This window comes from Paracoccus fontiphilus, from assembly GCF_017356265.1.
GTDB lineage: Bacteria > Pseudomonadota > Alphaproteobacteria > Rhodobacterales > Rhodobacteraceae > Paracoccus > Paracoccus fontiphilus.
Window position 1 is genome coordinate 1 of sequence record NZ_JAFNAW010000016.1, and the last position, 55,708, is coordinate 55,708.

At 68.3% G+C, this 55,708-nt stretch carries 56 protein-coding genes, 1 pseudogene and 1 riboswitch (1 of these 58 cut by a window edge); of the genes and pseudogenes, 32 read left to right on the plus strand and 25 right to left on the minus strand.

What is annotated here, in order from left to right; translation table 11 throughout:
- Positions 1-273: 273 nt before the first annotated feature.
- Positions 274-513, minus strand: a complete 240-nt coding sequence (locus tag J0F76_RS07795) for a DUF2934 domain-containing protein (RefSeq protein ID WP_207467539.1) — start codon at positions 511-513, stop codon at positions 274-276.
- Positions 514-695: 182 nt separating this feature from the next.
- Here J0F76_RS07795 and J0F76_RS07800 point away from each other — a divergent pair, with 182 nt between their 5' ends.
- The 9 genes from J0F76_RS07800 to J0F76_RS07840 all read left to right on the plus strand — a co-directional run bounded on the left by J0F76_RS07800 (position 696) and on the right by J0F76_RS07840 (position 8,094).
- Positions 696-887, plus strand: coding sequence for a hypothetical protein (locus tag J0F76_RS07800; protein ID WP_207467541.1), 192 nt, complete (start codon positions 696-698; stop codon positions 885-887).
- Positions 888-925: 38 nt separating this feature from the next.
- Entirely contained in the window at positions 926-1,984 is a 1,059-nt protein-coding gene (locus tag J0F76_RS07805; RefSeq protein ID WP_207467543.1) for an NAD(P)-dependent alcohol dehydrogenase, read from the plus strand.
- A gap of 166 nt (positions 1,985-2,150) precedes the next feature.
- The gene (locus tag J0F76_RS07810; protein ID WP_207467545.1) at positions 2,151-2,636 is read left to right on the plus strand and encodes a DUF4142 domain-containing protein; all 486 of its coding nucleotides are present in this window, start codon (positions 2,151-2,153) and stop codon (positions 2,634-2,636) included.
- A 4-nt stretch (positions 2,637-2,640) separates the two neighbouring features.
- Positions 2,641-3,543 (plus strand): patatin-like phospholipase family protein, encoded by a 903-nt coding sequence (locus J0F76_RS07815; RefSeq protein WP_207467547.1) that lies wholly within the window; start codon positions 2,641-2,643, stop codon positions 3,541-3,543.
- A gap of 199 nt (positions 3,544-3,742) precedes the next feature.
- Positions 3,743-4,573: a manganese catalase family protein gene (locus J0F76_RS07820; protein WP_207467549.1), complete on the plus strand. Its 831-nt coding sequence runs from the start codon at positions 3,743-3,745 to the stop codon at positions 4,571-4,573.
- A gap of 105 nt (positions 4,574-4,678) precedes the next feature.
- Complete coding sequence (locus tag J0F76_RS07825; protein WP_207467551.1) at positions 4,679-5,374, plus strand: SDR family NAD(P)-dependent oxidoreductase; 696 nt, start codon at positions 4,679-4,681, stop codon at positions 5,372-5,374.
- A gap of 38 nt (positions 5,375-5,412) precedes the next feature.
- Positions 5,413-6,447 (plus strand): tyrosine-type recombinase/integrase, encoded by a 1,035-nt coding sequence (locus J0F76_RS07830; protein WP_207467553.1) that lies wholly within the window; start codon positions 5,413-5,415, stop codon positions 6,445-6,447.
- A gap of 98 nt (positions 6,448-6,545) precedes the next feature.
- A complete protein-coding gene (locus J0F76_RS07835; protein ID WP_207467555.1) occupies positions 6,546-6,812 on the plus strand; it encodes a hypothetical protein in 267 nt (88 codons plus the stop codon).
- A 49-nt stretch (positions 6,813-6,861) separates the two neighbouring features.
- On the plus strand, positions 6,862-8,094 hold the full coding sequence (locus J0F76_RS07840) for a Gfo/Idh/MocA family protein (protein ID WP_207467557.1): 1,233 nt from the start codon (positions 6,862-6,864) through the stop codon (positions 8,092-8,094).
- Between the two features lie 28 nt (positions 8,095-8,122).
- Here J0F76_RS07840 and J0F76_RS07845 read toward each other — a convergent pair whose 3' ends face one another.
- The 16 genes from J0F76_RS07845 to J0F76_RS07920 form a co-directional block, all read right to left on the minus strand.
- A complete protein-coding gene (locus J0F76_RS07845) occupies positions 8,123-8,623 on the minus strand; it encodes a cell wall hydrolase (protein ID WP_207467559.1) in 501 nt (166 codons plus the stop codon).
- A gap of 71 nt (positions 8,624-8,694) precedes the next feature.
- Positions 8,695-9,504 carry a 5-deoxy-glucuronate isomerase gene (gene iolB, locus J0F76_RS07850; protein ID WP_207467561.1) on the minus strand — a complete coding sequence of 270 codons (810 nt, stop codon included), beginning with the start codon at positions 9,502-9,504 and terminating at the stop codon, positions 8,695-8,697.
- Between the two features lie 77 nt (positions 9,505-9,581).
- Positions 9,582-10,493, minus strand: coding sequence for a myo-inosose-2 dehydratase (gene iolE, locus J0F76_RS07855; protein WP_207467563.1), 912 nt, complete (start codon positions 10,491-10,493; stop codon positions 9,582-9,584).
- 14 nt (positions 10,494-10,507) lie between these two features.
- Complete coding sequence (iolD, locus tag J0F76_RS07860) at positions 10,508-12,346, minus strand: 3D-(3,5/4)-trihydroxycyclohexane-1,2-dione acylhydrolase (decyclizing) (protein ID WP_207467713.1); 1,839 nt, start codon at positions 12,344-12,346, stop codon at positions 10,508-10,510.
- 62 nt (positions 12,347-12,408) lie between these two features.
- Positions 12,409-14,331, minus strand: a complete 1,923-nt coding sequence (locus tag J0F76_RS07865; RefSeq protein ID WP_207467565.1) for a bifunctional 5-dehydro-2-deoxygluconokinase/5-dehydro-2-deoxyphosphogluconate aldolase — start codon at positions 14,329-14,331, stop codon at positions 12,409-12,411.
- 22 nt (positions 14,332-14,353) lie between these two features.
- On the minus strand, positions 14,354-15,139 hold the full coding sequence (locus J0F76_RS07870) for a TIM barrel protein (RefSeq protein ID WP_207467567.1): 786 nt from the start codon (positions 15,137-15,139) through the stop codon (positions 14,354-14,356).
- 3 nt (positions 15,140-15,142) lie between these two features.
- The gene (locus J0F76_RS07875; RefSeq protein WP_207467569.1) at positions 15,143-16,159 is read right to left on the minus strand and encodes a Gfo/Idh/MocA family protein; all 1,017 of its coding nucleotides are present in this window, start codon (positions 16,157-16,159) and stop codon (positions 15,143-15,145) included.
- An 8-nt stretch (positions 16,160-16,167) separates the two neighbouring features.
- The gene (locus J0F76_RS07880) at positions 16,168-17,064 is read right to left on the minus strand and encodes a sugar phosphate isomerase/epimerase family protein (RefSeq protein ID WP_207467571.1); all 897 of its coding nucleotides are present in this window, start codon (positions 17,062-17,064) and stop codon (positions 16,168-16,170) included.
- A 74-nt stretch (positions 17,065-17,138) separates the two neighbouring features.
- On the minus strand, positions 17,139-18,068 hold the full coding sequence (locus J0F76_RS07885) for a substrate-binding domain-containing protein (RefSeq protein WP_207467573.1): 930 nt from the start codon (positions 18,066-18,068) through the stop codon (positions 17,139-17,141).
- Between the two features lie 83 nt (positions 18,069-18,151).
- Entirely contained in the window at positions 18,152-19,171 is a 1,020-nt protein-coding gene (locus J0F76_RS07890; protein ID WP_207467575.1) for an ABC transporter permease, read from the minus strand.
- Between the two features lie 13 nt (positions 19,172-19,184).
- Entirely contained in the window at positions 19,185-20,723 is a 1,539-nt protein-coding gene (locus J0F76_RS07895) for a sugar ABC transporter ATP-binding protein (protein ID WP_207467576.1), read from the minus strand.
- A 59-nt stretch (positions 20,724-20,782) separates the two neighbouring features.
- Positions 20,783-21,724 carry a sugar ABC transporter substrate-binding protein gene (locus J0F76_RS07900; protein ID WP_207467578.1) on the minus strand — a complete coding sequence of 314 codons (942 nt, stop codon included), beginning with the start codon at positions 21,722-21,724 and terminating at the stop codon, positions 20,783-20,785.
- Positions 21,725-21,977: 253 nt separating this feature from the next.
- Positions 21,978-23,006 (minus strand): LacI family DNA-binding transcriptional regulator, encoded by a 1,029-nt coding sequence (locus J0F76_RS07905; RefSeq protein ID WP_207467580.1) that lies wholly within the window; start codon positions 23,004-23,006, stop codon positions 21,978-21,980.
- Positions 23,007-23,072: 66 nt separating this feature from the next.
- The gene (locus J0F76_RS07910) at positions 23,073-24,071 is read right to left on the minus strand and encodes a Gfo/Idh/MocA family protein (RefSeq protein ID WP_207467583.1); all 999 of its coding nucleotides are present in this window, start codon (positions 24,069-24,071) and stop codon (positions 23,073-23,075) included.
- Positions 24,068-25,210: a Gfo/Idh/MocA family protein gene (locus tag J0F76_RS07915; protein ID WP_207467585.1), complete on the minus strand. Its 1,143-nt coding sequence runs from the start codon at positions 25,208-25,210 to the stop codon at positions 24,068-24,070. The genes J0F76_RS07910 and J0F76_RS07915 overlap by 4 nt, the downstream gene beginning before the upstream one ends.
- Before the next feature lie 73 nt (positions 25,211-25,283).
- On the minus strand, positions 25,284-26,294 hold the full coding sequence (locus J0F76_RS07920) for a LacI family DNA-binding transcriptional regulator (RefSeq protein ID WP_207467587.1): 1,011 nt from the start codon (positions 26,292-26,294) through the stop codon (positions 25,284-25,286).
- A gap of 107 nt (positions 26,295-26,401) precedes the next feature.
- Between J0F76_RS07920 and J0F76_RS07925 the strand changes: the two genes are divergently transcribed.
- The 5 genes from J0F76_RS07925 (at position 26,402) to J0F76_RS07945 (ending at position 32,440) form a co-directional block, all read left to right on the plus strand.
- Positions 26,402-27,349: a TIM barrel protein gene (locus J0F76_RS07925; RefSeq protein WP_242690066.1), complete on the plus strand. Its 948-nt coding sequence runs from the start codon at positions 26,402-26,404 to the stop codon at positions 27,347-27,349.
- The gene (locus J0F76_RS07930; protein WP_207467591.1) at positions 27,346-28,518 is read left to right on the plus strand and encodes a Gfo/Idh/MocA family protein; all 1,173 of its coding nucleotides are present in this window, start codon (positions 27,346-27,348) and stop codon (positions 28,516-28,518) included. Before J0F76_RS07925 ends, J0F76_RS07930 begins: the two co-directional genes overlap by 4 nt.
- A gap of 98 nt (positions 28,519-28,616) precedes the next feature.
- Entirely contained in the window at positions 28,617-28,808 is a 192-nt protein-coding gene (locus tag J0F76_RS07935; protein WP_207467593.1) for a hypothetical protein, read from the plus strand.
- A gap of 232 nt (positions 28,809-29,040) precedes the next feature.
- On the plus strand, positions 29,041-30,528 hold the full coding sequence (locus J0F76_RS07940; RefSeq protein WP_207467595.1) for an HWE histidine kinase domain-containing protein: 1,488 nt from the start codon (positions 29,041-29,043) through the stop codon (positions 30,526-30,528).
- Positions 30,529-30,664: 136 nt separating this feature from the next.
- Positions 30,665-32,440, plus strand: a complete 1,776-nt coding sequence (locus J0F76_RS07945) for a YbhB/YbcL family Raf kinase inhibitor-like protein (protein ID WP_207467597.1) — start codon at positions 30,665-30,667, stop codon at positions 32,438-32,440.
- Between the two features lie 52 nt (positions 32,441-32,492).
- Here J0F76_RS07945 and J0F76_RS07950 read toward each other — a convergent pair whose 3' ends face one another.
- A complete protein-coding gene (locus J0F76_RS07950) occupies positions 32,493-32,795 on the minus strand; it encodes an HNH endonuclease (RefSeq protein ID WP_207467599.1) in 303 nt (100 codons plus the stop codon).
- 134 nt (positions 32,796-32,929) lie between these two features.
- Between J0F76_RS07950 and J0F76_RS07955 the strand changes: the two genes are divergently transcribed.
- Positions 32,930-33,790: a hypothetical protein gene (locus J0F76_RS07955; RefSeq protein ID WP_207467601.1), complete on the plus strand. Its 861-nt coding sequence runs from the start codon at positions 32,930-32,932 to the stop codon at positions 33,788-33,790.
- A 413-nt stretch (positions 33,791-34,203) separates the two neighbouring features.
- Here the strand turns inward: J0F76_RS07955 and J0F76_RS07960 are convergent.
- Positions 34,204-34,963: pseudogene (locus J0F76_RS07960) on the minus strand (transposase); the annotation flags it as partial.
- A gap of 214 nt (positions 34,964-35,177) precedes the next feature.
- Here J0F76_RS07960 and J0F76_RS07965 point away from each other — a divergent pair.
- From J0F76_RS07965 to J0F76_RS08020, 12 genes are all read left to right on the plus strand, one after another.
- Positions 35,178-38,255 carry a response regulator gene (locus J0F76_RS07965; RefSeq protein ID WP_341351571.1) on the plus strand — a complete coding sequence of 1,026 codons (3,078 nt, stop codon included), beginning with the start codon at positions 35,178-35,180 and terminating at the stop codon, positions 38,253-38,255.
- Complete coding sequence (locus J0F76_RS07970; RefSeq protein WP_207467604.1) at positions 38,252-39,112, plus strand: CheR family methyltransferase; 861 nt, start codon at positions 38,252-38,254, stop codon at positions 39,110-39,112. Before J0F76_RS07965 ends, J0F76_RS07970 begins: the two co-directional genes overlap by 4 nt.
- Positions 39,105-40,931 (plus strand): response regulator, encoded by a 1,827-nt coding sequence (locus J0F76_RS07975; protein ID WP_207467618.1) that lies wholly within the window; start codon positions 39,105-39,107, stop codon positions 40,929-40,931. Before J0F76_RS07970 ends, J0F76_RS07975 begins: the two co-directional genes overlap by 8 nt.
- A gap of 52 nt (positions 40,932-40,983) precedes the next feature.
- Positions 40,984-41,090, plus strand: a riboswitch (TPP riboswitch).
- 71 nt (positions 41,091-41,161) lie between these two features.
- A complete protein-coding gene (gene thiD, locus J0F76_RS07980; RefSeq protein ID WP_207467626.1) occupies positions 41,162-41,980 on the plus strand; it encodes a bifunctional hydroxymethylpyrimidine kinase/phosphomethylpyrimidine kinase in 819 nt (272 codons plus the stop codon).
- Positions 41,977-42,924 carry an FAD-dependent oxidoreductase gene (locus tag J0F76_RS07985; RefSeq protein ID WP_207467637.1) on the plus strand — a complete coding sequence of 316 codons (948 nt, stop codon included), beginning with the start codon at positions 41,977-41,979 and terminating at the stop codon, positions 42,922-42,924. The genes thiD and J0F76_RS07985 overlap by 4 nt, the downstream gene beginning before the upstream one ends.
- A complete protein-coding gene (thiS, locus tag J0F76_RS07990; RefSeq protein WP_207467644.1) occupies positions 42,908-43,102 on the plus strand; it encodes a sulfur carrier protein ThiS in 195 nt (64 codons plus the stop codon). Before J0F76_RS07985 ends, thiS begins: the two co-directional genes overlap by 17 nt.
- 4 nt (positions 43,103-43,106) lie before the next feature.
- Complete coding sequence (locus J0F76_RS07995; protein ID WP_207467646.1) at positions 43,107-43,868, plus strand: thiazole synthase; 762 nt, start codon at positions 43,107-43,109, stop codon at positions 43,866-43,868.
- Positions 43,865-44,461, plus strand: coding sequence for a thiamine phosphate synthase (locus J0F76_RS08000; protein ID WP_207467648.1), 597 nt, complete (start codon positions 43,865-43,867; stop codon positions 44,459-44,461). The genes J0F76_RS07995 and J0F76_RS08000 overlap by 4 nt, the downstream gene beginning before the upstream one ends.
- On the plus strand, positions 44,458-45,402 hold the full coding sequence (locus J0F76_RS08005; protein WP_242690067.1) for a HesA/MoeB/ThiF family protein: 945 nt from the start codon (positions 44,458-44,460) through the stop codon (positions 45,400-45,402). The genes J0F76_RS08000 and J0F76_RS08005 overlap by 4 nt, the downstream gene beginning before the upstream one ends.
- Positions 45,399-46,325: an ABC transporter substrate-binding protein gene (locus tag J0F76_RS08010; RefSeq protein WP_207467660.1), complete on the plus strand. Its 927-nt coding sequence runs from the start codon at positions 45,399-45,401 to the stop codon at positions 46,323-46,325. The genes J0F76_RS08005 and J0F76_RS08010 overlap by 4 nt, the downstream gene beginning before the upstream one ends.
- Positions 46,322-46,984 carry a TenA family protein gene (locus tag J0F76_RS08015; RefSeq protein WP_207467662.1) on the plus strand — a complete coding sequence of 221 codons (663 nt, stop codon included), beginning with the start codon at positions 46,322-46,324 and terminating at the stop codon, positions 46,982-46,984. Before J0F76_RS08010 ends, J0F76_RS08015 begins: the two co-directional genes overlap by 4 nt.
- The gene (locus tag J0F76_RS08020; RefSeq protein ID WP_207467664.1) at positions 46,981-47,703 is read left to right on the plus strand and encodes an ABC transporter permease subunit; all 723 of its coding nucleotides are present in this window, start codon (positions 46,981-46,983) and stop codon (positions 47,701-47,703) included. Before J0F76_RS08015 ends, J0F76_RS08020 begins: the two co-directional genes overlap by 4 nt.
- 67 nt (positions 47,704-47,770) lie before the next feature.
- Here the strand turns inward: J0F76_RS08020 and J0F76_RS08025 are convergent, their stop codons facing one another.
- From J0F76_RS08025 to J0F76_RS08045, 5 genes are all read right to left on the minus strand, one after another.
- The gene (locus J0F76_RS08025) at positions 47,771-48,004 is read right to left on the minus strand and encodes a hypothetical protein (protein WP_207467666.1); all 234 of its coding nucleotides are present in this window, start codon (positions 48,002-48,004) and stop codon (positions 47,771-47,773) included.
- Between the two features lie 74 nt (positions 48,005-48,078).
- Positions 48,079-49,374, minus strand: coding sequence for an erythromycin esterase family protein (locus J0F76_RS08030; protein ID WP_207467669.1), 1,296 nt, complete (start codon positions 49,372-49,374; stop codon positions 48,079-48,081).
- Complete coding sequence (locus tag J0F76_RS08035) at positions 49,375-49,530, minus strand: hypothetical protein (RefSeq protein ID WP_207467671.1); 156 nt, start codon at positions 49,528-49,530, stop codon at positions 49,375-49,377. It lies immediately after the preceding gene.
- Positions 49,531-49,544: 14 nt separating this feature from the next.
- Positions 49,545-49,739, minus strand: coding sequence for a hypothetical protein (locus J0F76_RS08040; RefSeq protein WP_207467673.1), 195 nt, complete (start codon positions 49,737-49,739; stop codon positions 49,545-49,547).
- A 4-nt stretch (positions 49,740-49,743) separates the two neighbouring features.
- On the minus strand, positions 49,744-49,974 hold the full coding sequence (locus J0F76_RS08045; RefSeq protein WP_207467674.1) for a hypothetical protein: 231 nt from the start codon (positions 49,972-49,974) through the stop codon (positions 49,744-49,746).
- Positions 49,975-50,083: 109 nt separating this feature from the next.
- On the opposite strand from J0F76_RS08045, the gene J0F76_RS08050 reads away from it, so the two are divergent.
- Positions 50,084-51,001 (plus strand): phosphatase PAP2 family protein, encoded by a 918-nt coding sequence (locus J0F76_RS08050; RefSeq protein WP_207467676.1) that lies wholly within the window; start codon positions 50,084-50,086, stop codon positions 50,999-51,001.
- A gap of 26 nt (positions 51,002-51,027) precedes the next feature.
- On the opposite strand, the gene J0F76_RS08055 is transcribed toward J0F76_RS08050, so the two are convergent.
- The gene (locus tag J0F76_RS08055; protein ID WP_207467678.1) at positions 51,028-51,294 is read right to left on the minus strand and encodes a hypothetical protein; all 267 of its coding nucleotides are present in this window, start codon (positions 51,292-51,294) and stop codon (positions 51,028-51,030) included.
- 144 nt (positions 51,295-51,438) lie between these two features.
- Here J0F76_RS08055 and J0F76_RS08060 point away from each other — a divergent pair, with 144 nt between their 5' ends.
- The 4 genes in view from J0F76_RS08060 to J0F76_RS08075 are tightly spaced (at most 2 nt apart) and all read left to right on the plus strand, a layout consistent with a single transcriptional unit that may run on beyond the window.
- Entirely contained in the window at positions 51,439-51,963 is a 525-nt protein-coding gene (locus J0F76_RS08060; protein ID WP_207467717.1) for a 2Fe-2S iron-sulfur cluster-binding protein, read from the plus strand.
- A complete protein-coding gene (locus J0F76_RS08065; protein ID WP_207467679.1) occupies positions 51,960-52,928 on the plus strand; it encodes an FAD binding domain-containing protein in 969 nt (322 codons plus the stop codon). Before J0F76_RS08060 ends, J0F76_RS08065 begins: the two co-directional genes overlap by 4 nt.
- A complete protein-coding gene (locus J0F76_RS08070; protein WP_207467681.1) occupies positions 52,925-55,099 on the plus strand; it encodes a xanthine dehydrogenase family protein molybdopterin-binding subunit in 2,175 nt (724 codons plus the stop codon). The genes J0F76_RS08065 and J0F76_RS08070 overlap by 4 nt, the downstream gene beginning before the upstream one ends.
- Positions 55,100-55,101: 2 nt before the next feature.
- Positions 55,102-55,708, plus strand: partial view of an XdhC family protein gene (locus J0F76_RS08075; RefSeq protein ID WP_207467683.1) — the 5' portion only. Its footprint extends 317 nt past the window's final position; only the first 607 of its 924 coding nucleotides appear in the window; it begins with the start codon at positions 55,102-55,104; its stop codon lies off the right edge, out of view.

The following is a 55,708-nucleotide window of genomic DNA, read 5'->3' on the forward strand; positions in this document are numbered from 1 at the left end:
GTGTATAAGAGACAGCGCCGCATCGCCCAGCGGGCCGAAGCCGTCGGCGGCGGTCGCGAGGGCGGTCGCCGCCTCGGGGGCCACGGCATCCGTCGCCTGCTGCGACAGGCCGGCGGTGGCGCTGCCCAGAAGCAGCGCGATTACCAGGGTTGCACGGGTCATCGTCGCCTCCACCGTTGATTGCTCCAGACTGCCCGTCAAGGAGCATCGGCGCAAGGCTGGTACGCCGGTTCGGGAGGGGTCGCGTGCCGCCCGGACCGCCGGGGCGACCGTTCAGGTTTCGCTTTGGTGCGGGTTCAGGTCGTCCTGCTGGCGCCGTGTCAGCTCGGATTCGACCGTGCCGCGCCTGGCTTCGGGCGGGTCCTCGCGCAGGCGGTCCATCAGTGTCTCGTCATTGCCGATCTCGGTCCTGGCCTGTTCCCAATGCTCGGCGTGCTTGCCTTCGGGACGACCCTGTTCCTCCCACAACTGGTGGGCGCGTTGCCGAATCCTGTCGTCGTGTTCAGTGGCCATGTCAGACTCCTCCAGAAAAGCCGGTTCTGGAACATCGAACCGGGCAAAATGTTCCCGGTGAGGGACCGTCATCGCCCTTGCGCCGGAAACCGGGGGTCCGGCATCCGGGAACAAACCCCTGCCCGATCGTGTTCGGCTTCCTGTCCGGTCGAAACGGCCGGCCACAAGCTAAGGAGGTCGACATGGCTGACGACAGGGAAACGATCCGGGACACCGGGAACGACGCGGCGGCGCAAAGGAAGGGCGGCGGCGTCCTGCCCGACGGCATCCGCGGCACGACGCGCGACACCGGGCACACCATTCCCCAGGATGAACATGCCGGTTATCAGGACCCCACCAAGCCGGCCCCGCCCAGCGAAACGGACCGAACCTGACCGGACGGGGCCCGTCCGACTTTTCCAAAGGATTTTGCATGACCATTCTTGCCTATGGCACGCCTGCCGCCGACCAGCCGCTGGACCGCATGGAGATCACCCGCCGCGCGGTGGGCGCCCATGACGTGCGCATCGAGATCGTCTTTTGCGGCATCTGCCATTCCGACCTGCACCAGGCGCGCAGCGAATGGGCAGGCACGCTTTACCCCTGCGTGCCGGGCCACGAGATCGTCGGCCGCGTGGTGGAGGTCGGCGCCCATGTCACCGCCCACAATCCGGGCGACCTGGTCGGCGTCGGCTGCATCGTGGACAGTTGCAAGGACTGCCCCGACTGCGCCGAGGGGCTGGAGAACTATTGCGACGGCATGGTCGGCACCTACAACGGCCCCACCGCCGATGCGCCGGGCCACACGCTGGGCGGCTATTCGCAACAGATCGTGGTCCACGAGCGCTACGTCCTGAAGATCACCCACCCCGAGGATCAACTGGCCGCCGTGGCCCCGCTGCTGTGCGCGGGCATCACCACCTGGTCGCCCCTGCGCCACTGGGGCGCGGGGCCGGGCAAGAAGGTCGGCGTGGTGGGCATCGGGGGCCTCGGCCACATGGGCGTGAAGCTGGCGCACGCGATGGGCGCGCATGTGGTGGCCTTCACCACCTCGCCCGAGAAGACCGCCGACGCCAGGGCGCTCGGCGCCGACGAGGTGGTGGTGTCGCGCAACGCCGACGAGATGGCGGCGCACGCGCAAAGCTTCGACTTCATCCTGAACACGGTCGCGGCCCCCCATGACCTGGACGCGTTCCTGGCGCTACTCAAGCGTGACGGCACCATGACGCTGGTGGGCGCGCCCGCGACGCCGCACCCCTCGCCCAATGTCTTCAACCTGATCATGCGCCGCCGTTCCCTGGCGGGGTCGATGATCGGCGGCATCCCCGAGACGCAGGAGATGCTGGATTTCTGCGCGGAACACGGCATCACCGCCGACATCGAGATGATCCGCGCCGACGAGATCGAACAAGCCTACGAGCGGATGCTGAAGGGCGACGTGAAATACCGCTTCGTCATGGACATCGCCACGATGGGCGGCCAGCGGGCCTGACCGTCACGGGTCCCCGGCTCTCGTCAAGCAGGGTGGCGGCCGCCATCGAGGATCTTCCATGGCGGCCGGTTTCCCGTGCCCGTTCCTGTTCATTAGCAAAAATCAACATGCGGAACATAACCGCCTCGGGCCTGTTGGCGTGCTGTCCCATGACAGGAGACCGAGGATGGAACGTAGAACGCTTTTCGCCGCCGGCGCCCTTGCCGCCGTGATGCCCGTCGCCAAGCTCGCCTTTGCGCAAGCCGCCCCCGACGCGGAAAAGCAGGACATCCTGCTGGCCGGCAACTTCTCTCTCATGACCAGCCGCCTGGCCGCCGACCGGGCGACCGACCCGGCCGTCAAGGCCTTCGCCACCCTCGAGGTGTCCGAGCAGGAAGCCGTAGCCTTGGCCTTCGGCGCATCGCCGTCAGAGCAGTTGACGACCGAACACGCCGCCATGCTGGAGGAACTGACCGCCCTTCCGGCCGGGCCCGAGTTCGACATGAAATACCTTGAAGGGCAGATGACCGGCCACGAACAACTGCACGCCCTTCACTCTACCTATGCCGCAAGCGGCGGCGATCCCAAGGCCCAGGGCGCCTCGATCGTGGCGGTGCCGGCCATCGATTCCCACATGTCGATGCTGCGCGCCATCCAGCAGCGGATGGGCTGACCGCGTGGAAACCTGGCTCTGCTTTGCCGGCGGGAACGCACTTGGCGCCTTCCACGTCGGCGCCTGGCAGGCCATCGAGGCGTCCGGGCTGCGCGTCACGCGCATGGCGGGCGCCTCGATCGGCGCGATTGTCGCGGCCCTGATCGCCGGCAATTCACCGGACCGGCGCAGCGAGGCGCTGGGGCGGTTCCTGTCGCTGATCGGCGAACGGCGGGCCTTTCTGGGCAGGCGAACCGCTGTCACCCGGACCCTGGCCTGGGGCCATCCGTCCCTGTTCGTGCCCGCCTGGCCGGGCGCCTTCGAGATCCTTCCCGGAATGCCCCCCGACAACGCGCTGTTCCGCCGGCAGCGGATGCAGCGCCTGCTGGAGGGGATGATCGACTTCGACCGCCTGAACGGGGGCGACATCGAGGTGACGCTGACAGCCCTGGACGCCGAGACCGGAAGGATTGTCGCCTTCCGCAACAGCGAGGCGCCATTGACGGTGGACCACGTCATGGCCAGCACCGCCCTGCCGATCCTGTTCAGCCCGGTGGAGATCGGCGGCAGCCATTTCTTCGATCCGGGCACATGCGAGAACCTGCCGCTGCGGCCCCTTCTGGACCGACCCGGCGATGCCCTGATCCTGGCGCTGGATCTCTATGAACTTCGCAAGCCGCTGTCCCGCACCATGGACGGCATTGCCTGCCGCGCGCAGGAGTTGGTCTTCGCCGGGCAGTCCGCCCGCATCATCGACAGCTGCAACCTTCGGGACCGCCGGTTCCGGCACATCGTCCTGACGGACCCGGAGGACGGTTTCGCAGGCAAGGCCTTCGACTATGGCCTGGACAGGCTTGAACACCGGATGCGCCTGGGACGCCAGCTGACCGAAGACGGCCTGCGCGACCTGGCGTCCGTCCCGGCCTGACGCAATCCCGACTGTCCAGACGCGGACACCGCCTTGCGGGCGACCGGGATGATAAAGGTTTAAGGCGGGCCCGATGCGGGAACAAGCACGGCACAGGCCGGTTGCACAAGGGCCGCAGCGGGGCAGGCGCCAGGCGCCACCCGATCCCCAGCACACAAGGACGCGGCACATCCCTCATGCCACAAAGCAGGAAACCGTGATGTTCTATACCGACAACAAGCTGCAATATCCCGTTCGCGTCGACAGCCCGAATCCGCTTTTTGCCCGTGCCCTTCAACAGGCCATCGGCGGCGTCGAGGGCGAGATCCGCGTGGCGATGCAATACTTCTTCCAGGCTTGCGGCGCGCGCGGCAACCCCAAGTTCCGCGACCTTCTGATGAACACCGCGGCCGAGGAACTGGGCCATATCGAGATGCTGGCCACCGCCGTCGCCATGAACCTGGAAGGCGCCCCCTTGTCGATGAAAGAGGAAATGGCCGCCACCGACCGCGCGGTGGGCGCGATCATGGGGGGCATGAACCTCAAGAACCTTCTGTCGGCGGGTCTGTCGGCCATGCCGGTGGACAGCGACGGCGTGCCCTTCGACATGTCCCACATCTATGCCAGCGGCAACATCGCCGCCGACATGACCGCCAATGTCGCCGCCGAATCGACGGGCCGGACGCTGGCCGTGCGTCTTTACAACATGACCGACGACGCGGGCATGAAGGACATGCTGCAATACCTGATCGCCCGCGACACGATGCACCAGAACCAGTGGCTGGCCGCGCTGGAGGAACTGGGCGGCATGACCGGCGCCTTCCCGATCCCCAACAGCCATCCGCAGGCCGAGGAAAAGACCGAGTTCAGCTACGCCTACCTGGGCTTCCAGGCGGATGGCAGCGCGCCGGCGCCCGGCCGCTGGGGCGAGGGCCCGTCGATCGACGGCAAGGGCACCTTCACCACGGGCAAGCTGCACCCCTCGGACCAGGTGCCGAACCTGGGCATGGCCAAGCCCAAAAGCGGCGCGCAGTCCGAGCAGATCGGCTGAGATCGTCCGGGGCCGCCAGCCGGCGGCCCCTTCAACACTTCGGCTCGCTCCGGTATGGCTTTGCTGATGGCCCCCATCGCGGGCGGGCAAGGAAAGGCCGGAACGATGACGGACAGTCCTGATCGTGACGGCGTGGCGGTTGTCATCGGCGCATCGGGCGGCATCGGTGCCGCGATCCTGGACCGGCTGCGGGATCGCGGCCGATTTCATGCGGCAATCGGGTTCTCGCGTCCCGAACTGGATCTCACGGACGAGGCCAGCATTGCCCGTGCCGCGCGGGTGGTGGCCGATGCCGGGGTTCCTTCGATGATCGTGGTCGCGACGGGCGTCCTGCACCGTCCGGGGATGGAGCCCGAAAAGACCATCCGCGCCCTGGACGCCGGCGCGATGGCCGCAGCCTTTGCCGTGAACGCCATCGGTCCCGCGCTGGTCCTGCGCCACTTCCTGCCGGTGATGCCCCGGGAACGCCGGGTGGTCTTTGCCGTCCTTTCGGCCAAGGTGGGCAGCATCGGGGACAATCGCCTGGGCGGCTGGTATTCCTATCGCGCGTCCAAGGCCGCGCTGAACCAGATCCTGCGCACGGCCGCGGTGGAACTGCGCCGCACACATCCCAGGGCGATCTGCGTGGCCTTCCATCCCGGCACGGTCTCGACCGGCCTGTCCCGAAAGTTCGCCAAGACCGGGCTGCAGGTCCAGGAACCCGCCGAAGCGGCAGCCGCGCTGCTTGACACCATCGACCACCTGGAACCGAGCCACAGCGGCAGCTTCCTGGACCGGTTCGGCAGTCCCTTGCCCTGGTAGGGTTGCACCGGCCCCGCGATCCGCCGCATCCTGTCGCCATGGACCTGCCCCTTGCCCCCCTGTCCCTGTCCGCCGACCAGGCCGACGCGCTGAGCGCGCTTTACCGGCGCGGCACGCCCGCCAATACGCTGCGGGCCTGGGAACGCGATCTCGCCTATATCGCCGCGTGGAAGCAGGCGGCCCTGGACCGGCCGCTCGACTGGCCGGAATCCGAGGCGGTGGCCCTGCGCTTCCTGCTGGATCATTCGCAGGACCTGACCGACACGCCCGGCGCGGCGCGGGACGCAGCCCTCGTGCTTGTCGCGGGGGGGCTGCGGCGGTCGCTGGCCTGCCCCGCGCCCGCGACGCTGGACCGGCGCATCGCCAGCTGGCGGGCCTTTCACCGGATGCAGAACCTGCCCTCGCCCTTCGATGCGCCGCTTGTCTCGCAGGCGCGCGCCCGGGCGCGGCGCGCGGCGGCACGGCCAAGGGCGCGCAAGTCCGGCAACCCGATCACCCGCCCCGTGCTGGAGGCGATGCTGGCCACCTGCGATCACAGCCACCGCGGATTGCGCGACAAGGCCGTGCTGATGCTGGGCTGGGCCTCGGGCGGGCGCCGCCGGTCCGAGATTTCGGCCCTGAACCTCGACGACGTGGACAGCCGCGACTTCGATGCGCGGGGTTTGCTGCGGGTCCGGCTGCTTTCGACCAAGACCACCGGCCCCGACCTGGCCCCGCGCCTGCCGCTGAAGGGCCGCCCGGCCCGCGCGGTGATGGCCTGGATCACGGTGGCCCGGGTCGAAAACGGCCCCCTGTTCCGCCCCGTCAGCCTGTCCGACCGGGTGCTGAAGCGCCGCCTTGGGCCCGAAGGGGTCCGCGAGATCATCCGCCACCGGCTGGTTCTGGCGGGCTATCCCCCCGATTTCGCAAGCGCGCACGGGCTGCGGTCAGGCTTTCTGACCCAGGCCGCCCTTGACGGCGCACCGCTTCCCGCCGCCATGGCCCTGTCGCTGCACCGCAGCCCGGCGCAGGCCCAGCGCTACTACGCGGATGTCGAGATCGCCGACAATCCGGCTACGAACCTTCTGGGCTGACCCGACCGATCCCTGTCCCCTTGGCATCCCGGCCTTGGCGTCGGGAACACCCGGGGCGGTCTCCGGGTTGTCCCGTCAGCCACGGATGGGAGACGCAGATGACCAAGGCCACACTGACACTCGACGGCCTGCCGCCCCTTGACGGGACGGCCGAGGCCGGCGGCGATTACATCCGGTTCCGGACCGAGGCCGGGGTCGACGCCGAAGGCCTTGACCGGCTTCACAAGGGCGAGATCGAGATCGACGGCAAGACCGAAAGGGTCATGGTCAAGAACATCCAGCCCCAGGACCGGGATTTTGCCGGGACCGGGGGTGCCACGCCGCTGGAAGTGACCTTGCAGCGCTTCCAGCCCTCGTCGGTCTGATCCTGTTCCCCGCCCCCTTTTGGACCGGCCTGCCAATCACGGAGCTCTGATGATGGACATCCCCACCGTTTCGCGGCGCGGCTTCTTGCGTACCTCGGCTGCAGGGGCCGGCGTGGGCACCCTGGCGCTTGGCCTGGGCGGCACGCAAGCCTTGGCCCAGACGGCCGGGCGCGCCATCGGCACCGGGCAGACCCCGCCCGCCGATCCGCTGGAACGCCACGCGGCCGGCCGCCCCGAACCGGACCTGGACGCCGCCCCGCGCCCCACGGCGCCGGAAAACCGGCTTGGCTGGGCGGTCTGCGGGTTGGGCCATTTCGCGCAGAACTACGCGATCCCTGCCATCGGGCAGTCGTCCGAAGGGAAGCTGACCGGACTGATCTCGGGCAACCGCGACAAGGCGATGGCCGTGGGCACCGCCTGGGGTGTGCCAAGGGATGCGATCCACGACTACGGAATGCAGGGGCTGGCGGATAACGACAACATCGACATCGTCTATGTCATCACGCCCAATGCCATCCACGAGGAAAACGTCATCGCCGCGCTGGAAGCCGGCAAGCACGTCCTTTGCGAAAAGCCCTTCGCCCACAATTCCGCCGCGGCCCGGCGGATGATGGACGCGGCCAAGGCGGCCGACCGCAAGATCATGATCGCCTATCGCGCCCATTTCGAACCGAACAACACCGCGCTGAAGGAAATGGTGCAGAAGGGCGAGTTGGGTGACATCTGGTATGCGACCTCGGACCATCACCGGCCCCTGGACCCCTCCGTCGAACGCGACCAATGGCGGATGGTGCGGGACCTGGCGGGCGGCGGATCGTTCATGGACATCGGCATCTATTCCCTGAACGGCCTGATCTGGCTGCTGGACGAGGTTCCCCAACGCCTGATCGCCACGACCTTCTCGCCCGAAACCCCCGATGGCCGCTTCGGCGAGGTCGAGGCCATCGCGCAGGTGCAGCTGGTGTTTCCATCGGGGCGCCGGGCCAGCATCTCCTCGGGCTATGTCGCAAACAAGAAGCGCATCGACCTGTGGGGCAGCCAGGCGGTCGCGGTTCTGGACCCGGCCACCGAATACAGCGGCAACCGGCTGACGATCACGACGGCCGAGGGGCAGGAAACGCCCAAGCCCTCCGGCCCCAGCGAGCAGCAGTTCACCGGAGAGATCGACCATTTCAGCAAGGCGGTGCGCGACGGCATCGACATCCTGACCCCGGCCGAAATGGGCCTTCGCGACATGCACCTGATGGAGGCGGTCTACCTCTCGGCCGAGCGCGGGGAATGACTGGATCTCAACCCGGACGGCACGCTGGTCAGCGCCCGGTGATGCCCTCGATGGGGTGCGGCGGGACTGGGCGCGTCACCAGGTAGTTCCGGCGCTTTTCGTAGAAGGCATTGCCGCCCGTCACAAGGACGTAATGCATGTTGTCATAGGGAAAGCGGTGTCCCGCCGTGTGGAAGAACATCGCGTTGCCGACCAGAGGATGGCGTTCGCCGCGCAGGACGGACCGGGCGGCCTCGCGCACCTTCGGCGCGGTCTTGAGGTTCATCTTGCGCTTCATGATTCCCGGAGCGAACTGGTTCTTCTGCGCGACGACGCCGCAGACCGACCGGGGATACTGGCCCGATTGCACGCGGTTCATGACCACGCTGCCCACCGCGACCATGCCATCCCGGCTTGACCGGTTCGATTCGAAATACATCGCCCGTTCCATGCATTCATGCTCGGGCATGCGATGGCCAAAGCCGCAGCCCGCCAGCACCAGCGCCGCGGCAAGGCACAGCCCCGCGCGAAACCTTGGGATCATCGTCATCGCCTGCCCCTGCCTGCTTGTTGTTGCCGGGATCCTAGCAAGAACCGGGGCGGCGCCGCAAGCTGACGCCCTTATGCGCTGTCCTTCGCGATGACCCCTTCCACTTCCGGCGCGGCGACGAACCGCCAGGCCCTTCGGGGTCCCGCCATGACGTTGAGGTAGTACATTTCGAAGCCATGGGGTGCGCCGCAGGGGTGGTGGCCGCGCGGCACCAGCACCACGTCGCCGTCCTTCACCGCCATGGTCTCGTCCAGGCTGCCGTCATCGGTATAGACTCGCTGGACCGCCCAGCCGTCGCGGGGGTTCAGGCGATGGTAGTAGGTTTCCTCCAGGTAGGTGATGCGGGGGAAGTCGTCCTCGTCATGGCGGTGGCTGGGATACGAGGACCAGTTTCCGGCAGGCGTGAAGACCTCGGTCACCAGCAGGCTGTCGCACCAGTCCTCGGCCTCCATGGCGATGTTGTTGATCCAGCGGGTGTTGGGTCCCTTGCCCCGCTGCGTCAGCGTGATCCCGTCCGGACCGATCCGCCGGGCGGGATGCACGCCCCTACCCGGCGCGGTGCAGACGGCGATGGTGCAGTCGGTCGCGGCCTCGGCCCGCCAGTCCTGGCCATCCGGGACATACAGGCAATGCGGCGGGGTCTTCTCGAAGACGTCCATGCGGTCCCCCAGGGTGCCCCAGTCCCGGCCTGCCGCCTGGATGCGAGCCTTGCCCTCGACCATGACAAGGATCGCCTCGTTGCCGCCGGTGGCGTCAGTCGCCGTCTCGCCCGCACGCAGGCGATAGAGCGAGAAGCCCACATAACGCCAGCCCGCCGATTGCGGGGTGATCTCGTGCACCTTGCCATGGGCGCCGAAGGGCTTGCGAAGAAGATGGCTCATCGGGGCAGTTCCTTTGCCTTGGTGCAAATATCCCGGGGGCCCGGGGGCTGGCCCCCGGCTGTCGCGGGATGCAACGATCAGGCGGCCGCCGCGCGATCCAGCCCGGCCTCGGCTGCGGCGGCCTTCAGCGCGCGCAGACCCAGCGACTGATACTCCAGCGGGTTGCGCTTGTCGGGGTCCTGCTCGGCCTCGATCACCAGCCAGCCGTCATACCCGTGCTCTGCCAGAATGCGCAGCAGCGGCACGAAGTCGATGGCGCCCTCGGGATCGCCCGGCACGGTGAAGGCTCCGGCCAGAACACCTTGCAGGAAGGACAGGTTCTCCTCTCGCACCCGCCGGGTGACGTCCCGGCGAATGTTCTTGGCGTGGAAATGGGTCACGCGGGCGGCGTGCCTGCGCAGCACCGCCTCGGGGTCGCCGCCGCCGAAGGTGCAATGGCCCGCATCGAACAGAAGATGCGTGGCGGGGCCGGTCGCGGCCATGAAGGCGTCGATCTCCTCGGGGGATTCCACGACCGTGCCCATGTGGTGGTGATAGGCCAGGGTGATCCCCTGCGAGGCCAGATAGGCCGCGAACGCCTCCATCTTGCGGCCGAACGCGACCATCTCCTCGGCGGTCAGCCGGGGGCGGTCGTTCACCGGCACATCGGGATTGCCATGCACGGTGTTCGAGCATTCGCAAACAATGCAGACGGCGCAGTCATTGGCCTTCAGCTTGGCCAGATGCGGCTGCACGGCGGCGATCTCGTCCTCGACCGAACCGACCAGCAGGTTCGTCGAATACCAGCCCGAGATGAACTTCAGCCCGTGTTCCCCCAGCAGCGTCTTCAGCGCCTGGGGATCGTCGGGCCAGCGGTGGCCGTTCTCGATGCCGTCGAAGCCGATAATGCGGCCTGCCTCGGTCAGGATCTGCTCGGTCGGGATATGGGCGCCAATGGTCTGGTCGTCGTCATTGGCCCAGGCGATGGGGTTGGTGCCATAGCGGATCATGGGTGGTTCCCTCCTCAGTTCACCAGCCGCGCTTTGGCGGCGTTTTGCAGATAGGTCGTGTAGGCGTCGCGCAGGCGCTGCGGGCCGCCGACCTGGGGGACGGCCACGTCCCACCAGTGGCCGGCTTCCTCGGTCAGCCCGTGGGCGGGGCCGTCCTTGGCGGTGGTGTCGATGACGATCACCGTTGGGATGGCGCGGCTGCGCGCGGCGGCGACCTGCGCCTCCAGGTCGGCGATGTCCGCCGCCTTGACCGCATGCGCGCCCATCGAGGCCGCGTGCGCCACATAGTCGATCTGTGGCTGGTCGGCGACGTTGCAGTCCACGTACATGTTGTTGAACTCGGCGCCGCCGCAGACCTGCTGGAGGCGGTTGATGCAGCCGTAGCCTCGGTTGTCGGTCAGCACCACCGTGAAAGGCACCCGCCGCATCACCGCCGTGGCCAGTTCCGAATTGGCCATCATGTAGCTGCCGTCGCCCACGAAGCAGATCACCTCGCGGTCAGGGGCGGCCAGCTTGATGCCCATCGCGCCCGCCACCTCGTAGCCCATGCAGGAATAGCCGTATTCCATGTGATAGCCGCCTTGGACGGGCTGCCACAGCAGCTTCAGCGCGCCGGGCATGGTGCCTGCCGCGCACATGGCGATGGCGTCGGGCGCGGCGCGCTGCACGGCGCCGATCACCTGGGCGTCGGTGGGCAGGTCGTTGCCGGGATCGGGCGCCGCGCAATGGGCGTCCACGGCGGCCAGCCAGGCGGCGCGCGGGGCGGGATCGAAGGCCGCGCGGTGATCGCCCAAGGCCGCCGTCAGCTTCTCCAGCGCCACGCGGGCGTCGGCCACCAGCGGCTCGGCCCCGTGCTTCATCGCGTCATAGCCGTGGACGTTGATCGCCACCAGACGGGCATCCGGCGCGAACATGGTCCGCGAGCCGGTGGTGAAGTCCTGCAGCCGGGCGCCGACCCCGATCACCAGGTCCGCCTCCCGCAGCACCGCATTGGCCGCGGCCGACCCATCGACGCCCGAGGCCCCGAAGCTCATCGGGTCCGACTGCGCAAGCGCGGACTTGCCCGCCTGCGTCTCGGCCACCGGAATGCCGTGGCGGGCGGCAAAGGCCGACAGCGCGGCTTCCGCGCCGGAATAGATCACGCCCCCGCCCGCGACGATGGCGGGACGCTTCGCGGCGCGGATCAGGTCGGCCACCCGCGCCAGTTCGCCCGCATCGGGCTCGGGGCGGCGGATGCGCCACACGCGGGGCTCGAAGAACGCCTCGGGCCAGTCCCAGGCTTCCGCCTGCGTGTCCTGGCAGAAGGCCAGGCACACCGGCCCGCAGTTGGCCGGATCGGTCATCACCCGCAGCGCGCGGGGCAGCGCGGTCAAAAGCTGCTCGGGCCGCTGGATGCGGTCGAAGTAGCGCACCACCGGGCGGAAGCAGTCGTTGGCCGATACCGTACCGTCGTCGAAGTCCTCGACCTGCTGCAGCACCGGATCGGGGCGGCGCGAGGCAAACACGTCCCCCGCGATCAGCAGCACCGGCAGTCGGTTCACATGCGCCAAGGCCGCCGCCGTCACCATGTTGGTGGCCCCCGGCCCGATGGATGAGGTCACGGCATGCGCCCGCCGCCGCTTGCTGGCCTTGGCATAGGCGATGGCGGCATGGGCCATGGTCTGCTCGTTCTGGCCCCGCCAGGTCGGGAAGGCGTCGCCGATGCCGTGCAGCGCCTCGCCGATGCCCGCCACGTTGCCATGGCCAAAGATGGCCCAGCAGCCCTCGACGAAGCGCTCGCCGTCTTCCGTCATCTGCACCGACAGCCAGCGCATCATGGCCTGCGCCGCGGTCAGCCTGATCGTTCCGCTCATCTCCGCTCCTCTTGCGTGATCCGTCATGGCGGGGCGCCCGTCGCCCATGGTCAGGGGCCGGTTCATGCCGCCACCCTTGCGCCCGCGCGCGCCTTGTCCCAGACGGCGCAAAGCCGGCCATAGCGGCGGGCCATCTCCTCGACCGCCTCGTCGTCGGTCAGGTCGCCGTCGAGCCAGGCCCGCGCCACCGCGCCGAAGATGGTGCGCCCCACGGCGAAGCCCTTGACCAGCGGAAAGGCGGCCGCCACGGCAAAGCTGCCCTGCAGCTCCTGTTCCGGCGCATCCAGGCCCAGGACCACGATGCCGCGGGTGTTGGGATCGTTCTCCTCGATGGCCGCGATGGCCTTGCGCCAGGCCACCGGAGAGGTCATCGGTTCCAGCTTCCACCAGTCGGGGTAAACGCCCGCCGCATAGAACTGCCGGATCAGCGTGGCGGTGGTCTCGTTGTCCACGGGTCCGACCTTCGAGGGGATGATCTCCAGCAGGAACTCCAGGTCGTTGCGCCGCGCGGCCTCCCACAGGCGCCTGACGGTCTCCTCCTGTCCCGCCCGCGTTGCCTCGTCATCGTCCGGATGGCAGAAGCACAGGACCTTGACCACGTTCTCGCGCGCCCATCCCTCCAGGCCGCCGCAGTCGAGGCCCAGTTCCGGCTCAAGCTCCAGCGGCCGCGATCCCGGCCATTCGGCGGGCCGGCCGATCCACAGGCCAGTGCCCGAGGCCGCATGAAGCGCGTCGCGCCCAATGCGGTTGTCGCAGAGGATGCCATAGCCCGCCTTGCCGCCCTGCACCTGCAGCGCGGCCTTCAGGCACAGCTCCTTGAAGGCGCCGCCCTTCGCGGGCGTGTAGCCGGGCATCTGCTCCAGCTGCATCCGGTGGTCGAAGGCAAAGACCCGCATGGTGGACCAGTCGCCCCCCGTACGCCGGTGGCGGTTGGTGGCCCAGTGCACCTGCTCCAGCTCCGCGTCGTTCCTCAGGTCCGGCCGGACCACGCCGCGCTTGAGGAAGAACTCGAGTTCCGCCAGCGAGGGATAGGCGGGCGTGCAGCCGTGGCGGCTGACCGCGAAGGCCCCGCAGGCATTGGCGTATTCCAAGGCCTTGGGCCAGGGCTCGCCGTCCAGCCAGCCCTTCATCAGGCCCGAGAAGAAGCCGTCGCCTGCCCCCAGCACGTTGAAGACCTCGATGGGGAAACCGGGGCCAGCCTCGCCGTCGTCCAGGCTGTCGGGGATCGCGCCGGTGAAGGCCACCGCACCGGCCGCACCCCGCTTGCAGACCAGCGTGGCGGGGGTGACCGCCCGCACCGCGCGCAGGGCTTCGATGGTGTCGGTGGAGCCGCCGGCGATGTGGAACTCCTCCTCGGTGCCCACGATCAGGTCGAAGAGCGGCAGCGTCGCCTGCAGCTTGGCCGTGACCGCCGCGCTTTCCACGAACCGGCTTTCACCTGCCCCATGCCCCGCCAACCCCCAGAGGTTCGGGCGATAGTCGATGTCCAGCGCCGTCCGCGCCCCGTGCCTGCGGGCCAGTTCCAGTGCCTTGATCACGGCCGCTTCCGTGCGCGGATGGCTCAGGTGCGTGCCCGTCGCCAGCACCGCGCGGGCGTCGGCGATCAGCGCCTCGTCGATGTCCTCCTCGCACAGCGCCATGTCCGCGCAGTCGCTGCGATAAAAGATCAGCGGAAACTGCTCCTGGTCGCGGATGCCCAGGATCACCAGCGCCGTCAGCCGCTCGGGATCGGTCGCGACGCCCCGCACGTCCACCCCCTCGCGCACCAGCTGCTCGCGGATGAAGCGGCCCATGTGCTCGTCGCCGACCCGCGTGATCAGCCCGGACCGCAGCCCGAGCCGCGCCGTGCCGCAGGCGATGTTCGTCGGACTGCCGCCGATATACTTGCGGAACGACCCCATGTCCTCCAGCCGCCCCCCGACCTGCGCGCCGTACAAGTCGATCGAACTGCGCCCGATGGTCAGAAGGTCAAGGGTCTTGGTCATGGGATCGGTCCTTGTCTTGATGTCAAAGCTTTGCGGACACGAAGTCCATGCTGGCCTTCATCGCGCCCTTGGGGTCGGCGGCCTCGTGCACTTCGGTGGCGAAGGGCTCGAAGCTGAACGGGCCGTCATAGCCCGCAGTCAGCAGTTCCTTAATCTGCGGCAGGTTTTCCAGCCGGTCCGCGTCGTCCACCAGCACCCGGTGGGCGTCCAGCATGTCGTCCACCTCCACATCGGCGTCGGTCACGCCCGAGATGTGGACAAGGCCGGTCCAGTCCGGGAAGAACTCGGTCTCTCCGGCCAGGTGGTGGTGGAAGGTGTCGTGCATCAGCTTGTAGGTGTTCTCGCCCCCCGCCGCTTCGATGGCTCGGATCGCCTCGGCCTTGCTGCGCAGGGACGAGATCGGGAAGCCCAGCGGTTCCACCAGCCCGGTCAACCCCCGCGTGTCCAGAATCGTCTTCATGGCGGTCAGCGCGCCCACCAGGCTGTCGAAATCCACGGGCGTGCCGTCGTTCAGCGGGCACATGACCAGGGCCTTGGCCCCGCAGGCGGCGGCGTAATCGGCCATCGCCTCGGCCCGCGCGGGAAGGTCGCCCTTCCAGACGTTGAAAGGATAAAGCGCGTTGATCGAGACGATGGTGACCCCGGCCTTTTCGGCCTCGGCCTTGACGTCGGCGGGGTTCCAGGTACCGACGACGTCGGGCAGGTCGTTGCGGATCTCGACCTCGGTGACGCCGAGGTCGCGGGCAGCCGCGAAGAAGTCGGGCAGCGACAGCTTGGGCGCGGCGATGTGGTTCAGGGCAAAGCGCATGGGTCAGCCTTGGGCATAAAGGGCGGGACGGTCGGGATAGGTGATGGCGATGCTGTCGCCTTCGGCTTCCTGCGCCTGGACGCAGGCGTCCGAGGCGACGGCGGCCATGTAGCCGTCCCAGGAGGTCGGGCCGGAGGCGGTGCCTTGCGCGGCGGCCTTCAGGAAGTCCTGCAATTCCACGTCATAGGAGGCCACGAAGCGGTCCTTCCAATCGGTCAGGATCGGATTGCCCCGCGTCGCGCCAAGCCGGGTCTGGATCGCCATGGGTTCGGGCAGCTTCGCCGTGCCGTCCTCGCCCACGACCTCGCACTGGATGTCGTAGCCGTAGTGGCAGTTCACGAAGATTTCCGTGTTGATGACCGTGCCCTTGGCGGTGGTCAGCGTCACGATCTGCGGGTCGCGCAGTTTCGCATGGCTGCGAGCGCAGGCGCGGGGGAAGGTCACGCGGGCGGACACGTAGTCGTCGTCCAGCAGCCAGCGGAACACGTCGATCTCGTGGATCAGCGTGTCGTGGATCGCCATGGGGGTGGTGTAGGCTTCCGGCACGGTCGGGTTGCGGTGCGCGGCGTGGATCATGATCGGCGCGCCGATCTGCTCGTCCACGACCTTTTTCAGCGCTACGTAGCCTTCGTCATAGCGGCGCATGAAGCCGACCTGGACCAGGCGTTTGCCGTGCGCCACCTCGGCATCGACGATGCGCTTGGCGCCCTCCGCCGTGGTCGCCAGCGGCTTTTCGCAGAAGCAGGGCTTGCCGGCGGCGATGGCGGCCAGCACGTATTGTTCGTGCGTGGCGCCCCAGGAGGTGACCAGAACCGCGTCCACGTCGGGGCTGGCAATCAGATCCTCGCCCGTGTCGAACACGGTGGCGTCCGGCGCGATGTCGGCCTTGACGGCCTCGGCGGAGGCGCGGTTCACGTCCGACAGCGCGGTGATGGTGCCGCCCTGCAGCACCTGGTTGATGCGGCGGGCGTGGTCGCGGCCGATGGCTCCGGTGCCGATGACACCAATTCTGACGGTCATGGGGGGTCTCACTTCCAATATTTCTGAACGTAGTTCTTGGTTTCGCGGAGCATGAACCTTGCGCTGTCCTCGGCGCGGTCTTCCCAGGCGAAGACGCAGTTCGACAGCACGCCGTCGAACTTCATGTCGGCCAGCGTCTGGAAGAACGTGTCCCAGTCGATCTCGCCCTGGCCGAAGTCGGTGTGCTGGTGGACGCGGACCTTCGACCCCGGCGGGTTGACGATGTAGCGCAGCTGCGAGGACCTGGTGTGGTCGTAGGTGTCGGCCAGGCGCACGTGCTCCAGATACCCTTCGGTCGCACGCAGGTTCGCCACCATGTCGGGGCCGTAGAAGAAGGTGTGCGGCGCGATGAAGGACGCGCGCACGCGGGGCGAGTTGATGGTCTTGATGATGTCCATGGCCGGGGCGATTTCCTCCAGCCAGTCCTCGGGGTGGGCTTCCAGCGACAGGGTGATGCCCTCGCGCTCCAGGATCGGCACCAGCACGTCCATGGCGCGGAAGAACGCGCCCTCGCAGGTCTCGGGGCGGTGCAGGCCGGATCGGTCGTTCAGGCTGCGGTCGGGGCTGCCGCCGCGACCGAATTCGCTGACGAACAGCGGGCATTCCAGCTCCACGGCGAACTCGATGGCGCGCTTCCAGTTGTCGATCGCCACCTCCCATTCGTCGGGATAGGGGCTGGCCCAGCGGTACATCGGCTGGATCGAGGCCAGACCCACCTTGTTGTCGCGCAGCGCCTGCTTGAAGGACTTGATCCGTTCCGGATAAAGCTTCGGGCGCGTCCACCACGAGAAGAAGTCGGGGCGGGGCGACATTTCCACATGGTCATAGCCAAGCTCGGCCACCTTGCGGACGGTGTCCTCCAGCGACAGGTGGCGGATCATGTGCGGGTCAAGCGTGTGTTTCATCGGGCGTCTCTGGGATGGGGTTCAGGGGCCGGGCGGGGCGGGGAGGAGGAGACGCCCCGCCCGGCAAAGGCCGGTCACTTGCGGTAACCGGCCATGTTGGCGGGGGTGACCGGCTCGAAGGGAATCCAGTGTTCGGCCTCGACCGTTTCGCCCGCAGCGGCGGCGACGGCGGCGCGGACCGCCTGCTCGCCCTGGCCGGTGGCGTTCTGATAGACGGTCACGTCCATCTGCCCGGCCTCCATCGCGGCCAGCCCGTCGGCGGTGGCGTCGATACCCGCGATGACGATGTCGCCCTTGCCGGTGGTGGCGGCCAAAGCCTGAGCCGCGCCGATCGCCATCTCGTCGTTGTTGGCGACGATGGCATCGAAGTCGAGGCCCGCTGTCATCCAGGACGTGACCAGATCCTGCGCCTGCACGCGATTCCAGTTGGCGACCTGCTTCTCGACGATCTCGACCGGGCATTCGGGGGTGGCGAAGGCCTCCTCGACCATCTGCGTGCGCACATGGGCGGCGTGGTTTTCCAGCGGACCCATCAGGATCACGGCCTTGGCGTCCTCGCGGCCCTTCAGCGCCTCGCAGACGGCGGCAGCTTCCAGGCGGCCCGCGTCGGTTTCCTGCGATCCGACATAGCCGGTGCCGGCGGGCATCCCGGTTTCGAGCTCGGCGGGCGGGTGGTTCACGTAGATCAGCGGGATGCCCGCGCCGGTGGCGGCGGCGGTGATCGCGGCGGTGCTGTCGCCGTCGACCGCGTTCACGATGATCGCATCAACACCGTTGGCCACGAAGTTCTGGACCTGGTTCAACTGCTTGGCCACGTCCAGTTGCGCGTCCTCGACCAACAGGGTGACGCCGGGGGTCTTTTCGGCCTCGGCGCGGATGCCGTTCAGAAGGATCGTCAGGAAGGGGTTGTCGAACGAGGTCATGGAAACGCCGATCTGCGTGTCGGCCATGGCCGGGGCGGCGAGGCTGAGGCACAGGGCGGTGGTGGCGATCAGTCTGGTCATGGGGTGCATCCTGTCGGTTCTGGTCGTGTCTGGTGAACCGGCGCAAGCCGGGGGGCGGTCCGAAAGCCGGGCCGCGCGTTGATTCAGCTTGTTTTCCGGCGCTTCCTTTGCCGGTGGACATCGGCCACCACGGCGGCGACGACGATGGCGCCCTTGATCATTTCCTGGTAGTAGGCGTCGAGCCTGAGGAAGGTGAAGCCCGAGATGATGACCCCGAAGATGATCATCCCGATGGCCGTCCCCAGGATCGATCCGCGCCCGCCGTTCAGGGACACGCCGCCGATCACCGCCATGGCGATGGCGTCGAGTTCATAGGCGAGGCCCATGCCGGCCTGCGCCGTCTGGCCGCGGGCGGCGACTACCATCCCGGCCAGGGCGGCCAGCATCGCGGCGATGACGTAGACCTTGACCAGGTGGCGTTCCACGTCGATGCCCGAGACACGCGCGGCCTGGGCGTTGGCGCCGATGGCATAGGTGAACTTGCCGTAGCGGGTGTATTTCATCGCCACGTGGAAGATCGCGGCCACGAGGATGAAGATCACCACCGGCATCATGCCCGAGCCGATCCAGGCAAAGCCTTCCGTCGGGAACGAGATCGGCTGGCCCTTGGTGTACCACTTGGCAAAGCCGCGCACCGTGACCATGGTGCCCAGCGTGGCGATGAAGGGCGGGATCTTGGTATAGGCGATCAGCCAGCCGTTGATCAGCCCCACCACGGCCCCGCAGCCGAGACCGATCAGCAAGGGCACGATCATCGGCAGGTCGGTCAGCGCGGGATAGACCGCGCGGGCATAGGTGGAGACCTGGGCGAAGGACATGGCGACCATCGCCACCGCGCCCACCACCGATCCCGAGGACAGGTCGATCCCGCCCGAGATGATCACCTGCGTCACGCCCACGGCGATGATGCCGATCACGGACACCTGCAGGATCATGATCTTGAGCCGGTTCCAGGAAAACAGGAACGACTGGCCCTGAAAGATCCAGCCCAGGATCTCGAAGACCACGGCGATGCCGATCAGGACCAGAAGGATGTTCACTTCCGCCGGAAGCTTGCGATGCGAACGCGGCGCGGCGCGGGCGGTGATGTCTTGGCTGCTCATGCGAATGGTTCCCTTACTTCGCCGCAAGCGACATGATCTTGACCTGGTCGGCCTCGGCCCGGTCCAGGAAGCCGGATACGTGGCCCTCGTGCATGACCATGATGCGGTCGGACATGCCCAGAACCTCGGGCAGTTCCGAGGAGATCATCAGCACGGCCACCCCTTGGGCGGCCAGTTCCGTGATCAGGCGGTGGATTTCGGATTTCGCGCCCACGTCGATGCCGCGGGTCGGCTCGTCGAGGATCAGGATGCGGGGTTTCGTCAGCAGCCAGCGGGCGATCAGCAGCTTCTGCTGGTTGCCGCCCGACAGGTTTTCCACGGTTTCCTGCAGGTTCGGGGTCTTGACGCGCAGGGTCTTGGCCATGTCCTCGGCCAGGCGGGTGACCTCGGCCTGCTGGACGAAGCCGTTCTTCACATGGCTGCGGGTGATCAGCGCCGACTGGATGTTTTCCAGGCAGTCCAGCGTCAGGAAGCAGCCGGTTTCCTTGCGGTCCTCGGTCAGGAAGGCCATGCCATGGGCCATGGCCTGGGCGGGGGTCCTGATCGCGACCTCCTGCCCGTCGATCAGGATCTGGCCGCTTTCCACGGGCGTCACGCCGAACAGCGCCTCGGCCACGTTGGACCGCTTGGACCCGACCAGGCCCGCGAGGCCCAGGATCTCGCCGCGCCGCAGGCTGAAGGACACGTCGTGGAAGACGCCGGGCAGGGTCAGGTTGCGGACCTCCAGGATCGTCTCGCCGATGGGGCAGTCGACCTTGGGGAACATGTTGGTGATCTCGCGCCCCACCATCATGCGGATGATGTCGTCGCGGGTCACATCCGATGCATTGTGGGTGCCCACGTACTTGCCGTCGCGGAAGACGGTGAACTCGTCGGCGATCTCGAACAGCTCGTTCATCTTGTGGGTGATGTAGACGATGCCGATGCCGCGGCTCCGCAGGTCGCGGATGATGGCGAACAGGTGGTCCACCTCGCGTTCGGTCAGCGCCGACGTGGGTTCGTCCATGATCAGGACGTCCGAGTTGTGGCTGACCGCCTTGGCAATCTCGACCATCTGCTTCTGCGCGACGGTCAGTTCGCTGACCTGCGCGCGGGGGTCGAGCCTGATGTTCAGGCGGTCGAACAGGTCGGCGGTCATCTGCGCCATCTTGTTGTGGTCGATCAGGCCGAAGCGGTTCTTCGGCTCGCGCCGGATCCAGATGTTCTCGGCCACCGTCATCCAGTTCATCAGCGCCAGTTCCTGGTGGATCATCGAAATCCCCTGTTCCAGCGCGTCCAGCGGCGACTTCAGCGCCACCACCTGTCCCCGCAGCCGGATTTCCCCGGCATCGGGCTGATACACCCCGGCGATGATCTTCATCAGCGTGGACTTGCCCGCGCCGTTCTCGCCCATCAGCGCGTGGACGGTGCCGGGACGGATGCGCAGCTGCACGTCATCCAGCGCCAGCACGCCCGGAAACTCCTTGCGGATGCCGCTGATCGACAAGACACCCTCGCGCTCGGTCGCGGCATGAACGCGGTCGATGGCGGCAGCGGTCCTTGGACTGACCATGGTCGTCCTCCGGTTGGGGAAAAGGGTGCCGGGGCGCGGGTCCGCCCCGGCAGAAAGGCTCAGTTCTTCGCCTGGTAGTCGGCAAGGTTCGCGGGCGTCACCAGCTCGAAGGGCACGTAGACCTTGCTTTCCACGGCCTCGCCGCGCGCCAGCTTGACGGCGGCGTCCACCGCGCCCTGCCCTTGGCCCGCCGCATTCTGAAACACGCTCACGTCCAGGTCGCCCGCTTCCATCGCGGCCAGCGCGTCCTGCGTGGCGTCCACGCCGCCGATGATCACGTCGTCCATCGACCGGCCCGCCGATTTCAGCGCCTGGATCGCGCCAATGGCCATTTCGTCGTTGTTGGAAATCACCGCGTCGAATTCGATGCCCGAGGTGATCCAGTTCGTCATCAGGTCGGCGGCCTGGGTGCGCGACCAGTTGGCGGTCTGCTCCTCGACGATGGTGATGAAGCTGCATTCGGGCGTGGCGATCACGTCCTTGATGTCCTGGGTGCGCATCCGCGCCGCCTGGTTCGACAACTCGCCCATCAGGACCACGGCCTTGGCCTCGGTCTTGCCGGCCTCCTTCAGCAGGCGGCAGATTTCCTGGGTTTCCAGCGTGCCGGACTCTTTCTCGTCGGAGGCCACAAAGGCCTGCTTCTCGGGCAGGTCATCGACGTTGACCGGCTCGCGGTTCACGTAGACCAGCGGGATGCCCGCGTCGGCGGCAGCCTGCGACATGGCGACGGTGGCGTCGGTGTCCACGGGGTTCACGATGATCGCGTCCACACCCGAGGCCACGAAGTTCTGGATCTGGTTCAGCTGCTTGCCGACGTCGTTCTGCGCGTCCTCGATCTGCAGGGTCACGCCGTCCAAGGTGGCGGCATGGTCCTGCATCCCGTTGCGCAGGACGGTCAGGAAGTTGTCGTCGAACAGGGCCATGGATACCCCGATATTCTCGGCCTGGGCAGCCGTTCCCAGCAGCGCGCAGATCGCGGTCGCCGTCAGCAGTCGCTTCATGGTCTTCCCTCCACTGATGGTGCACCGGGCACCTTTATTCGTTACCTCGCGCCAGAAGGGTGCAGGCCATCGCCCCTGCCACGGCAGGGTTCAGGTCGGTCCGGTCTCTGGCAGGCGGCGACGATTCTCCTCAAGGCTCGTCGCAAGAGGAAGATCACGAAAGCGCGCGCTTCGGTCAATCGCGGCGTGGTCCGCGAAACCCTCATTCATGATGGAAAATGATGCCCGTGATGATGGTTTACCATCAAATGCGTCACAGGCTTTCCGGCGTCCAGATCTGGAAGGGCAGGAAACGCTGGCCGGGATTGTCCGTCAGCCCGTGTTCGCGGGCATGGATCATCAGGGCGATGGTTTCCTCGCAGACCTGCCGCAGGGGCGTGCTGATGACGACCGACAGCGTGCGGTCCTGCAAGGCCTCGCGCGAATCCGGCGTCAGTTCGTTCACCACCAGGACCACGTCGCCGGGCTTGCGCAGTTCGCGCAGCGCGGCGATGGCGCCTTCCATCCCGCCGCCCGCGCAATAGATGCCGACGATGTCGTTGTGCCGTTCCAGCAGTTCGGTCACGGCTTCATAGGTCAGTTGCCGCGTTTCCAGGTTGACCTGGGGGTTCAGCAGCTCGAACTCGGGCGCGTATTCGCGAAAATAGCTGCGAAAGCCGGTTTCGCGCAGTTCGTGTCCGTGAAAGCGGTGCCCGCCGATGAAGACGGCGACCTTTCCCGGCCTCCTGGTGATCTTGGAAATCAGCCAGCCGACCGAGCGGCCCACCTTGATGTTGTTGGTGCCGACATAGCTTTCGCGCACCCCCTGGGCGAAATCCGACAGCAGGGAAAAGGTCGGGATGCCGCGCAGGCGCAGGTCGGCGACGGCCGCCGTGACCTTGTGGTGGTCCAGTCCGGTCGCCGCCACCGCATCCACCTTGCCCGCCAGCGAGGCCAGCAGCTGTTCCAGTTCCCCCGGCAGGGTGGATTGGGCAAAGCGCACCGTCACCCGCAGCCGGTGCGAGGAGACCTGGGCCGCCTGCTCCTGGAATTCGCGCGCGAAGTCCTGGTAGAAGGGGTGGCGTTCCTTCTGCAGGATCAGCGCGACATGCAGTTCGGGCAGTTCGGCCATCAGCCGCGCGCGGATGGCGTTCGCGCCGTGATAGCCGATGCGCTGCGCGGCCTCCTGCACGCGCCGCGCGGTTTCCTCGCGCACCTTCAGGCGCCCGTTCAGCACGCGGTCGGCGGTGGCAAGGCTGACGCCCGCCTCGCGCGCCAGATCGGCAATGGTCGGACGGCGCATCGGGACCCCTTCGGCTGTGACGTGACCCGTCAAGCATCTGAGGGTTTCATATCATCACCCCGCTCGTCAAGGATGCCAGCCGCCCCCCACATCGACCGGCTGCCCCGTCGCGATGGACATCAGGGCGGCTTCCGCCAGCCTCTGCGCCTCGTAGCCGTCGCGGATGCCGGCCAGCGGCGCAGGGCCACCTTGCAGCCAGGCCGCGAAGGCCTCCATCTCGGCGCGGTACGCGGCCTCGAAGCGGGCGATGAAATAATCCATGGGCGGCGCGGTCCTCTGGCCCGCCGGTCCCGCGATGCGGATGTCGGTCTGCGGTCGGTTGTCGATGAACAGGACCTCGGACGCGCAATGCGCCTCGAGCCGCTGGTCGTAGCCCAAGGGACCGCGGCGGTTGTTGGTCATCGTCACCATGCGCCCCGATCCCGTCAGCATCGTCACGGCCAGCGTGTCGATGTCGCCCGCTGCCCCGATCGCACCGTCGATCTGGCAGTTGCCGACGGCATAGACGGTCGCGATCTCCTCGCCGCACATGAAGCGGGCCTGGTCGAAGTCGTGGATCGCCTGGTCGCGCAGCATTCCCCCCGACCGGCGGACATAGTCGACGGGGGGAGGCGCGGGGTCGCGGGTATGCATCACCAACTGCTCCAGCCGCCCCGAGGCGCCGGAAGCGATGCGGTCCCGCACCCCCCGGAAGTTCGGGTCGTAGCGGCGCTGGAAGCCCATCATGCAACGGATGCCCGAAGCCTCGACCGCCTCGGTCACGCGTGCGACCGTGGGCCAGTCCAGCGAGATCGGCTTTTCGCAGAACGCCGCCAGCCCGCGCCGGGCGGCCGCCAGCAGCAATTCCGCATGGCTGTCGGTGGAGGAACAGATGACGATGCCGTCCAGATCGTCGGACAGCGCGTCATCCGCCGATGACCGCCGTGCGCCAAGCCGCGTGGCCAGCGCCTGGCAGTCGGCCAGCGGATCGACCAGATGCGCGACGGTGACGCCGGTGATCGCGGCGGCATTGCAGGCGTGGACCGCGCCGATGCGGCCCGCGCCGAAGATGGCCAGCCGGGTCATGCCCAGGCCTCCGCCTCGATCCGGTCCACGCGGACCCAGGCGCCGCTGTCGCAGGAGGCCAGCACGGCATCGACCACGGCGGCGGTATGGACGGCTGCGGTGAAATCAGGCCAGGCGGGCGTGCCTTCGGCGATGGCGCGGATGAATTCGGCCATCTCCACCACGATCATGTCGTTGTAGCCGAAGCCATGCCCCGCGCCGATGCAGAAGCGGCCATAATCGCCATGCCCCGGCGCGGCCAGGATCGTGCGGAAACCCTGCCGCCCCTTGCGGTCGGCGGCGTCATAGAACTGCAGCTCGCCCATCCGTTCCTGATCGAAGCGCACCGTGCCCCTGGTCCCCACGACCTCGTAGGTCAGGCCCATCTTGCGACCCGCATGGATTCGGCTGGCCGTGATGCTGCCCGGCACGCCGGATGCGAAGCGCAGCAGGATCTGCGCCTGATCGTCGTTCTCGACCGCCGCCATGCCGCTTGCTGCCGGGCGCTGCGCATGGACGGTCTGGCGCATCCCCACCACCTCGGCCATCGGGCCGCACAGGAAATGCGCCAGGTTGATCGCGTGGCTGGCGATGTCGCCAAGCGCCCCGGCACGGCCGACCTGGGCCGCGACCTGCCGCCAGTCATGGGGCAGCGACGGGTCCATCAGGTAATCCTCGACATGGGTGGCGCTGAAATGGATCACCTCGCCGATCTCTCCGCCCGCGACGATCTGGTGCGCAAGCTGGGTCGCGGGGTTCTTGATGTAGTTGAAGCCGGTCATCGTGACCCGCCCGCTGGCCTGGGCGGCGCGTGCCATCTGCGCCGCCTCGCGCGCCGTGCGGCCCAGCGGCTTTTCGCACAGCACATGCTTGCCCGCCTGCAGGGCCGCCACGGCCATGTCCGCGTGCAGGAAGGTGGGCGAGGCGATGGCGACCGCCGCCACGTCCTTCGCCGCCAGCACCTCGCGCCAGTCGCCCGTGCCGCGTTCGAATCCGAAGTCGCGCGCCCGGCGTTCCGCCCCCGCCGCGTCCGTTGTCGCGATGACGCGTCTGGCCGCGCGATGCGGCATCTCGTACACCGTCGAGACCTGCGACAGCGCGATGGCATAGGCCTTGCCCATGTAGCCCGCGCCGATGACGCCAAAGCCGATATCCGTCATGATCCCCCCTTGTTCCCGGACAGGCTAGGGGGCAGCCGGTTGCCGCTTCAAGCAGGGGGTTGAGGGGAAACCCTCAGGCGCTCTCGGGCATGACGATCTGGATCTCGGTGGCGATGGACGCGGCCTCGCCCTCCAGCCGGCCGATCAGGCGGGCCAGGGTTTCGACCGCAAGCCGCGCCTCGAGCATGGGCTTCTGGTCGATGACGGCCTGCACCCTGCGGTCCCGCAGCATGAGGCGGCGGTCGGGCGTCAGTTCGTGGGTGACGATGGCGATCGGGCGGGACCGGCGGATGGGCGCCAGCGCCGCCACCAGGTCCGAACAGCCGGTCGTGCACAGATAGACGCCCCGCAGGTCGGGGTTCGCGCGCGCGGCGCGCAGGGCCATGGCGGCGGCGGTCGCCTTGTCCTCGTGCGTTTCCAGAACGTCGCAGACGCGCACCGCAGGGTGGCGTTCCGCCAGCACGTCGATGAAGCCGCCGCTGCGCGCGCCGTGGCCCGGCATGTCGAAGCGGCCGATCAGGACCAGCGCCTCGCCCCCGCCCTGGCCGATCAGATAGCCCATCAGGTCGCCCGCCACCCGGCCCGACTGGCGGTCGTCGGGACCCACGAAGGCGGCGCGGGTGCGGGCGGGGACGTCGTCGGCCATCGTCACCACGGGGATGCGCGGGGGCAGCGCCTCGATCGCCGCGACCACCTGCGGGGCGGCGGGCACGGTCAGGATCATGCCGTCGGCCCAGGCGGCGGCGCGCGCGATCCGGGCCGCGATCAGATCCGGCCGGGCCGGATCGACATGCTCGACCTGGAACAGCAGGTTCAGGTCGCGGTGGATGGCGCGGGCCTGTTCGATCCCTTGGCGCAACTGGTCGTGGAAGGGGTTCGACGGCGGCTGGATCAGGATCGCCACGCGCTTGGCCAGCGTGGGCCTGATCGCCAGGTGGCGATCCAGCCCCAGCCGCCGCGCAGCCTTCAGGATCGCGGCTTCCTTGTCCGCCGACACCCCGCCGCGCCGGTTCACCACCCGGTCCACGGTCGCAACCGACACGCCCGCGGCCCGGGCCACATCCTCCAACGTCACTTTCGCCATGGTGCCCCCCTTATGCGCGCGACAGTGGCGGATTGAGGGTTTCCCCTCAAGACATTCCTTCGTGCGGCGCCTTGTGACGGCTAATCATGCCGGTGACGGAGGACACCATGACCATCACCATCACCACGGCGCCCTGCTGCTGGGGCGTTGACGACCTCGGCAATCCCAACCTGCCCCCTTGGCGGCTGGTGCTGAGCGAGGCCGCAGCCGCCGGTTACGGCGGGCTCGAGTTGGGCCCCCATGGCTACATGCCGCTGGACGCCGAGGTGGTGTCAGGGGAACTGCGCAACCGGGGGCTCTACGTCGTGGCGGGCACGATCTTCGACAACCTGGTCGATCCTGCGAACCTTGAAAACCTGAAGGACCAGACCCGCCGGATCTGCGCGGTCATCACCGCCCTGCCCCGCCCGCCCCTATCGCCGGGCCAGCGCTTTGCCGCGCCCTATCTGACGGTGATGGACTGGGGCCACGAGGCGCGCGACTATGCCGCGGGCCATTCGGACCGCGCCGGGCGGCTGGGCGACGCGGCATGGGCCGGCATGGTCGCCACGATCCGCAGCATCGCCTGCATCGCGCGGGACGAATACGGCGTCCGCGCCGTGATCCACCCCCATGCCGGCGGCCACATCGAGTTCGCCGACGAGATCGAGCGCATCGTCCGTGACATCCCCGCCGACGAGGCCGGGCTGTGCCTGGACACCGGCCACACCCTTTATGCCGGGATGGACCCGGTCGCCATGCTGGACCGGTACTGGGACCGGCTGGACTACCTCCACTTCAAGGACATCGACGCGGCCAGATACGCCGAGGTCATGGCCCGCCGCATCCGCTTCTTCGATGCCTGCGCCGAAGGCGTGATGTGCCCCATCGGCGACGGCTGCATCGACTATCCCGCGATCCTGGCCCTGCTGGACCGGCGCGACTATGCGGGCTTCATCACCGTGGAACAGGAACGCGACCCGCTGAACGCCGGCGGATCGCTGGCCGATGTCCGCAAATCCCGCCGCTATCTGGAAACCGTGGGCTTTGCCCGGACCGAGGAGACGACCCGATGATCAACGGCACCCGCCTGACGAAATCCGCGATCCGCTGGGGCATGGTGGGCGGCGGCAAGGGCAGCCAGATCGGCTATGTCCACCGGTCCGCCGCCCTGCGCGACGGCTATTTCGACCTGAAGGCCGGGGCCTTCGACCTCGACCCCGACCGGGGCCGCGCCTTCGGGGTCGACCTGGGTCTGGACCCCGACCGCTGCTATCCCGACTACGGGGCGATGTTCGCGGCCGAATCCGCCCGTCCCGACGGCATCCGCTGCGTGACGGTCGCCACGCCCAACAACACCCATTACCCGATCACCAGGGCCGCCCTTCTGGCCGGGCTTCACGTGATCTGCGAAAAGCCCCTGACCTTCACCACGGCCGAGGCCTTGGATCTGCAAGCCATCGCCGCCGAACGCGGCCTGGTTGTCGGCGTCACCTACGGCTATTCCGGCCACCAGATGATCGAGGAAGCCGCCCGCCTTGTCGCCGACGGCACCCTGGGCGAGATCCGCATCGTCAACCTGCAATTCGCCCATGGCTTCCACAGCCAGGCGGTCGAAGGAGACAGCCCCGCCACCCGCTGGCGCGTCGATCCGGCCTTTGCGGGACCCAGCTATGTCCTGGGGGATCTGGCGACGCATCCCCTCTACATCGCGGGGGTCATCTGCCCCGACCTGCGCATCAAGCGGCTGCTCTGCTCGCGCCAAAGCTTTGTCGCCTCGCGCGCGCCGCTGGAGGACAATGCCACGGTGCTGATGGAATACGACACGGGCGCGGTGGGCACCTGCTGGACCTCGGCCGTGAACGCGGGGGCGATGCACAGCCAGAAGGTGCGGGTCGTGGGGTCCAAGGGGTCGATCGAATGGTGGGACGAGCACCCCAACCAGTTGCGGCTGGAAATCCAGGGCGAGCCCGCACGCCTGCTGGACCGGGGGATGCCCTACCTGCACCCGCAGGCCCTGGCCGACGACCGCATCGGCGCGGGCCATCCCGAAGGGCTGTTCGACGCCTGGGCCAACCTCCACTACCGGTTCGCGCTGGCCATCGAGGCGCATGAGGACCGCGATCCGTCCGGCGTGGCCGGCCTGCGCTATCCCGGCATCGCGGCAGGGGTCGAGGGCGTCCGCTGGGTCGAACACTGCGTCCGGTCCGCCGACGCGGGCGGGGTCTGGGTGGACTATGCCTGAAGACGGGCCGCGTGGCGCCATCGTCCAAAATGCGGGCCGCAGGGAACCGGCGGGCGGCGATGCTCGTAAGGTCAGGAATGCCGACAGGAGCTTGGGCCGTGGACGAATACTGGATCTGCCGACGCGACAACCCCCATTTCCGGCTGAACGAGGCCGGGTCCGACTTTTCGACCAGCGCCGCGCCCATGGTGTTCGACAGCCATGACGCGGCCCATGACTACATGATCCGAGAGAACACCAGGCCGCCGCTCGAAGGCCTGTCGCTGGAGATCGTCAAGTCCGACGGGTGACATGGCCCCCCGCCCGCGACGCCGGAACGGCAAGCCCCCGCGACGCGGTCGCGGGCGGCGATCGCCATGGGCCGCAGGCAGGCTTGTGCCGGTCGGGCCGGCTTTCGGATCACGGGTGCAATAGGCCTCGCAAGATGATTGTTTCACCTATATCAGTATGTTCAAAGCGGGCTGGGCCAGATCTCTCCCGGAATGAGACGACCCTGGTATGGACAGATTGCACAAGGCCAAGATGCCCACGGCCGACCATGTGTCGGCACTGAAAGGCGGGGGGGAATGCGGCGCCCTGCTGCGCGGTCTCGACTGGACCGCGAACCCTCTTGGGCACCCTGAGGACTGGCCGGCGGAACTGTCGGCCCTTGTCGGGATCACCCTGGCCTCGGCCCAGCCGATGCTGATCGTCTGGGGCCCCAGCCAGATCACGCTGTATAATGACGGCTATGCGGCCATGTGCGGCCAGCGCCACCCGCAGGCGCTTGGCAGGCCGTTCAAGGAACTGTGGTTCGACATCTGGGACACGGTCCAGCCGATCATCGACGCCGCCTATTCGGGCGTCAGCACCTCGATGGACGACATCGAGTTCACGATGCATCGCAACGGCTATCCCGAAAAGACGAACTTCGCCTTTTCCTACAATCCGGTTCGCAACCGCGCGGGCGAGGTGCTGGGCATGTTCTGCCCGTGCACCGAAACCACCGCCAGCGTCGCCGCCCGCGGCGTCGAGCGCGTGGAGCGGAGCGGCTTCCTGCAGGTGCTCGAGGTGGCGCTTGGCGCGACGGCCCTGCTCAGCGGGCCCGACCATGTCTTCCGTTTCGCGAATGCCGAATATGCCAAGCTTGTGGGCAACCGCGACATCATCGGCAAGCCCGTCCGGCTTGCCCTGCCCGAGGTCGTGGGACAGGGTTTCGTCGCGATCCTCGACAAGGTTTACCGCACCGGCGAATCCCATGTCGGCCGCCAGATCCCCATCGAGCTGAAAAGCCATCCCGACGCCGTCGCCAGGCTGCGCCACCTCGATTTCCTGTATCACCCGATCCGGGACGAGAAGGGCGCGATCAACGGCATCTTCGTTCAGGCGCTGGATGTCACCGAGCAGGTGGACGAGGAACAAAGGCAGGGGATGCTGAACCGCGAACTGGGCCACCGGCTGAAGAACCAGCTGGCCATGGTCCAGGCCATCGTGAACCAGACACTGCGCTCCGCCGATGACCTGGAATCGGCCGGCAAGGCCCTGAGCGGCCGCATCCGCGCCCTGGCCGGCGCCCACGACATGCTGATCGAGGGCCGCGCAAGCAGGACCACCGTGGACGAGATCGTCCGCAAGGCCCTGGCACCCTATGACGATGACAGGGGAACGCGGATCGGCATCGGCGGGCCCTCGCTGGCGATCGCGTCGCGGCCTGCGCTGTCGCTTTCACTGATCCTTCACGAGCTTTCGACCAACGCCACCAAATACGGCGCCTTGTCCAACGACGCGGGCCTTGTCCGCATCGACTGGCGGACCCGCCCTTCCCCGGACGGAACAGAGCAGTTCGTCCTGTCCTGGAGCGAGACGGACGGCCCGCCCGTCACCGAGCCGGAAAGCATCGGCTCGGGCACGCGCCTGATCCGCACGGGGCTGTCGGGAACGGCCGCCTGCGAGGTCGTCATCGACTATGCCCCCGACGGGCTGCGCTGCGAGATCGCCGCCGATCTGGCAAGCTTCCAGAACGAGAACTAGGCCGCTGCACCGGTCCGTCCGCCTGCCGCGCGCCGGATGGCGGGGCATGTGATAAACATTGGTCCGGCCGATTTCTGCGGAACCCCGGCCCCGATGCGGTGTTGGCCGGAAAACAGCTTCGCCAACAGGAACAGCCATGCCGCGCTTTCAGACGGTTCTCATGATCTCGGCGTCGCTTGTCGCGCCATCCGCCCTGCTGGCCCAGCCGGAAGGCAAGGTCGGGCAGTATTCCGACGTGACGATCACCGGTGCCATCCTTGAACCGACCCCGAGAAAGGCGGCCAGCGACGACGAGCTTCTGGCGGGCCTCACGCTGGCCGAAGGCGCGACCGCCACCGTCTTCGCAAGGGATCTGGTGAACCCGCGCATCCTGGCGGTGTCCGCCGATGGCACCCTTTACGCCACGCGGCGCAGCGTGGGTGACGTGATCATGCTGCGCGACGGCGACAGCGACGGGGTGGCCGATGCGCCGGTCACGGTCGCGAGCAGGCCGGGGATGCACGGCATCGCCTTTGACGGCAACCGCGTCTATCTGGCAACCGTCAACGACGTCTATGTCGCGGACGTGGCCGAGGACGGCACCTTTGGCGACCTGCAGCGCATCATCAACGACCTGCCGGACGGCGGCCAGCATCCGAACCGCACCCTTGCCATGGGACCGGACGGCAAGCTCTACATCTCGGCCGGAAGCACCTGCAACGCCTGCGCCGAGACCAATCCCGAAAGCGCGACCATGCTGCGCGCGGAACCCGACGGGACCAGCCGCGCGATCTTCGCCAGCGGCTTGCGCAACACCATCGGCTTCGACTGGGAACCGGAATCAGGCCAGCTTTGGGGCATGGATCACGGCATCGACTGGCTGGGCGACGAGGAGCAGATCGAGGAACTGAACCAGATCCAGCAGGGCAAGCGGTACGGCTGGCCCTTCGTCTATGGCATGGACGAGTTCAACCCGCAGGACAATCCGCCGCCGGGCACCACCTTGGAAACCTGGGCCGAGATGTCCGAGGAACCGGCGCGGGGCTATACGCCCCATGCCGCGCCGATGCAGATGGTGTTCTATGACGGCGCGATGTTTCCCGAATGGCGCGGCGACGCCCTTGTCGCCATGCGGGGATCGTGGAACCGCCGCCCGCCGTCGGGCTATGAACTGATCAGGATCGACTTCCAGGATGGCAAGCCCGTCGGCTTCGAACCCGTCGTGACCGGCTTTCTGGCGGAAGGCACGGATGGCTGGACCTATTCGGGCCGTCCGGTCGGCGTCGCCGTGGGGAAGGATGGCGCCATCTTCCTGTCAGACGACAGCGAGGGCGTGATCTATCGCATCGCCTCGCACAGCGCGCCGCAGGACCGTCCGCCGGCGGGCGGCCCCGTGCCGAACGCGCTGACCCCGCCCCCGCCCGCCCCCCTGGCGATCGAGGCGCTTAAGGCGGAACCCGGCCTGACCGTTTCCGCCCCCTTCCAGCCCGATGGCGCCATCGACCTTGAACACGCGGCCGATGGCGACAACGCCTCGCCCGCCTTGTCCTGGGAAGGCGCGCCCGAGGGCACGCAGTCCTTTGTGGTCCTGTCCGAAGACCCCGATGCCAAGGAGCCCAAGCCCTTCGTCCACTGGCTGGCCTATGACATCCCGGCCGGGGTGACCGCCCTGCGCGAGGGGCTGCCGACCGAGGCATCGCTGCCCGATCCCGAAGGGGTGAAGCAGGGCGCCAACTCGATGGGATCGACCGGCTATACCGGGCCGAAGCCGCCGGTGCAGGACGGGGCGCATCATTACCACTTCCAGGTCTTCGCCCTGGACGTGCCCAGCCTGGCCCTGCCCCCCGCTGCCGACCGCGCCGCCGTTCTTGCCGCGATGCAGGGTCACGTCCTTGCCGCAGGAGAGATCGTGGGCACCTTCGACCGAAACTGATGGGGCCGCCGCACGGCTAGCATGACCTTTGCCGCCGGTGCAGGTCCCGCCGTTAGCCTTTCTTCCGGCCGCCGCCGCGCGGCACGCGGGACAGGAAGCCCGGCGGGCGGCGGCTGACCCAATCGGCAAAGACCGCAAGCCGGGGATGCGCGCGCAGGGCCTCGGGCGTGTTGAAGCTCCGCGCCAGATCCTTTTCGCTGATCGCGGCATGGATTTCCTTGTGGCAGATGTGGTGCATCAGCACCACCGGCCCCCTTGCCCCGCCTTTCGACCGGGGAATGAGGTGATGCAGGCTTTGCGGCACATCGGGCGGGATGGGACGCAGGCAAAGAGGGCAGCGGGGATCGTCGTCCATGGCCCCGATATGTGCACTGCCCGCGGAAAGTCACGCAAAAGGCATCCGGCTTTCGTTCAATTTTTGTTCGCATTCGTTGCCTTCAGGCGCGGCTTGTGCTTCAGGCGGTCCAAAGCCCTTGTCACCGTCCGCCCATGAACGTTCTTGCCTTCCCGGACCGCTCTTTCATCCCGACCGATGGCCCGGCGCCGATCCTGGCCGGCTTCGAATGCGGCAGGCTGCACTGGAACGGCCACGACCTGCTGCATTCGACCAACCACCTGCCGGCGGGGGCGATGGCGCATCACTATGCCGTCGCCCGCGAGCAGGGGGTGGCCGGCGCACGGGACGGGTTGTCGTGGCGCCACGACATCGTGGCGCGCGTCAAGGCGGTGCCGGAGGGATTTCCGGTGATCTGGGACTTTGTCCATTTCGATGCCCCGCCCCGGCCTGCCCAGCACGCGGTGGCCTGCTGCCTTGCGCTGCCGCCGGACGCCTGGGCGATCGCGGTCAACGAACCCTCGGTCGGGCGCCGCGTTTCGGGCATGACGCCGAAGCGGGCCACGGACATGGCGCTGAAGATGATGGCTGTCGCCGCCTGCCTGCCCGTCCGGCCCCGTTTCGCGACCTGCGATCCGTTCCATCACCTGCACCCCGGCGTCTTCGCGGCCACCGACCGCCTGGTCGCCAGCGGCCATGTCCGGATGGTGGGCGTGAACTACTATCCCCACCACGCCGTCGAACCCCTGCACCGCGTGCTGCGCGCGGTTGCCGACCGCTACCGCCTTCCGGTGATGATCACCGAGACCGGCTGGCACCAGGGCCTGCGCGCGGCGCACCGGCGCTTTCCCCATGTGCGTGACCGCTGGGACTGGCTGGCCCATGTCCAAGGGGAAATCGCGCTGTCGGGGGTGCCGGTCGCGGGCCTGTGCTGGTATCCGTGGCTGGACATGCCCGCCTGGGACAACCCCCATCACGGCCGCTGGCCCTGTGGCTGGCCGGGACGCCAGGCCTGAACCCGAAGGAACTTCGGGCATCCGTTCGACGCAGGTGGGGCGGCACCGGAACAAGAACACTGACAAACCATCCCGCCCCACCCCTGCGACGGATCACAGATGCGGACAGGGCTACCCTAGGCAGGATCGGAACAGGCCGTCACCGTGAAACTTTGCAATCGATTTCATCTCACAGGTGAGTATTCCATCAAATCAGACTTATAAGCCGATTTTTTTCTGCAAATAAACTTCCGACGATGCCGGGATCATCATGCCCGACGGCATTCAAAGTAGGCAGAGAGGTGGAAAAGCAGCGGCTTGCACGGTTTCGATGCACAGAATCAGAGAGGCCCCGCGCCCGTGACCCCGTCCTGCCCGTCTGGGGGTCACGCCCGTCCCTGTGGTGTGACTTCCGGGGCGGCCTGGGGTCATGATCAGGCAGCTTTCGTGGTGATGCTGGGAAGGGGGTCGATCTCCTCCTTGTCGGTCCGGGCGACTACCTCGACCATCATGTTGCGGCTCGAGGTCTGCCGTTCGTCGTTCTGCTCGAAGGGCACCGCGCCGATCAGCCGCAGGATCGAGGCCTCGCTGGGGAAGATGCCGGCGACATCAGCCCTGCGCTTCACCTCCTTGCCGAGGCGTTCAAGTGGGTTGGTGCGGTGCCGCCGAGGAAAGGTCATGCAGGCCAGAACGTCGTCCTCGTCCCCGTTCATCAGGTCCGCGAGCTTGGGCCAGCGGGGTCGGACTTGCTCAGCAACCTTGCGCCAGATTTCTCTGGCATGGATGGGGTCCGGCTGATCGAAGGCCCGCCGGATCGCGGCCGCCACGACTGCGAGCTGGCCTTTGGAGACATGCGCCAGGTCATAGCCCATCCGGTGAACCCTGCACCTTTGCCGGGTCGCCGCGAACGCCCGCGCGATGGCGGCCTTGAGGCCGTGCGCAGGGAACGCAGAAGGTCGGTCCAGAAGGTCTCCGCCTCCGCCGGGCCGATGCAAAGGCCGAGGATCTCGCGGCGGCCTTCCGTGTTGGCGGCCATGGCGATTATGGCCGCCACCAAGACGATCCGCCCGCCCTGGCGCTGCTTGCGGTAAGTGGCGTCCAGCCAGACATAGGGCCATTCCCCGGCGAGCGGGCGGTTCGAGGCAACCCGCCGACCCGACGTGTCGAGGCGCCGCCGATCCAGGCCTCCGGGATCGTTCCGGCATGGCTTGCATCTGCCCCATTGCAGCAGGCATGATGAAGCCGGCATGGACGCGCAACCCGTGCGGGAACAGGGTGACGCCGCGTGGCTGTTGACTGGGCGTGCATCTCTCCGGCAATTTTCACCGCATCATTTCGGAACCGTCCTCGCAGGACAGGCGTTCGACGCTGGCCGCCCCGCGGCCAGGCGGCAGTATAGGGAAAGAACGTGCTGAAGACGAAAGACCTGGCGATCCTGGCCACGATCGCCGTTGTGATGTGTGGCGTGTTCCTCCTCGACCTTTATGTTCCCTTGGGAACGGCGGTCTGGCTTCTCTACATTCTTCCCCTTGCGCTCAGCTTCTCGGCCTCTGTGTCCATCGTGCCCGTCGTGGTCGCGGGCTTGGCCTGCCTTGCCATGGTCCTGGGCTTCGGCCTGGACAGCGGCGGCATCGACCCGCGGATCGCCGCGGCGAATCGCAGCATGGCGGGCATCGTCTATGTCTGCCTCGGCTTCACCGGCCGCTGGCTGATCCGCAACCGCAAGATGTTGTCGCGCGAAGCCTGGATTCGGGAAGGCGAATCCGACCTGTCGCAGGCGGTTCAGGGCGAACTGACCGCTGACGAGCTTGGCGAGCAGGTGTTGAACCTGCTGTCCGAACGCATCGGCGCACGCGCGGCGGTCGCCTATTCGACCGGCGGCGGCGGGCTTCGCAGGCTGGCGGCCTGGGGCGTGGACCAATCGGCCCTGGGAAGCCGCGACAGGACGGCTGACGGACATCTGGCGCGCTGCCTGGCAGAGGTTCGGCCGGTGCAGTTGACGCTGGCACCCGACCAGGCGCTTGGCTGGGGATCCGGCCTGGCGCGCGGACGCGCGGCCCATGCGCTGATCGTCCCCCTGAACGAGGGAAGCCGGGTCGACGGCCTTCTGGAATTCGGCTTCGACACGCCGCCCGCGGGCCGGGTCTCGGACCTTCTGGACCGCGTCGCCGAACGGCTGGCCCTTGCCCTGCGCTCGGTCGAATACCGCCAACGCCTGCAGGAACTGCTGGAGGAAACCCGCCACCAGGCCGAGGAACTGCGCAGCCATGCCGAGGAACTGGCGGCCAGCAACGAGGAACTGGAGGAACAAAGCCGGGCGCTTCAGGACAGCCAGCGCAGGCTGGAAGAACAGCAGGCCGAACTGGAACAGCAGAACAGCCAGCTTGAAGGTCAGACGCAGGAACTGGAGGACCAGCGCGACGCCCTGGCCCGGTCGCGCAGGCAACTGGAGGCGAAAACCGTCGAACTGGCGCGCGAAAGCCGCTACAAGTCCGAATTCGTGGCCAACATGTCGCACGAACTGCGCACGCCGCTGAACGCGCTGCTGATCATGTCGCGGCTTCTGGCCGAGAACCGGGGGCGCAACCTGTCGGACGAACAGATCCGCTGGGCCGAGACGATCGAAAGCTCGGGCAAGGATCTGCTGGCGCTGATCAACGACATCCTGGACCTGTCCAAGATCGAGGCGGGCAAGCTGGATCTGGCCCGCGACACGGTCGATCCGCAGGCCGTGGCCGACAAGCTGGTGCGCAACTTCCGCGAACAGGCCCGCACCAAGGGGCTGGAGATTTCCGCCGAGGTGGCGCCGGGCACGCCGGAATTCCAGACCGATCCGGGCCGGTTGGAACAGGTGCTGCGCAACTTCCTGTCGAACGCGCTGAAATTCACCGAACGCGGCCGGGTCACGCTGCGGATCGCGCCCTCGGGGCGCACCATCGCGTTTTCCGTCACGGACACCGGGATCGGCATCGACGCCGACCAGCAGCAGGCCGTGTTCGAGGCCTTCCGCCAGGCCGACGGCACCATCTCCCGCCGGTTCGGCGGAACGGGCCTTGGCCTGTCGATCTCTCGCCAGTTGGCCGATCTTCTGGGCGGCCAGATCACGCTGGAAAGCGCAAAGGGCCGTGGCAGCACCTTCACGCTGACCCTGCCCCTTGCGCCCGAGGGCACGGAGGCCGTCCCGCTTCGGGGCCCGGCCCCCGCCCCGTCCGCGGAACCCGCGACGGTCGAGGATGCGTCCGCCCCGCTGGCGGCCCTTCCCGGCCTGACGGACGACCGCGACGGGGTCCAGCCGGGCGACCGGGTGATGCTGGTGGTCGAGGACGATCCCGCCTTCGCCAGCGTCCTTTACGACCTGGCCCACGAACTTGGCTTCAAATGCGTCTGCGTGGACCGGGCCGACGATGCGGTTCGCGCGGCGCAGCGCTTTGTTCCCCAGGCGATCGTGCTGGACATCCGCCTGCCGGATCACTCGGGCCTGTCGGCCCTTGACCGGCTCAAGCGCGACACCGCCACGCGCCACATCCCCGTGCATGTCATCTCGGCCGAGGATTACATGCGCGAGGCCCTGGCCCAGGGCGCCATCAGCTACATGCTGAAGCCCGTCGCCCGCGACCAGCTGGAAGCCGCCATCCGCAAGCTGGAGCATCGGCTGAGGGACCGCCTGCGCCGCGTCCTGATCGTCGAGGACGACCCGGCGCAGATGGAGGGGCTGCGCGCCCTTCTGGGCAATGACGAGGTCGAGACCATCGGCGCGGGCACCGCCGCCGAGGCCCTGCGGATCTGCCGCACGCAAACGGTGGATTGCATCGTGCTGGACATGACCCTGCCCGACGCCTCGGGCTTCGACCTGCTGGAACAGCTTGACGCCGACGGGACCGCCGCCTTCCCGCCGGTCATCGTCTATACCGCCCGCGCCTTGGACGAGGCCGAGGAACAGCGCCTGCGCCGCTATTCCAAGTCGATCATTATCAAGGGCGCCAAGTCGCCCGAACGCCTGATCAACGAGGTGACGTTGTTCCTGCACCAGGTGGTGTCAGACCTGCCCGCCAAGCAGCGCGAGATGCTGGCGGCGTCGCTGAACCGCGACGCCCAGTTGGAAGGCCGCCGCATCCTGGTGGTGGAAGACGACATCCGCAACATCTATGCCCTGACCGGCGTGTTCGAGCCGCACGGCGCCACCGTCCAGATCGCCCGCAACGGGCGCGAGGCCCTGGATGCGCTGGGCCGCATCAACGACGGCGCCGCGCCCAAGGTCGATCTGGTCCTGATGGACGTGATGATGCCGGAAATGGACGGGCTGACCGCCACGCGCGAAATCCGCAAGATCGACCGCTGGAAGACCCTGCCCATCATCATGCTGACCGCAAAGGCCATGGCCGAGGACCAGAACCGCTGCATCGAGGCCGGGGCCAACGACTACCTGTCCAAGCCCCTGGACGTGGACAAGCTTCTGTCCCTGACCCGCGTGTGGATGCCGCGATGAGCGTCGCGCCCGTTCCCCTGGCGGCCGTGGACGGCATCGAGCTGGACCTGTTCCTGGAAGCCCTGCATCGGCGGTGGCATTACGACTTCCGGTCCTATTCGCGCGCCTCGCTGGTCCGGCGGACGGAACTGGCGCGGCAGCGGCTGGGCTGCGCGACCCTGTCGGATCTGCAGGGCCGGCTGCTGCGCGACAGCACCATCCTGCCCGAGGTGATCGACGCCATGACCGTGCAGGTCAGCGAGTTGTTCCGCGACCCCGGCTATTACTTGGCCCTGCGCCGCGAGGTGATCCCGCACCTGCGGACCTATCCCTCGCTCAAGGTCTGGGTCGCGGGCTGCGCGGACGGAGAAGAACTTTATTCCCTGGCGATCCTGTTCCGCGAGGAGGGATTGTTCGACCGCACCATCTTCTACGCGACCGAGATCAACCGCCGCGCTCTGGCGCGTGCCGAGGCGGGGGTCTTTCCCATCGACCGGCTTCCGTCGTTCTCGCAGAACTACCAGCGCGCGGGCGGCACGGGGACGCTGGCGGACCATTACACCGCCGCCTATGGCCGGGTGGCCTTCGACCGGGGGCTGCGGGCGCGGACGGTGTTCACCGAACACAACTTGGCCACCGACCAGGTGTTTTCCGAGGTCCACCTGGTTTCCTGCCGCAACGTGCTGATCTATTTCGACAGCCCGCTGCAGGACCGCGCCTTCGGCCTTTTCGCCGAGGCGCTGGCACGCGGCGGCTTTCTGGGACTCGGATCGCATGAAACCTTGCGGTTCTCGTCCCATGCCGCGTCCTTTGCCGCCTTTGACGAGCCGGGCCGCATCTGGCGCCGGGTCGCAAGCCACGAGAATGCCAATGTCTGAACACCCGATCCGCTTCCTGATCGTTGACGACATCGCCGAGAACATCCAGGCCCTGGATGCGCTGCTGCGCCGCGACGGCTTGGTCGTCGATCACGCCCGGTCCGCCACCGAGGCGCTGGAGCTGATGCTGGTCCACGACTATGCCCTGGCTTTCCTGGACGTGCACATGCCCGGCACCGACGGCTATGAACTGGCCGAGCTGATGCGGTCGACCGAACGCACGCGGGGCGTGCCGATCATCTTCGTGACGGCGGCGGAACGGGACGAAACGCGCCGCTTCCGGGGCTACGAGGCCGGGGCGGTGGACTACATCTTCAAGCCCATCGACCCGGTGGTGCTGAAGTCCAAGGCCGAGGTCTTCTTCCGCATCGGCTGCCAGGCGCGGGACCTGCAGCAGCAGCGCGACGAGATGGAGCAGATCGCCCGCGACCGCGACCGCGCGGCCGACCTGCTTCGCGCCCATACCGACAATTCCCCTCTCGCCTTCGTGACGCTGGACCAGGACCTGACCATCCGCGACTGGTCCAAGGGGTCCGAACGGATGTTCGACCTTGCGGCCGCCGACATGCTGGGGCGGTCCGCCCCCGAACGCGGCTGGCTGGACAGCGCCGGCGCGGCCATCCTGCGCGACTGGCTGGCGCCCGGCGACGCGGCCGCCCCCCGCCATTCGGCCGAATTGCAGCTTGGCCATGCAAGCCGCGGCACGATCCCCTGCGAAATCTACGGCTCGATCCTGTCCGAGGCGGGACGCCGCACCTTGTCGCTGCAAATCCTGGACATCACCGACCGCAAGCGGGCCGAGGAGATCCGCTCGTTGCTGATCGGGGAACTGAACCACCGCATCAAGAACACGCTTGCCAACGTCCAGGCGATCGCCCGCCAGGGCCTGCGCCGGTCAAGCAGGCTCGCGGATTTCGAGCAGAGCTTCAGCGGCCGCCTGCAGGCCTTGTCCCGCGCCCATTCCATCCTGTCCGATTCCACCTGGTCCAGCGCGCCCCTTGACCAGTTGATCGACGACCAGATCCGGGTGGGCACGCTGGACGGCGACCGGCTGGAACGCCGCGGCCCCGCCGTCGAGCTTGCGCCCGACACCATGCTGCGCATGGCCCTGGCGCTGCATGAACTGGCGACGAATGCCGCCAAGTACGGCGCGCTGTCGGTGCCTCAGGGCAAGGTGCATCTGGACTGGACGGCCGAGGACCGCGGCGTCTGCCTGACCTGGCGGGAATCCGGAGGCCCGCTTGTGGCCGCGCCCGAAGGCGGCGGCTTTGGCCTGGATCTGATCGCCGCGGTGGCCGGGGGCGAGGCCGACGCCGTGGCCGTCGACTGGCACCCCACGGGCGTGGTCTGGACCATCCGGCTGTCCGAGGGGGTCGAGGCGATGGGATCGTCCGGTACCGTGGTCGACGTGACGACGGAAACGTTGGCGGGACCGCCTGCCCTGCTGGACGGTCTCGCCATCCTTGTGGTCGAGGACGAGCCCCTTGTCGCCCTCGACATGCAGGCCGAGCTGGAGGATGCCGGCGCCGGTTCCGTCCGGGTGGCCCGCACGGTCGATGCCGCGCTGGCGGCGCTGAGCGAGCAAAGGTTCGACCTGGCGCTTCTGGACGGCAACCTGAAGGGCCAACAGGTGGACACGGTCGCGGACCGGCTGCGGCGGTCCCAGATCCCTTTCTGCTTCGTGTCGGGCTATGGCCGAGAGCATCTGCCCCAGGGCTTCGAGGACGTGCCGCTGATCCAGAAGCCTTTCCCGCCGGCCGCCCTGCGCCGCACCCTGACGGACCTTCTGGACGCCCGCCCCGCCCGCGCGGCCGAGTGATCGGCCACGAACCGCTGGACGAACGGCAAGCGGCGCGGTAAGAACCCCGCAACACTATCCGTTGGGGCGTCCCGTCGCGGGGCTGAGAGGTGCAATGCGCGCCGACCCATCGAACCTGATCCGGGTCATGCCGGCGGAGGGAACGGATAGGCAGACGCGCTGCCCCGTGCCGCATCCCGTCTGCCGCCGCCCGTCCCTGCCATGCCCCGAAACGCCGCAGGAGGGGGCAGATGACACGAACCGTCTTGACCATCGCGGGGTCGGACAGCGGCGGGGGCGCCGGAATCCAGGCCGACCTGAAGACCGTCTCGGCGCTCGGCTGCTATGGCGCCAGCGCCATCACGGCGGTGACGGCGCAGAACACCCGGGGCGTGTCGGCCGTCCACATGGTGCCGCCGGATCTGATCCGGGCGCAGATCGACGCGGTGCTGGATGACATCGCCGTTCACGCGATCAAGATCGGCATGGTCGGATCGGCGCCCGCCATCGCCGCCGTCGCCACGTCGCTGCGCGACTGCCGGATCCCCGTCGTGCTGGACCCGGTGATGGTCGCCAAGTCAGGCGACGTGCTGATGGAACGCGACGCGATCGGCGCGCTTGTCCGCGACCTGCTGCCCCTGGCCCATGTGCTGACGCCCAACCTGCCCGAGGCAGCAGCCCTGCTGGGTGAACACCCGGCCGAGACCGAGGCCGTAGCCATCGTGCAAGGCATGGCCCTGCGCGCCCTCGGCCCCGGCGATGTCCTGATGAAGGGCGGCCATGCGGCAGGCGCGCACTGCACCGACATCCTGGTCGGCCCCGAGGGCACGACGCGCTTTTCGTCCCCCCGCATCCGCACGCGGAACACGCATGGCACCGGCTGTTCGCTGTCGTCGGCCATCGCGGCGGGGCTGGCGCAGGGGCTGGCGGTGGCCGATGCGGTGGGCCGCGCGCATGACTGGCTGCACGGCGCGATCCGGGCTGCCGACGATCTGGCCGTGGGCGGCGGCCATGGCCCGGTGCATCATTTCCACGCGCTCTGGCCGCCCCGGACCGAGGCTGCGGCATGACCGTGACCGTGATCGGCGGGGGCGTCCTGGGCCTCTGCATCGCCACCGAGTTGACCGGGCGCGGCATCCCCGTCGCCATCCGCGACGACGCCCCCGGCCCCCAGGCCTGTTCCTGGTGGGCCGGAGGGATGCTGGCCCCCTGGTGCGAGGCCGAAAACGCCGATGAAGCCGTGCTGCGCCACGGCTTGTCCGCCGCCGACTGGTGGCAGGACCAGGGCGTCCCGGTCACGCGGAACGGAACGCTGGTCGTCAGCCTGTCCCGCGACGCAGGCGCGCTGTCGCGCTTTGCGCGGCGCAGCGGAGGCCACCAGACGCTGGACGCCCCCGGCATCGCCGCCCTGGAGCCCGACCTTGCGGGCCGCTTCAGTCGCGCACTTTTCTTCACGGACGAAGCCCACCTGGCCCCCCGCGAGGCCTTGGCGATCCTGTCCGGACGCCTCGGGCGCACCGACGCGACGACCGGCACCGTGATCGACTGCCGCGGCCTGTCCGCCCGCGACGCGCTGCGCGACCTGCGCGGCGTCCGGGGCGAGATGGTGGTGATCCGCTGCCCCGAGATCACGTTGTCGCGTCCCGTCCGGCTGCTGCATCCCCGGATGCCGCTGTATGTCGTGCCGCGCGGCGACGGCGTGTTCATGCTGGGCGCCACGATGCTCGAAAGCGACCGGCGCGGCCCGGCCACGGCGCGGGCGGTGCTGGAACTGCTGTCGGCGGCCTTCGCGCTGCATCCCGCCTTTGCCGAGGCCGAGGTGCTGGAACTGGGTGCCGACGCGCGCCCGGCATTCCCCGACAACCTGCCCCGCATCCGCCGCGTGGGGGGCGTCATCCACGCCAACGGGCTTTACCGCCACGGTTTCCTGCTGGCCCCGGCGGTCGCCCGCATGGTGGCCGACCACCTTCAACACCAGACCAGACCGGAGTTCATGGATGCGGATAACGATTAACGGCAGCCCGCGCGATGTCGCCGCCACCACGCTGGCCGAAGCCTTGGCCGAGGCAAACCTGACCGGCCGCATCGCCACCGCGCTGAACGGCACGTTCGTGCCCGCCACCCTGCGAGAGACGACGCCGATCCGCGACGGCGACGCCATCGAGGCCTTGGCCCCCATGCAGGGGGGCTAAGGCGATGCCCGTCTTCTATGGCTCCGAAATCGACAGCGCCCTGATGCTGGGCACGGCGGGCTATCCCTCGCCCAAGATCCTGGCCGACGCCTTTGCCCGGTCGGGTGCGGGCATCGCCACCGTGTCGCTGCGCCGGGAAGGGGGCGGCGGGCAGGACTTCTGGGCGCTGATCCAGTCGCTGGGCGTCCGCCTGCTGCCCAACACCGCCGGCTGCCACAGCGTGCGCGAGGCCGTCACCACCGCCCATATGGCGCGCGAGGTCTTCGCCACCGACTGGATCAAGCTGGAGGTGATCGGCCACGCCGACACGCTGCAGCCCGACGTCTTCGGCCTGGTCGAGGCCGCTCGCATCCTGGCCGCCGACGGCTTCAAGGTCTTCCCCTATTGCACCGAGGATCTGACCGTCTGCGAACGCCTGCTGGACGCGGGCTGCCAGGTGCTGATGCCCTGGGGCGCGCCCATCGGATCGGGACTGGGGCTGAACAATCCCCACGGGCTGCGGGCGTTGCGCGCGGCTTTCCCCGATGTGCCGCTGGTCGTCGATGCGGGTATCGGCCTGCCCAGCCACGCGGCGGCGGCGATGGAGATGGGCTATGACGCGGTCCTGCTGAACAGCGCCGTGGCCCGCGCGGGCGATCCTGCCGCCATGGCGGGCGCCATGGCCGACGCCATCCGCGCCGGACGCGCCGCATATCTTGCCGACCCGATGGAGCGGACCGACATGGCCATCCCCTCGACCCCCGTGATCGGGCGGGCATTTCTATGAGGCTGCCGCGTTTCTACCCGATCTTCGACAGCACCGACTGGATCGCCCGCGCCCTGCCGCTGGGCGTGCGGCTGGTGCAGTTGCGCATCAAGGACCGGCCCGACGACGCCCTGCGGGCCGAGATCGCCCGCGCCCGCGACCTGTGCCGCACGCATGGCGCGATCCTTGTGGTGAACGACCATTGGCGGTTGGCGATCGATCTGGGCTGCGACTTCCTGCATCTGGGGCAAGAGGATCTGGACAGCGCCGACCTGCCCGCGATCCGCGTGGCGGGGCTGCGGCTTGGCATCTCGACCCATGACGATGCGGAACTGGACCGGGCGCTGGCCTGCAAGCCCGATTACGTGGCGCTTGGCCCGGTCTGGCCGACGATCCTGAAGCAGATGAAATGGCACCGGCAGGGCGTCGAGAAGCTGACCGACTGGAAGGCGCGCATCGGCGACATCCCCCTTTGCGCCATTGGCGGTCTGACGCCGGACCGGGCACGGCTGGCCTTCGCGGCGGGCGCGGACGTGGCGGCCGCCGTGACCGACATCACGCTGAACCCCGACCCCGAGGCGCGCATCCGCGAATGGCTGGAGGTCGCAGCATGAGATATGCCCGCCAGACCGTCCTGCCCGCCATCGGCGAGGCGGGCCAGGCCCGGCTTGCGGCGGCGCATGTGCTTGTTGTCGGCGCGGGCGCCCTGGGCGTGCCCGTGCTGCAATACCTGACCGGCGCGGGGGTGGGCCGCATCACGCTGGTCGATCCCGACCGGGCCGAGATCTCGAACCTGCATCGCCAGCCGATCTACGGCCGCCATCTGGGCACCCCCAAGGCCGTCGCGGCGGCGCTGGAGATGGCCGCGCTGAACCCCGATACCGTTGTCACGCCCCTTGTGGCGCGGCTGGACCCGGCCAATGCGCCGGATCTGGTGGCGGGGGCCGATGTGGTTCTGGACTGCGCTGACAGCTTCGCCGCGACCTATGCGCTGTCGGACGCCTGCCTTGCCGCAGGCCGCCCCTTGATCGCCGCATCTGTCCTGGGCACCGAAGGCTTCGCGGGCGGCTTCTGCGGCGGCGCACCATCGTTCCGGGCGGTGTTCCCGGACCTGCCCGCGCAGGCGGGCACCTGCGCGACGGCAGGCGTGATGGGTCCGATGGCCGGGCTGATCGGCGCGTTGCAGGCACAGATGGCAATGGCGGTGCTGCTGGGCCTGCACCCCTCGCCCTTGGGCCAGATGATCCGCTTCGACGGGTTGCGCCCTGCCTCGTTCCGCTTCGACGGCGCGCCGGAACCCCTAACCGGCCACCGCTTCATCGCCACCAGCCAGATGCGCCCGGACGACTTGGCGGTCGAGCTGCGCGGCCCCGACGAAGCCCCCCTGCCCTTCGTGCCCCACGCCCTGCGCCAGCCGGAACGCCTGCGCCCGGCCGACGGCCAAAGAGTCGTCTTCGCCTGCCGCTCGGGCCTTCGGGCCTGGGCCGCCGCCGACCGCCTGCGCCGCGACTGGCCGGGCGCCATTGCCCTTGTCGCCCTTGGAGATCCCCTATGAAGCCCCTTGTTCTGGTCCTTGCGCTATCCGCCACCCCTGCTTGCGCGCAGGATCTGTCGCTGATGCTGGACTGGTTCGTGAACCCCGACCACGCGCCGATCATCGTGGCGCAGGAATTGGGCTATTTCGCGGACGCCGGCCTGACGGTCGCCATCACCGCCCCCGCCGATCCGTCCGATCCGCCGCGGATGCTCGCCTCGGGTCAGGTCGATCTGGCCGTGGGCTATCAGCCGCAACTGCACCTGCAGGTGCATGAAGGCCTGCCGCTGACCCGCATCGCCACCTTGGTCGCCACGCCCCTGAACTGCGTGACGGTGATGGCCGATGGGCCGGTGCAATCCATCGCGGACCTGAAGGGCCGCACGGTCGGCTATTCGGTGCCGGGGATGGAAACCGCGCTGATGGGCGCCATGCTGGAAGGGGCGGGGCTGTCCATCGACGACGTGGAGCTGGTCAATGTCGGCTGGTCCCTGTCGCCCGCGCTGATGACGGGCCAGGTCGATGCCACGCTGGGCGGGTTCCGCAACTTCGAGATGACGCAGATGCGGCTGGAGGGCGCCGAGGGCCGCTGCCTGTTCGTCGAGGAAAACGGCATCCCCGCCTATGATGAACTGATCCTGCTGGCGAACCCGCAGACGATGGACCCCGATGCCACCGCCCGCTTCGTCGCCGCCATGGAGCGTGGCGCGCATTACATCCTCAACCACCCGGACAAGGCCTGGCAGGTCTTCCGCGACGCCCATCCCGACCTGGATGACGAGCTGAACCGGCAGGCCTGGGCCGCGACCCTGCCGCGCTTCTCGCAAAGCCCCGGCGCGGTGGATCACGGCCGCTATGCCCGGTTCGAGGCTTTCCTGCGCGATGCCGGGCTGATCGACGCCACCCTGCCCGTCAGCGCCCTAGCGACGGACCCCGGCGCATGAGCTATGGCACCTGCTTTCCCCTGTGGCGGGCGGGCGCGCCCGACTGGGACGCCTATGTCCGCGCGCCGTTCCTGCGGTCGCTGGCCGATGGCAGCCTGCCGCGCCACGCCTTCCTGACCTATCTGGCGCAGGACTACCTGTTCCTGATCCACTTCGCCCGCGCCTGGTCGCTGGCCGTCACGAAGGCGGGCTCGCTGCCCGAGATGCGCGCCTGTTCCGCCACCGTCCACGCCCTGCTGGAAACCGAAACGCGGCTGCATGTGGACCTGTGCGGCCGGGCCGGGATCACCGAGGCGGACGTGATAGCCACGGTCGAGGCGCCGCAGAATCTCGCCTATACCCGTTACGTGCTGGAGGCCGGATACAGCGGCGACTTCCTGGACCTGCTGGCGGCGCTGGCGCCCTGCGTCCTGGGCTACGGAGAGATCGGAGCGCGGCTGCTGTCCGAACCGCATGATCCGGCCTATGCCGAATGGATCGAGACTTATGGCGGGGCCGACTACCAGGCGTTGTGCCACGGCACCGCCGCGCTGATCGACGGCGCGGTGGCAAGCCGGCTGGGACAGCAGGCCCATGTCCTGCCTCGCTGGGGGCAGTTGCAGGACCGCTTCTCGACCGCAACACGCCTGGAAGCCGCCTTCTGGACGCTGGCCGGGTGATCCGCCTTGCGGTGGTCTTCGTGCTGCTGTGGCAGGGCACCGTCACGGCCTTGCAGATCCCGCGCTTCCTGCTGCCGGGCCCCTTGGCGGTCGCAAGCGCCGTGATCGACGGCCGGGCCGCCCTAGCCCGCGCCGCCCTGATCACCGGGGCAGAGATCGCCGCCGGTTTCGCCATCGGTGCCGGACTGGGCGTCCTGCTGGCGCTTGCCATGGGCCTGCTGGCGCCCCTGGGCCGCGCGCTGATGCCGCTGATGACCTTCAGCCAGACGGTGCCGATCTTCGCCTTTGCGCCGCTTCTGACCCTGTGGCTGGGCTACGGCATCGCCCCCAAGATCGCCATCGTCGCGCTGATGGTGTTCTTCCCCGTGGCCTCGGCCTTCGGGGACGGGCTGGCGCGCACGCCCAAGGTGTTTCGCGAACTGGCCGACAGCATGGGCGCCACGCCGCTGGAGGCGATGCGGATCGTCCGCATCCCCGCCGCCCTGCCCGATCTGGCCAGCGGGTTGCGCATCGCCGCCGTCTATGCCCCGGCGGCGGCCATCGTGGGCGAATGGGTGGGCGGGTCGCACGGCCTGGGCGCGTTGATGATCCAGTCGAGCGGGCGCATGAAGATCGACGCGATGTTCGCGGCCCTTGCCGCCACGATCCTGATCGCCATAGCCTTCAAGGCCGCCGTGTCGCGGCTGGCGCGGCGGCTTGATCGCTATGCCGCCGGGTGATCCCGCGGCCGCTGTCAGAAGATCGCCAAGGGGGTTCGCGCCACCGGACAAGAAGGACGGCCCGCAGTTACGCCTGTCCGTCACCCTCATCCAGGGCTGCGACGACCTCGTCATCGCCGACCTGCGCGAAGTCGCGATGATGCAGGCCGACCGCGCAAAACGGACAGGGGGTGCCGGGGCAAACGATGTCGTCCGCGACATGGCGAAGGCGGTCCAGCGGCGCCGCCAGCATCCGCGCCACCGACAAGGCCACCGGCACGCCGCCGCGCGGCAGGGCCAGGACGACGCAGTCCCCCGCCACGATAGCCGGTCAGGCGTTCGGTAAACCGGGCGCCCGCCTGGGCCCGGTCCGCGAAGATGACCAGGTCCGCCATGTCACAATCCGAAAGGCCAGGTATCGGGCACGTCGCCGTGCCCGGCCCCCGGTCCTGCCTCGACCAGGGCCTGGGTCCGGTCGAACCAGATCCATCCGTCATACTGCCGGCCGGGCCTCGCCTGCATGTAGTGGCTCTGCAATTCCGTCTCTGGGCGGTAGATCACGCCGATGAAGCGCTGCGGCAAGGATCGCGACAATCCTTCGGCCAGCAAGGCATTTGCCCGCAGATCCAGCAGGAAGCCGTCGATCCCGGTGTCGTGGCAAAGCCGTTCGAAGCTGTCGGGATGCGAGGGCCGCACGGTCTTGACCTCGGCCGGGGCGCCCCAGTTGCTTGCGGCGGTGACACTGCCGTGGTCGGTGCCAAGGCCGATCAGGGCGACCTGGCCGTCCCACCGTTCGCGGGCAAGCTGGCCCAGATTGTGCTCGGCCCTCCGGCTGCCCATCTCGGTCGCGCGGGCGTCGCCAATATGCGAGTTATGGGCCCAGACCACCGCCTTGGCGCCGGGACCGCCCGCCTGCAGCAGATGGTCCAGCGTGTCGGCCATGTGGCTGTCGCGCAGGTTCCAGGCTTGGGACCCGCCCTGGTACATCACCCGGTAATAGCGTTCGGCCGAGGCGACCAGCCGGGCGTTCTGCGCCGCGTCCAGCAGGTCGATCCCCTGGCCCGGCCCCAGAGCCCGGGACAGGAGATCGCGGCATTGCTGGACCACCGCCTGCTCGCAATCGCGATAGCCCCGAAGGCCGGCGCGGCCATAGGCGGCGGGTCGGTCGATCCAGGGTTCCAGGCAGCCATAGCGGGTCCGCGCAAGGCTTGCCGCCTCGGGATCGGTGCGGTCCAGATAGTCCAGCACGGCCCGGATCGAGGCATGGAAATTGTAAAGGTCGAGGCCGTAGAAGCCCGCCTGGTCCTCGGGCGCCCTGCCCCGGTTCCAGTCGCGCATCCATTCGATCAGGCCCGCCACCTCGGCATTGCGCCACATCCAGCGGGGAAAACGCTGGAAGGCCTGGCCTGTGTCGTCCTGCGGCAGGCCGCGCGCATGGCGGTTCAGGATGGCGGCGTCGGGCCAGTCCGCCTCGACCGCGACGATCCTGACGCCGTGGCGGTCGATCATCCGGCGGGTGATGGCCCCGCGGGCGCGGTAGAACTCGGCCGTGCCATGGCTGGACTCGCCCAGCATCAGGATGCGGCGATCCGCCCATCGGTCGGCAATGGCCGCGAAATCATCATCCTCCGGCGGCGGCAACGGAACGCAGCCGCCGGAGATCGCCTTTGCCAGGTCGCCGCCTGCGGGCATCTAGCCCTCGTCTGCCTCGTCGGCGTCCTTGCGCGCCTCGCGCTTGTCCGATGCCTTCAGGTCGGGGCGCGGATCGAAGTCGGGATCGGCGTTGGTGGTATCGACCTGCTTTTCGATGATGCGCTGCTGCTGGTCCTTGGTCTTCTTGCCGACCATGGCGCTTTCCTCCGTTACTTGTTGGTGCGCCCGCGCTGGTTGGGATCGATGCCGCCCTGCGGGGTGGTGTCGTTCAGCACGTCGCCTTCAAAGGTGTTGTCGCCGCCGATCTGCGGGTCGTCGACACCGGCGCCCTTGGACCGCCCGATGCCGGGGTCCTGGTCCAGATCCTTGTCGGACGGCTGGTCGGTCTTCGGATGCTTGGACATGGTCCTAACCCTCCTTGTCGCCGTCGCGGTTGCCGACGTGATCGTGAAGCTGCTCGGTATCGACATGACGGGAATCGAGGCCGCGCTGATCGGAATGGCGCGACTTGTCGCGGTTCGACAGGATCTCGTTGTCGGGCAGCTGGTCGGGCACGTCGGGGGACATGCCGCCGGTGCCGTCGCCCTTGCCCTGGTCCTGCTGGCCCGCGCCGAACTTCTTGCTGCTTGCATTGGCCATGTCTCAACCCTCCTTGCATGTTGGCGTCGAAGAAAACCGGCTCGCGCGGGGATTGTTCCGAAAAGGGGGAACCGCCGTCAGCGGGGGCCGTTACCGAGGCATGTCACAGATGCCCGACCAGACCGAGCCTGACGACCCCGCCGCCAAGACCGAGGGGCTTGAGAAGATCGACGTCGAGGCCGCCAAGGCGGCCGCGCAGCACCGCCATCATCCCATGGTCAGGACCTTGGGCACGGTCAGCGAACTGGCGGACCAGATGCAGCTGACCACGGTCTGCGGGGCGGTCATCGCCGGGGGCATCCTTGGCGGGCGGGCCGACATCGCCCGGACCGGCCTGCGGATGATGGCGGCCCATGTGCTGGCCAATGTCGTCAAGCGCCGCATCAAGAACCGCCTGCGCCGCACCCGCCCCGAAAAGATGGTCGATGAGCAGGACTACCATTTCGAGCCGGGCGAGGCCGAGGGAGGCCACGAAACCTCGTTCCCGTCGGGCCACACGGCCGGGGCGGTCGCGGTTGCCCGGATCGTGGCCCGCGACATGCCGGCCTTGTCCCTTCCCGTCACCGCCTTTGCAGCCATGATCGCGACGGTGCAGGTGCCGCGGGCCAAGCACTATCCCATCGACGTCGCCGCGGGCGCGGCGCTGGGCCTTGCCGCGGCCTGGGCCGTCGACCGCCTGCTGCCCGGCACCCGCCATCATTCGCAAGCCAAGGAGAACCGAATGTCAGACGACGCCACGAAATCCGTCTCGGCCCTGTTCGAGACGCGGGAAGCCGCCGACTACGCCATCGAGCATCTGGTCCAGCAACACGGGCTGAACCGGGCCGACATCTTCGCCGAGCCCGAGGGCCCCGGCAACACCGCCGGCAATCGCCCCTCGGGCGGTGATGCGAACAAGGGCGACGGTGCGGAAGGCGCCGCCCTGCGCGGCGGGATCAAGGTGTCGGTCGATGTGGCGTCGGACCGGGTCGAAACCGTGGAAGGCACCTTCCGCGAGATGGGCGGGCAGGACATCGCGCGGCGCTGACCAGCGCGGCGCCCTGCCGCCCTTGTTCACTTGCCCTCGGACACGAACTTGTTGAAACGGCTGGTGTCGCCACCGGCCGTTTCGTCCTGGTACAGGAAATGCAGGCCGTTCTCGTCGAAGATCTCGAAGAACTCGTCCCAGGAAATCCGGGTCAGGCCTTCCTCTTCCTCGCCGAAGTCGATGCGCAGGATGCCGCCTTCGCCCTTGGTCTCGACCATGGCGGGGTGGCCGTCGCGCGATTCCGCCCATTCGCGGATGGTGTCGTGGTCCTGGGTGGTGTTCGATGTGGACATGCGGTCCTCCGAAAGGGGTTGTCGCGGGGAAACGCCTTGGCCCCCGCGCCGTTCCGTCCGTGAAAGCGTCCGCCGGAAGGGAACGCCCTGCCATCCCAGGCCGTTGAGGCGCTGCCAGCCGCCATGCCAGCCATTGGGGAATCCATGCAGATCACGCTGAACCTGAACGGCACGTCCCATCACTTGGACGTGGACCCGCGCACCACGCTTCTGGATGCGCTTCGCCATCACCTCGGATTGACGGGGACCAAGAAGGGCTGCGACCACGGCCAATGCGGGTCCTGCACGGTCCTGATGGACGGGCGCCGCGTCAATGCCTGCCTGACGCTGGCCTGCATGGTCGAGGACCGCGACATCACCACCATCGAGGGGATCGGCACGCCCGGCCACCTGTCGCCCTTGCAGCAGCAGTTCCTGGACCATGACGGCTTCCAATGCGGCTATTGCACGCCCGGCCAGATCTGTTCGGCCGCCGGCATGCTGGAGGAGATCGCGGCAGGCTGGCCCAGCCATGCCTCGGAGTCGCTGGACGGCCCGTTCGAGCTGAGCCATGCCGAGATCGCCGAACGGATGAGCGGCAACCTGTGCCGCTGCGCCGCCTATACCAACATCGTCGCGGCCATCCGGCAGGCTGCCCAAGGCGACAACCGGCGCGAGGACGCAGCATGAGGGACTTTTCCTTTCACCGCGCGACATCCTTGGACGACCTGCCCGCCGGGGCCACGATCATCGCGGGCGGCACCAACCTGCTGGACCTGATGAAGCACGAGGTGATGGCCCCCGGTTCGTTGGTGGACATCACCCGGCTGGATCTGGACCGGGTCGAAGCGGAGGGCCAGGGGCTGCGCATCGGCGCCCTGGTCAGGAACAGCGACCTGGCCGCCCATCCCGCGGTCCGGCGGGATTACCCCGTCCTGTCCCGCGCGCTTCTGGCGGGCGCCAGCGGGCAGTTGCGCAACATGGCGACGACCGGCGGCAACCTGATGCAGCGGACGCGCTGCCCGTATTTCTACGACCGCCGCATGGCCTGCAACAAGCGCGACCCCGGCGCGGGCTGTTCGGCCATCGGCGGCGTGACGCGCAACCACGCGATTCTGGGCGCATCCCCCCATTGCATCGCCACCTATCCCGGCGACATGGCGGTGGCCCTGCGCGCGCTTGACGCCGAGGTCGAGATCGGCGGTCCTTCGCCCCGCCGCATCCCGCTGGCGGACTTTCACAAGCTGCCGGGCGACACGCCCCATGTCGAGACGGCCCTGCAGCCGGGCGACATCATCACCGCCGTGATCCTGCCCGCCCCCGTCGGCGGCCAGCATCGCTATCGCAAGGTGCGGGACCGGGCCTCCTATGCCTTCGCCCTGGTTTCGGTTGCGGCGGTCATCGGCATGGACGGAAGCCGGATCGGCCATGCCGCCCTGGCCTTTGGCGGCGTCGCCCACAAGCCCTGGCGAGACCCCGAGGTCGAGCGGTTGTTGACCGGACAGGAACCGTCCGATGCGCTGTTCGCCGAGGCGGCGGACATCTTGCTGCGTCCGGCCCAGGCCCATGGCGAGAACCAGTTCAAGATCCCCCTGCTGCGCCGCACGCTGATCGCGACCCTGCGCGACGCGACCGGAATGGAGGCCAAGGCATGACACGACACCTGAGGGTCGATGGCCCGAACCACGACGACCGGCTGGACCACATGGCGCAGGGCGTCATCGGCCAACCCCTGAACCGGCTGGAAGGACCGCTGAAGGTGGCGGGCCGCGCCACCTATGCCGCCGAGGCGCGGCCCCGCAACCTTGCCTACGGGGTGCTGGTGCAGGCCGCCATCCCGGCGGGCAAGGTGCTGGAGATCGGCGACGCCCCCGGCGCCCTGGCGGTGATCCGGGACAAGCGGATGGTCCGCTTCGCCGCGCAGGGCATGGCGCGCAAGGCGCCGAAATCGGGCCCCGACGGGATCGACTACATGGGCCAGGCCATCGCCCTGGTCGTGGCCGACACCTTCGAGGCCGCCCGCCATGCGGCGCAGAACCTGTCGGTCCGCTATGCGCGCGAGGACGTGCCCGTCAACCCCGAGGACGTGACGCCCGAGCTGCCGCCGAAGAAGCAGTCCAAGACCGGCGATCTGGACAAGGCAATGCAAGAGGCGGCCTTTTCGGTCGATCAGGTCTGGCACACGCCCTCGCAGATGGCCGCCGCGATGGAGCCTCATGCCGCGATCGCCGAATGGGACGGCGACCGGGTGACGATCCGCGCGGGGCTGCAGATGCTGTCGTCGAACAAGGAACAGATGGCCGACGCGCTGGGCATCCGGCCTGACAAGCTGCGGCTGCTGGCGCCCTATGTCGGCGGCGGCTTCGGGTCCAAGCTGGGCATCAATGCCGAATCCGTGGCGGCCGCGATTGCCGCCCAGAAGCTTGGCCGGCCGGTCCAGGTGTCCATGACCCGCCAGCAGGTCTTCGATCTGGCGCATCGACGGTCCGAGACGCGCCAGCGGATTCGCCTTGCCTGCGACGCGGATGGCACCCTGACCGGCCTGGGTCACGAGGCGCTTGTCTCGAACCTGCCGGATGACGGCTTCTCGGAACCCGTCACCCAGGCCACGCCCTTTACCTATCAGGCCGCCCACCGGCAGGTCGTCCATGCCATCGCCCGCATCCACCGCAGTTGCGCGGGCTCTGTCCGGGCTCCGGGCGAGGCGGTCGGCGTGACCGTCTTCGAATGCGCCATGGACGAGTTGGCCGAGGCTGCCGGGATCGATCCGGTGGACCTGCGCCTGCGCAACATCCCCGAAGCCGAGCCGGTCACCGGACGACCCTTCAGCAGCCACAAGCTGACCGAGGCGCTGCAGGAAGGCGCCAAGCTGTTCGGCTGGTCCGACCGCCGCCCCGCCAAGGAGCGCCTTGAAGGGGAATGGTATATCGGCATCGGCATGGCCTCTGCCGTGCGCGTCAACCAGCTTGTGGAATCGCGCGCCAGGGTGACGCTGGTCCAGGATGGCAGCGCCATCGTCGAGACCGACATGACCGATATCGGCACCGGCACCTATACCATCCTGGGCCAGTTGGCGGCCGAGATGCTGGGGCTTCCGGCCGACCGGGTCGAGGTGAAGCTGGGCGACACGCAGTTCCCCCCTGCCGCGGGGTCGGGCGGGTCCTTCGGCGCGGCGTCCAGCGGCAACTCGGTCTTCCTGGCCTGCGAGGAGATCCGCCGCCAGATCGCCAAGGCGATTGGCTGCGACGAAGGCGACCTGACGCTGCAGGACGGCATGGCCCGCGCCGGAAACGTCTCGAAGTCCTTGTCCGAAGTGGTGGAGGGAACGATCACCGGCGAAGGTCACCTGGAACCGGGCAAGACCGAAAAAAGCCACCGTCAGGCCACCTGGGGCAGCCATTGGGCCGAGGTCGCGGTGAACCGCTGGACGGGCGAGGTTCGCGTGCGCCGGATGATGGGCGTCTTTGCCTGCGGACGGGTGCTGAACGAAAAGACCGCGCGGTCGCAGTGCCTGGGCGGCATGACCTTCGGCATCGGCATTGCCCTGACCGAGGCCATGGAGCATGACCGCCGCGACGGCCATGCGGTCAGCCGCGATCTTGCCGAATACCACATCCCCTGCCATGCTGACGTGCCGCCGCTCGAGGTGCATTTCCTTCAGGAACGGGATGCCTATGTCGGCCCCTTGCAGGCCAAGGGGCTGGGAGAGCTTGGCATCTGCGGGGCCGGGGCGGCGGTGCTGAACGCGATCTACAACGCCTGCGGCGTCCGGGTCCGCGAATTGCCGGCGACGCCCGACAAGATCATCGCGGGACTGGACCCGTGACCATGCCGGACCCTTTGCCGGTGGCGGGGTCGTCGGCGTTGCCCGACGACCCCCTTGCCGCCGCGCTTGACTGCCCCGACGCCGTTCTGGCCGTCATCACCGGCATCCAGGGCCCATCCTACCGTCCCCTGGGCGAGATGATGGCCTTCTGCGGGGACCGACAGGTCGGAACGCTGAGTTCCGGCTGCATCGAAACCGACCTGGCCAGATATGCGCGGCACGCCCTGCTTGGCGGTCCTCTGCGCCTCCGATACGGAGAGGGTTCCCCCTGGTTCGACCTGCAACTGCCCTGCGGCGGGGGACTGGAGATCAGCCTGATTCCCCGGCCCTGCCCCCGCCTGCTGTCGGAAATTGCAACGGCCCGCGCGTCGCGCCAGCATGTCGCGCTTCACATCAGCGACACCTTGGCCCTGAGGCGCTGCGAGGCGGGTCCGACGGGCCCGGTGCCGGGGGGCTTTCGCATCGGGATCAAGCCTCCTCCCCGCTTTCTGGTCTTCGGCCAAGGCCCCGAGGCGGTCGTTTTCACGCGTCTGGTGCAGGCAGCCGGCTATCCCCTTCTGCTCTCGACCCCGGATCGCGCCACGATGGCACAGGTCGCGGAGAGCGGCT

Coding starts and splice junctions, on each gene's coding strand:
- J0F76_RS07795 (WP_207467539.1), bottom strand. CDS start 513: ATGGCCACTGAACACGACGACAGGATTCGGCAACGCGCCCACCAGTTG.
- J0F76_RS07800 (WP_207467541.1), top strand. CDS start 696: ATGGCTGACGACAGGGAAACGATCCGGGACACCGGGAACGACGCGGCG.
- J0F76_RS07805 (WP_207467543.1), top strand. CDS start 926: ATGACCATTCTTGCCTATGGCACGCCTGCCGCCGACCAGCCGCTGGAC.
- J0F76_RS07810 (WP_207467545.1), top strand. CDS start 2,151: ATGGAACGTAGAACGCTTTTCGCCGCCGGCGCCCTTGCCGCCGTGATG.
- J0F76_RS07820 (WP_207467549.1), top strand. CDS start 3,743: ATGTTCTATACCGACAACAAGCTGCAATATCCCGTTCGCGTCGACAGC.
- J0F76_RS07825 (WP_207467551.1), top strand. CDS start 4,679: ATGACGGACAGTCCTGATCGTGACGGCGTGGCGGTTGTCATCGGCGCA.
- J0F76_RS07830 (WP_207467553.1), top strand. CDS start 5,413: ATGGACCTGCCCCTTGCCCCCCTGTCCCTGTCCGCCGACCAGGCCGAC.
- J0F76_RS07835 (WP_207467555.1), top strand. CDS start 6,546: ATGACCAAGGCCACACTGACACTCGACGGCCTGCCGCCCCTTGACGGG.
- J0F76_RS07840 (WP_207467557.1), top strand. CDS start 6,862: ATGATGGACATCCCCACCGTTTCGCGGCGCGGCTTCTTGCGTACCTCG.
- J0F76_RS07845 (WP_207467559.1), bottom strand. CDS start 8,623: ATGACGATGATCCCAAGGTTTCGCGCGGGGCTGTGCCTTGCCGCGGCG.
- iolB (WP_207467561.1), bottom strand. CDS start 9,504: ATGAGCCATCTTCTTCGCAAGCCCTTCGGCGCCCATGGCAAGGTGCAC.
- iolE (WP_207467563.1), bottom strand. CDS start 10,493: ATGATCCGCTATGGCACCAACCCCATCGCCTGGGCCAATGACGACGAC.
- iolD (WP_207467713.1), bottom strand. CDS start 12,346: ATGAGCGGAACGATCAGGCTGACCGCGGCGCAGGCCATGATGCGCTGG.
- J0F76_RS07865 (WP_207467565.1), bottom strand. CDS start 14,331: ATGACCAAGACCCTTGACCTTCTGACCATCGGGCGCAGTTCGATCGAC.
- J0F76_RS07870 (WP_207467567.1), bottom strand. CDS start 15,139: ATGCGCTTTGCCCTGAACCACATCGCCGCGCCCAAGCTGTCGCTGCCC.
- J0F76_RS07875 (WP_207467569.1), bottom strand. CDS start 16,159: ATGACCGTCAGAATTGGTGTCATCGGCACCGGAGCCATCGGCCGCGAC.
- J0F76_RS07880 (WP_207467571.1), bottom strand. CDS start 17,064: ATGAAACACACGCTTGACCCGCACATGATCCGCCACCTGTCGCTGGAG.
- J0F76_RS07885 (WP_207467573.1), bottom strand. CDS start 18,068: ATGACCAGACTGATCGCCACCACCGCCCTGTGCCTCAGCCTCGCCGCC.
- J0F76_RS07890 (WP_207467575.1), bottom strand. CDS start 19,171: ATGAGCAGCCAAGACATCACCGCCCGCGCCGCGCCGCGTTCGCATCGC.
- J0F76_RS07895 (WP_207467576.1), bottom strand. CDS start 20,723: ATGGTCAGTCCAAGGACCGCTGCCGCCATCGACCGCGTTCATGCCGCG.
- J0F76_RS07900 (WP_207467578.1), bottom strand. CDS start 21,724: ATGAAGCGACTGCTGACGGCGACCGCGATCTGCGCGCTGCTGGGAACG.
- J0F76_RS07905 (WP_207467580.1), bottom strand. CDS start 23,006: ATGCGCCGTCCGACCATTGCCGATCTGGCGCGCGAGGCGGGCGTCAGC.
- J0F76_RS07910 (WP_207467583.1), bottom strand. CDS start 24,071: ATGACCCGGCTGGCCATCTTCGGCGCGGGCCGCATCGGCGCGGTCCAC.
- J0F76_RS07915 (WP_207467585.1), bottom strand. CDS start 25,210: ATGACGGATATCGGCTTTGGCGTCATCGGCGCGGGCTACATGGGCAAG.
- J0F76_RS07920 (WP_207467587.1), bottom strand. CDS start 26,294: ATGGCGAAAGTGACGTTGGAGGATGTGGCCCGGGCCGCGGGCGTGTCG.
- J0F76_RS07925 (WP_242690066.1), top strand. CDS start 26,402: ATGACCATCACCATCACCACGGCGCCCTGCTGCTGGGGCGTTGACGAC.
- J0F76_RS07930 (WP_207467591.1), top strand. CDS start 27,346: ATGATCAACGGCACCCGCCTGACGAAATCCGCGATCCGCTGGGGCATG.
- J0F76_RS07940 (WP_207467595.1), top strand. CDS start 29,041: ATGCCCACGGCCGACCATGTGTCGGCACTGAAAGGCGGGGGGGAATGC.
- J0F76_RS07945 (WP_207467597.1), top strand. CDS start 30,665: ATGCCGCGCTTTCAGACGGTTCTCATGATCTCGGCGTCGCTTGTCGCG.
- J0F76_RS07950 (WP_207467599.1), bottom strand. CDS start 32,795: ATGGACGACGATCCCCGCTGCCCTCTTTGCCTGCGTCCCATCCCGCCC.
- J0F76_RS07955 (WP_207467601.1), top strand. CDS start 32,930: ATGAACGTTCTTGCCTTCCCGGACCGCTCTTTCATCCCGACCGATGGC.
- J0F76_RS07970 (WP_207467604.1), top strand. CDS start 38,252: ATGAGCGTCGCGCCCGTTCCCCTGGCGGCCGTGGACGGCATCGAGCTG.
- J0F76_RS07975 (WP_207467618.1), top strand. CDS start 39,105: ATGTCTGAACACCCGATCCGCTTCCTGATCGTTGACGACATCGCCGAG.
- thiD (WP_207467626.1), top strand. CDS start 41,162: ATGACACGAACCGTCTTGACCATCGCGGGGTCGGACAGCGGCGGGGGC.
- J0F76_RS07985 (WP_207467637.1), top strand. CDS start 41,977: ATGACCGTGACCGTGATCGGCGGGGGCGTCCTGGGCCTCTGCATCGCC.
- thiS (WP_207467644.1), top strand. CDS start 42,908: ATGCGGATAACGATTAACGGCAGCCCGCGCGATGTCGCCGCCACCACG.
- J0F76_RS07995 (WP_207467646.1), top strand. CDS start 43,107: ATGCCCGTCTTCTATGGCTCCGAAATCGACAGCGCCCTGATGCTGGGC.
- J0F76_RS08000 (WP_207467648.1), top strand. CDS start 43,865: ATGAGGCTGCCGCGTTTCTACCCGATCTTCGACAGCACCGACTGGATC.
- J0F76_RS08005 (WP_242690067.1), top strand. CDS start 44,458: ATGAGATATGCCCGCCAGACCGTCCTGCCCGCCATCGGCGAGGCGGGC.
- J0F76_RS08010 (WP_207467660.1), top strand. CDS start 45,399: ATGAAGCCCCTTGTTCTGGTCCTTGCGCTATCCGCCACCCCTGCTTGC.
- J0F76_RS08015 (WP_207467662.1), top strand. CDS start 46,322: ATGAGCTATGGCACCTGCTTTCCCCTGTGGCGGGCGGGCGCGCCCGAC.
- J0F76_RS08030 (WP_207467669.1), bottom strand. CDS start 49,374: ATGCCCGCAGGCGGCGACCTGGCAAAGGCGATCTCCGGCGGCTGCGTT.
- J0F76_RS08035 (WP_207467671.1), bottom strand. CDS start 49,530: ATGGTCGGCAAGAAGACCAAGGACCAGCAGCAGCGCATCATCGAAAAG.
- J0F76_RS08040 (WP_207467673.1), bottom strand. CDS start 49,739: ATGTCCAAGCATCCGAAGACCGACCAGCCGTCCGACAAGGATCTGGAC.
- J0F76_RS08045 (WP_207467674.1), bottom strand. CDS start 49,974: ATGGCCAATGCAAGCAGCAAGAAGTTCGGCGCGGGCCAGCAGGACCAG.
- J0F76_RS08050 (WP_207467676.1), top strand. CDS start 50,084: ATGCCCGACCAGACCGAGCCTGACGACCCCGCCGCCAAGACCGAGGGG.
- J0F76_RS08055 (WP_207467678.1), bottom strand. CDS start 51,294: ATGTCCACATCGAACACCACCCAGGACCACGACACCATCCGCGAATGG.
- J0F76_RS08060 (WP_207467717.1), top strand. CDS start 51,439: ATGCAGATCACGCTGAACCTGAACGGCACGTCCCATCACTTGGACGTG.
- J0F76_RS08065 (WP_207467679.1), top strand. CDS start 51,960: ATGAGGGACTTTTCCTTTCACCGCGCGACATCCTTGGACGACCTGCCC.
- J0F76_RS08070 (WP_207467681.1), top strand. CDS start 52,925: ATGACACGACACCTGAGGGTCGATGGCCCGAACCACGACGACCGGCTG.